Origin of the sequence: Streptomyces sp. cmx-4-9 (genome assembly GCF_046548835.1) — a bacterium.
Classification (GTDB): Bacteria; Actinomycetota; Actinomycetes; order Streptomycetales; family Streptomycetaceae; genus Streptomyces.
Genome location: NZ_JAEBEE010000013.1, coordinates 57672 through 115342, shown reverse-complemented (window position 1 = coordinate 115342; position 57671 = coordinate 57672). Strand labels below are relative to the sequence as shown.

The following is a 57671-nucleotide window of genomic DNA, read 5'->3' as shown; positions in this document are numbered from 1 at the left end:
CAGGATGGCCGGCGAGGTGCGCCGCCGCCCGTGACAGGCGGGCGGCGGCGCTCCTCACCGGTGAATCAGCTGCCTTCGGTGATCTGCGGGGCCGGCTCGTTCTTGTAGTCCGCCGGACCGAAGTTCTTCTTCACGGCCGCTTCCCAGGCGCCGTCCGCGACCATCTTCTTGAGCGCGGCGTTGATCTTGGTCTGAAGGTCCTTGTCGCCCTTCTTCAGACCGATGCCGTAGTTCTCGTTGCTCAGGCTCAGCCCGACCAGCTTGAACTTGCCCTTGTTGTTCTCCTGCGCGGCGTAACCGGCCAGAATCGAGTTGTCCGTGGTCAGGGCGTCGAGCTTCTTGTTCTCCAGGCCCGTCAGGCACTCGGAGTAGCCGCCCTGCTGCAGCAGGTCCGCCTCGGGGGCCAGCTTGGTCTTGACGTTCTGCGCCGAGGTGGAGCCGGTGACCGAGCAGAGCTTCTTCTTGTTCAGGTCCTCGGGCTTGGTGATCGACGTGTCGTCGGCACGCACCAGCAGGTCCTGGTGGGCGAGGAGGTAGGGGCCGGCGAAGTCGACCTTCTCCTTGCGCTTGTCGTTGATCGAGTAGCTCGCGACGACGAACTTCACGTCGCCGTTGGCGATGAGGTTCTCGCGCTCGGCGCTGACCGCCTGCTTCCACTCGATCTGGTCGGGCTGGTAGCCGAGCTCCTTGGCGACGTAGGTCGCGACGTCGACGTCGAAGCCCGTGAACTTGCCGTCGGGGGTCTTCAGGCCGACACCCGGCTGGTCGAACTTGATGCCGATGACGACCTTCTCCTTGCCGCCGCCGCCCTCGGAGCCCTTGTCGCTGCTGCCGCCGCAGGCGGTCGCGGTCAGGGCCAGGGTGACGGCGATGGCCGCGACCGCACCGGTCTTGAAAACCTTCATGGTGAACTTCCCTCGGATGAGACGGTGTTGAACGACGGGCGACGAGTGCGGCGGAGCTGCCGCGGGCCATGGCGGCCGCGACGGTGATCCGCCCCCCGGATGACTACCAGACCCCGGCCGTCAGTGGTGCAGGATCTTCGACAGGAAGTCCTTCGCCCGGTCACTGCGCGGGTTGCTGAAGAACGCCTCGGGCGTGGCCTCTTCGACGATCTTTCCGTCGGCCATGAAGACGACCCGGTTCGCCGCGGAGCGGGCGAAGCCCATCTCGTGGGTGACCACGACCATCGTCATGCCCTCCCGGGCGAGCTGCTGCATGACCTCCAGCACCTCGTTGATCATTTCCGGGTCGAGTGCCGAGGTCGGCTCGTCGAACAGCATCACCTTCGGCTCCATGGCGAGAGCGCGGGCAATCGCCACCCGCTGCTGCTGGCCGCCGGAGAGCTGCGCCGGGTACTTCTCGGCCTGCGAGGCGACACCGACCCGGTCCAGCAGGGACAGTGCCTTCTCGCGCGCCGCGGCCTGGTCCGTCTTGCGGACCTTCTGCTGCCCCAGCATCACGTTCTGCAGCACCGTCTTGTGCGCGAACAGGTTGAACGACTGGAACACCATGCCGACGTCGGCGCGCAGCCGGGCCAGTTCCCTGCCCTCGGAGGGCAGTTCCCTGCCGTCGAGCGTGATGGTGCCCGAGTCGATGGTCTCCAGCCGGTTGATCGTCCGGCACAGCGTGGACTTGCCCGATCCCGAAGGACCGATCACGACGACGACCTCACCGCGGGCAATGCTCAGATCGATGTCCTGAAGCACGTGCAGCGCGCCGAAGTGCTTGTTGACGTTGCTCAGTACGACCAGGTCGTCCGCGGCACCGGCCGCGTCCTGCACGTCCTTGGCCACTGATACTCCGCTCATCGGCTTCTTGCTCCGTCCTCCTCGGTTGGGAGGACAGTAGTGACGTCCTGCGCACAGCGTCATCACATCTGAGCGAGAATTGAGCATAACGATCCGGCCTCACCCGGATACGCTCCGTACGCCCCGGCGTGCGGAGCGCTCCCCACGCGTACCGGGTGCATAACGGAAGGCGCGCCGTACCGGAACCCCCTTGACGTGGGACTCCGCATCGGCGTGGATGCAGGGTGGTCCTGCGCCGCCGCGGCAGAGCGACTGCGCAGACCCCCGCGGCGCGGACCACCGCCGAGGGGATCGCCGGCCCGGTACGGACCACCGCAGTACAGACCGCCGAAGTGGCCGGAGGAGATCCTCCGGCCGACGTAGAGATGAGGAGAGGGGGACGCCGTGAGACTGCTGCTCGTCGAGGACGACGACCACGTCGCCGCCGCCCTGTCCGCGATCCTGGCCCGGCACGGCTTCCGGGTGACCCACGCCCGCAGCGGCGAGGAGGCACTCCAGGCGCTGCTGCCCGCCGGCGCCCCGCCCTTCGGCGTCGTCCTCCTCGACCTCGGCCTGCCCGACCAGGACGGCTACGAGGTGTGCGGCAAGATCCGCAAGCGCACCTCGACGCCCGTCATCATGGTCACCGCGCGGGCCGACGTCCGCTCGCGCATCCACGGGCTGAACATGGGCGCCGACGACTACGTCACCAAGCCCTACGACACCGGCGAGCTGCTCGCCCGCATCCACGCCGTCGCCCGGCGCACCGGAGCCTCCGAGGAGGCCGCCGCCACCGGGACCGGCGCCCCCGCCGTCGTCCGGCTGGGCCCCGTCAGCATCGAGCTGCCCACCCGCCGGGTCAGTGTGGACGGCGCCGACGTCCCGCTCACCCGCAAGGAGTTCGACCTCCTCGCACTGCTCGCCCAGCGGCCCGGGGTGGTCTTCCGCCGCGAACAGATCATCAGCGAGGTCTGGCGCACCAGCTGGGAGGGGACCGGAAGGACCCTGGAGGTCCACGTGGCCTCGCTGCGCTCCAAGCTCGCCATGCCCGCGCTCATCGAGACCGTCCGCGGGGTGGGCTACCGGCTCGTCGCCCCCACCGCCCCCTGAGGACGCTGCCGTGCGCGCCAGGCTCCTCCCGCTGCTCGTCGTCCTCATGGCGGGCGTGCTGCTCGCGCTCGGCTTCCCGCTCGCGGTGAGCCTGGCCGCCGGACAGCAGCAGCGGGTGGTGGTCGACCGGATCGACGACAGCGCCCGCTTCGCCGCCCTCGCCCAGTTCGTCATCGACGCCGAGGGCTCCGGATCGGCCGGCGCCGACGAGCGCCGCGAGACCCTGCGGCTGGAGCTCGCCCGCTACCAGGAGCTCTACGGCATCCGCGTCGGGATCTTCTACCGCGACGACAACGCCATGGTCCGCTCGCCGGGCTGGTGGCAGCTCCCGCAGGACAAGGAGGGCCGGCGGGCCTTCGACGAGGCCCTGGCCGGGCGGCGCAGCCACGATCCGCCGCAGGTGTGGCCGTGGCAGGCCGGGGGGAAGCTCCTGGTCGTCTCCCCGGTCGTCCTCGACGGGGACGTGGTCGCGGTCGTCGCCACCGAATCGCCCACCGGCCAGATGCGGGGCCGCATCCTGACCGGCTGGCTGCTCATCGCGGCCGGACTCGCCGCCGCCATGCTCGTCGCCTTCGGCGCCGCCCTCCGGCTCACCAGCTGGGTCCTCAAGCCCGTCCGGACCCTCGACGCGGCCGCCCACGGCATCGCCACCGGGCGGATGAACTCCCGCGTCGCGGCCGCCGGCGGGCCGCCCGAGCTCCAGCGCCTGGCCCGCTCGTTCAACGAGATGGCCGACAACGTGGAGGAAGTGCTGGAACAGCAGCGGGCGTTCGTCGCCGACGCCTCCCACCAGCTGCGCAATCCGCTCGCGGCGCTGCTCCTGCGGATCGAGCTGCTCGCCCTCGAACTCCCCGAGGGCAACGCGGAGATCGCCTCCGTCCGCACCGAGGGCAAGCGTCTGACGCAGGTCCTGGACGACCTGCTGGACCTGGCGCTGGCCGAGCACGCCTCCGCCGAGATCAGTCTCACCGACATCGGGGCCCTGACGGCCGAACGGGTCGCGTCCTGGCGCCCGTACGCCGAGGAGAAGGGCGTACGGATCAGCGAGACGGGCCGCAGCGCCGTCACCGGCTGGGCCGACCCCATCGCCCTGTCCAGCGCCCTGGACGCCGTCATCGACAACGCCCTCAAGTTCACCCCCGAGGGAGAACAGGTGGAGGTGTCCGTCACCGCCTCCGGACGCTCCGTGCACGTGGTCGTCGCCGACCGCGGCCCCGGCCTCACCGAGGAGGAACTGCTCCGGGTCGGCGACCGGTTCTGGCGCAGCGGCCGGCACCAGAACGTGAAGGGCTCCGGGCTCGGTCTGTCGATCTCCCGCGCGCTGCTCGCCGCGGGCGGCGGCTCCCTCGCGTACGAGACGAACCCGCCCCACGGGCTGCGGGTGACGGTGGCGGTACCCCGCACCGCACCCCACTGAGCGCGAGGGCGGCGGCCCCGGGCGCGAGGGCGGCGGGACCCTCGGCGCATACTGAATTCCGATCCCCCGACTGGAGCCGCCACCGTGATCACCCCCACCACCCCCTTCCTGGCACCGCGCGCCTCGGCCTCGGCCACGGGGCCCACGGTGGCGATCGACATCGGCGGCACGAAGATCGCCGGCGCCCTGGTGCAGCCCGACGGCGCCATGACGGCCACCACCCGCACCCCGACGCCCCGTGGGGCGGACGCGGACGGGGTCATGGCCGCCGTGGCCGAGGTCGTCGCGGAGCTGTCCCGGTCCCCGCTGTGGCCCTCGGTGGCCCGCTGCGGGATCGGCAGCGCCGGCCCGGTGGACACCTCCCGGGGGACCGTGAGCCCCGTCAACATCGGGGCGTGGCGCGGGTTCCCCCTCCAGGCCAGGGTCACCGAGCTGCTGGCGGCCCACGGGGCCGAGGTCCCCACCGTGCTGGCCGGGGACGGCGTGGCGATGACCGCCGCCGAGCACTGGCTGGGCGCGGCCCGGGGCCATGCGAACGCCCTCTGCATGGTGGTCTCCACGGGCGTCGGCGGCGGCCTCGTCCTGAACAACCAGCTCCACCCCGGCCCCACCGGCAACGCGGGCCACATCGGGCACATCAGCGTCGCCGTTGACGGCGCCCCCTGCGTCTGCGGCGGCCACGGCTGCGTCGAGTCCATCGCCTCGGGCACGGCGATCGCACAGTGGGCCCTGGACCAGGGCTGGACCCCGGCGGGCGACGCGACGGCAGCCGGCGTGGCCGCGGCGGCCGGGTCCGGCGACCCGGTGGCGCTGGCGGCCTTCGACCGGGCGGGCCGCGCCCTGGCCGCCGCCATCGCGGCCACCGCCACCCTCGTCGAGACGGACATCGCGGTCATCGGCGGCGGGGTGGCGGCCTCGGGCGACATCCTCTTCGCCCCGATCCGCGCCCACCTCGCCTCCTACGCCACCCTCTCCTTCGTGCAGGACCTCCAGGTGGTGCCCGCGGCCCTGGGCACCCACGCCGGCCTGATCGGGGCGGCCGCGGCGGCGCTCATGCTGCTGCCGTCCTGAGGCTCCCGGAGCCTCAGGGCTTGACGGAGCGGTAGTACCGGCCCGCGCCCTCGTGCAGCTCCAGCGGATCGGTGTAGATGGCCGTACGCAGGTCCACCAGCTGCGCCGCGTGCACCTGGTGCCCTATCCGGTCGCGGCTGAGGATCACCGTCCGGGTGAACTGCTCCGTCAGCTGCGGATCCGTGCCCTCCGTGGTCACCAGCAGGTTCGGCACGGCCACGGTGGCCACCGCGCTCGTGTTGCGCGCCCGCGCGTACGCGTCCTGCGGCATCACCGCGGCCCGGTAGTACCGTGCCGGGCTGCCGCTGTCCTGGAGCTTCTCCACCAGGTCGCCGAGCTGCACCAGCCGGATCTCGAAGCGTTCGGACAGCTCGCGCACCGAGCTCGTGGGGAGGCCGCCGGACCAGAAGAAGGCGTCGATCCGCCCGGCCTCCAGCTCGGCCGGCATCGTGTCGATCCCGATGGACACCGGCGTGATGTCCCGCGCCGGGTCCAGCTGCGCCGCCTTCAGCAGCCGCTCCGAGACGAGCCGCACCCCGGAGCCCGCCTGCCCGACGGCGACCCGCTTGCCCGACAGGTCGCGTGCGGACTGCACCGGGGACCCGGCGGGCACCACCAGCTGCACGTAGTCGTCGTAGAGCCGGGCCAGCCCGCGCAGCTGCTGGGCGCCCGGCTTCCCGTCGAGGCGGTACTTGGCGACCGCGTCCGCCGTCGCCACCGTGAAATCGGCCTCACCGGCGGCCACCCGCTCCAGGTTCTGCTGCGAGCCCTCGCTGGTCTCCAGCCGCACCACGACCCCCGGCATGTCCTGCTTGAGCTCCTGCTCCAGCAGGAGCCCGTACCGGTGGTACACCCCGGAGCGCACGCCCGTGCTGAAGGTGAGATCGCCCTTGAGGTCCGGGCCGCCGAAGGGGCGCAGCCACCACACCAGGGCGGCGAGCACGGCCAGCACCGCCACGAGCCCCTGCAGGGCGCGGCGCCTGCTGATCCGGGCTGGTACGAGAGGCATGGCGCGATCCTGCCACCCGCCCGCACTCCTGTCACGGCCGGTACGGTCCCGGCAGCCTCCCCGCGGCCCGGAGGCCGCCGCGGCCCGGGGGACGGAGGACTCCGCGGTCCGCCTACCCTTGTTGCATGACCAGCAGCAGCGACCGGAGCCCGGCAGTGGACCTCAAGGGAACATACGAGGTGCGCACCTACGGGTGCCAGATGAACGTGCACGACTCCGAGCGACTGTCCGGTCTGCTGGAGGACGCGGGCTACGTCCGCGCGCCCGAGGGCTCCGACGGGGACGCCGACGTGGTGGTCTTCAACACCTGCGCCGTCCGGGAGAACGCCGACAACAAGCTGTACGGCAACCTCGGCCGGCTCGCCCCGATGAAGACCCGGCGCCCCGGCATGCAGATCGCCGTCGGCGGCTGCCTCGCCCAGAAGGACCGCGACACCATCGTCAAGCGGGCCCCCTGGGTCGACGTGGTCTTCGGCACCCACAACATCGGCAAGCTCCCCGTGCTGCTGGAGCGGGCCCGCATCCAGGAAGAGGCGCAGGTCGAGATCGCCGAGTCGCTGGAGGCCTTCCCCTCCACGCTCCCGACCCGCCGCGAGTCCGCGTACGCCGCCTGGGTGTCGATCTCCGTCGGCTGCAACAACACCTGCACCTTCTGCATCGTCCCGGCGCTGCGCGGCAAGGAGGAGGACCGCCGTCCCGGCGACATCCTCGCCGAGGTGGAGGCCCTGGTCGCCGAGGGCGTCTCGGAGATCACCCTGCTCGGCCAGAACGTGAACGCGTACGGCTCCGACCTGGGCGACCGCGAGGCCTTCAGCAAGCTGCTGCGCGCCTGCGGGCAGATCGAGGGCCTGGAGCGGGTCCGCTTCACCTCCCCGCACCCGCGCGACTTCACCGACGACGTGATCGCGGCCATGGCCGAGACCCCGAACGTGATGCCGCAGCTGCACATGCCGATGCAGTCGGGATCGGACACCGTCCTGCGGGCGATGCGCCGCTCCTACCGGCAGGAGCGCTTCCTCGGCATCATCGAGAAGGTCCGCGCGGCCATCCCGCACGCGGCGATCTCCACCGACATCATCGTGGGCTTCCCCGGCGAGACCGAGGAGGACTTCCAGCAGACGATGCACGCGGTCCGCGAGGCCCGCTTCGCGAACGCCTTCACCTTCCAGTACTCCAAGCGGCCCGGCACCCCCGCCGCCGACATGGACGGGCAGATCCCCAAGGAGGTCGTGCAGGAGCGCTACCTGCGCCTGGTCGCCCTCCAGGAGGAGATCTCCTGGGAGGAGAACAAGAAGCAGGTCGGCCGCACCCTGGAGGTCATGGTCGCGGAGGGCGAGGGCCGCAAGGACGGCGCGACCCACCGGCTCTCCGGCCGGGCCCCCGACAACCGCCTCGTGCACTTCACCAAGCCGCAGGAGGAGGTCCGCCCGGGCGACGTGGTCACGGTGGACATCACCTACGCCGCCCCGCACCACCTGCTGGCCGAGGGGCCGACCCTCGTCGTGCGCCGCACCCGCGCCGGCGACGCCTGGGAGAAGCGCAACGCGGCCTCGGCCCAGCCCGCCGGCGTCATGCTCGGCATCCCCACCCTGGGGGTCCCGGCCCCGCTCCCGGCGGCCGCCTCCGGCTGCGCGGCCCCCTCGGCCTGACGCCCCGGCGCGGTGCCGGCCCCACCCCCGCGGAGCCCCGGGAAGCCCCGCGCCGTCGGGTCCCGCCGGCGCTGCGGCGCCGCCTGCCGACCCCTCGTCCGCGTACCGGCCAAGCGGGTCGGGCAGGTCGGGCGGGTGGGGCGGGTCGGGCGGCGAGCCTGCGGGGGTCCAAGGCCAGGGCCCGGCCCGGGGCGGGAGCGGCAAGAACCGGCCCGGCCGGGAAGGCCCGCCACCCCCCGCCCCGCCCCCGGCGGCGGCTAGGCTGCGGATCATGCTCGTAGCCGCTGCCGTCTGTCCCGCCCCGCCGCTGCTCGTGCCGGAGGTCGCCGCGGGGGCCGCCGCCGAACTCGGCGACGCCCGCACCGCCTGCTCCGACGCCCTCGCGGTGCTCGCCGCCTCCCGGCCCGACCTGCTCGTCGTGGTCGGCGCCGCCGACCGGGAGCACCACGGCCCCTACCCGCCGGGCTCCCGCGGCAGCTTCCGGGGCTTCGGGGTCGCAGCCGACGTACAGCTCGGCGAGGGGGAGGAGGGCCCCCGGCTGCTGCCCGCCCCGCTGGCGGTCGGCGCCTGGCTGCTGCGGCACGCCCGCTGGGGCGCCGCGCCGGCCGAGGGGTTCGGGGTGGCGCAGGAGCTGGACACCCCGCAGTGCCTGCAGGCCGGGCGGGAGCTGGCCGCCCGCGCCGCCCGCGTCGCGCTGCTGGTGATGGGGGAGGGCAGCGCCTGCCGGACCCTGAAGGCCCCCGGCTACCTCGACGAACGCGCCGCCGGCTTCGACGCCGGGGCCGCCCGCGCCCTGGGCGCGGCCGACACGGCGGCCCTCGCCGCCCTCGACCCTGCGCTCGCCGCGGAGCTGCAGGCCGCGGGCCGGGCGCCCTGGCAGGTCCTGGCCGGCGCCGCCGAGGGAGCCGGCCTCGACGGGCGACTGCTGTACGAGGACGCACCGTACGGCGTGGGCTACTTCGTCGCCGCCTGGTCGTGACGGGCCGGCGAGCCGCCCGGCCGGGCGCCGGGTACGCCGAAGGGGCGCGGGACCGTGAGGTCCCGCGCCCCTTCGGGAACCGCGCCGTCAGGCGGCCGGCGGCGGGGTCGGCCCACCGGGCGCTGCCGGCGGCGTCGGCCCGCCGGCAGCGTCCTGGTGCGCGATCTTGCCCAGGGCGTCCTTCGCCTTGCCCGTACCGCTCGTGATCTGGCCGCTGTACTTGCCCTTGGTCTTGGAGTCCACGACCTTGGCCACCTTGTCCAGACCCTCGCCGATCCTGCCCTCGTGCTGCTGGGCGAGGTCGCCGACCTTGTCCTTCGCCGGAGCGAGCTTGGCCTTCAGATTGTCCAGCAGGCCCATGGGTCACCTTTCCCTTGGCGGAGTGGCTACGTACGGGCGCCCTCGCCGGTCTCGCTGTCCGCGGCCACCTCGGCCGACTGCTGCTTCGGGATCTCGACGGCTTCCACCGCTTCCACCGCCGGACCTTCCGCGACAACCGGCCCGGCCTCGGCCGTCCCGGCCGCTGCGGACTCCGCCGTCACGTCCTCGGCGGCGACCTCCGTGGTCGCAACCGTGTCTTTACGGCGAAAAAACCGATCAAAAACGCCCATGTCTACTCCCGTAACGTTACTCGTGTGAGTGAAGTTCCGCCCTGGCCGGACCGGCCTCCGCCGGCCCTCCGCCGGGCGTACGCCCGGCAGAACCTCGCCAGGGCAACGACCTCGATCCGCGCCCGTCACGTAACCCGATCGGGTACATGCCCGCGGGTTTGCGAGACTGGGGCGGTGAGGAAAGCAGCCCCCGCCCCGCGGGTCATCGCCGTCGTCGGTCCCACCGCAGCCGGAAAGTCCGATCTGGGCGTCGCCCTGGCCCGCCGTTTCGACGGCGAAGTCGTCAACGCGGACTCCATGCAGCTGTACCGGGGGATGGACATCGGCACCGCCAAGCTGACGCCCGAGGAGCAGGGCGGCGTCCCGCACCACCTCCTGGACGTCTGGGACATCACCGACACCGCCAATGTCGCCGAGTACCAGCGGCTGGCCCGCGCCGAGATCGACAAGCTGCTCGCGCAGGGCCGCACCCCGGTCCTCGTCGGCGGCTCCGGGCTCTACGTCCGCGGCGCGCTGGACGCCATGGAGTTCCCCGGCACCGACCCCGAGGTCCGGGCCCGGTTGGAGGAGGAGGCCACCCTGCGCGGCCCCGGCGCCCTGCACGCCCGCCTCGCCGCCGCCGACCCCGCCGCGGCCCGGGCGATCCTGCCCAGCAACGGCCGGCGCATCGTCCGCGCCCTGGAGGTCATCGAGATCACCGGCCGCCCCTTCACCGCCAACCTGCCCGGCCACGAGTCCGTCTACGACACCGTGCAGATCGGCGTCGACGTGGCCCGGCCCGAGCTCGACGAGCGGATCGCCCGGCGCGTGGACCGGATGTGGGAGGACGGCCTGGTCGAGGAGGTCCGCGCGCTGGAGGCCCGCGGCCTGCGCGACGGAATCACCGCCTCCAGGGCGCTGGGATACCAGCAGGTGCTGGCCGCGCTGGCGGGGGAGTGCACCGAGGACGAGGCTCGGGCCGAGACGGTCCGCGCCACCAAGCGGTTCGCCCGCCGCCAGGACTCCTGGTTCCGCCGCGACCCGCGGGTCCACTGGCTCAGCGGCGCGGCCGCCGACCGGCAAGAACTCCCCGGACTCGCGCAGTCGTTGGTCGAACGACCGGTCACAGCCTGATCACGTCATGGCATCGGGACGCCCCGGGCGCCCGTCCGGGGTCCGCGACCGTGCCATCATCAAACTCCGGCCGGTGCGGTCACCGGCGGTGAACATGCGGCGTTCTGAGTCCGAGTGGGGAGGGCGCGTGGCGATGGAGGCCGGCCCTCGCGACACCGGGCGGGACGACACCCGGCGAGAAGCGGACCCGATGCTTCACAGCGGTCCGGGCGGCACCGGTGAGCCCGGCACGCCCCCGGCCCCCTACGCACCCGAGGTGCTCGGCGGACCGGACTCCCTCGGGCTGCCGGCCGATCCCGCACGGCTGACCCCCGACGGACCGGACGCACCGGACTCCGCCGAGGCGGAGGCCGCCGCCGGACCCGCCTTCGAGGTGGAGCTGCGCCCGCAGCGGCGCCTGCGCCTGTGGCAGATCGCCCCCATCGTGGTGCTCGCCGCAGCCGGCTCCCTGATGTTCGCCTTCCCGCTCGCCTTCGAATTCGGCGACGGCGGAGCCGTGGTCGCCATGCTCGGCTTCCTCATCAGCTGCTGCGCGGGCGGCTGGGGCATGATGGCCGCCCGCCGGGTCGGCCACACCTGGCCCGGGCTCCCCGCCCGGGGCAGCGGTCGGCGCCCCGACTGGCGGATGGCCGCGCTGTACGCCGTGGCCGCCCTGGCCGTCGTCGCCCTCGCCGTCTACCGGGTCGCCCGCCTGCGCTGACCGCGCCGACGCCGGCCTGCGCCGACCGCGCCGCCCCGCCGCCGTCCCGCCGTCCCGCGCGCCGGACCGGACCACGGCTGCGAGCTGCGCCTCGGTACCATGGCCGGGTGACGCAGAGCACCCTCTCCTTCCTCAAGGGCCACGGGACCGAGAACGACTTCGTGATCCTCCCGGACCCGGACAACGCCCTGGACCTGCCGCCGTCCGCCGTCGCCGCGCTGTGCGACCGGCGGGCCGGGATCGGCGCCGACGGCATCCTGCACGTGGTCCGGTCCGCCGCCCACCCCGACGCGGCGCACCTCGCCGACGAGGCGGAGTGGTTCATGGACTACCGCAACAGCGACGGCTCCGTCGCCGAGATGTGCGGCAACGGCGTCCGCGTCTTCGCCCGCTACCTCCAGTACGCGGGCCACGTCGAGGCCGGCGACCTCGCCGTCGCCACCCGCGGCGGGATCAAGCGGGTCCACCTCGACAAGAGCGGGGACGTCACCGTCACCATGGGCCGCGCCGAACTCCCCGAGGGTGAGGTCACCGTCACGGTCGGCGAGCACACCTGGCCCGCACGCAACGTGAACATGGGCAACCCGCACGCCGTGGCCTTCGTCGAGAGCCTCGACCACGCCGGGAACCTGCTGACCGCCCCGCCGTTCAGCCCCGCGTCCGCCTACCCCACCGGGGTCAACGTCGAGTTCGTCGTCGACCGCGGTCCCCGGCACGTGGCCATGCGCGTCCACGAGCGCGGCTCCGGCGAGACCCGCTCCTGCGGCACCGGCGCCTGCGCCGTCGCCGTCGCCGCCATCCGCCGCGACGGCGCCGACCCGGCCGCCACCGGCGAACCCGCCACGTACACGGTCGACCTCCCCGGCGGCACCCTCCGCATCACCGAGCGCCCCGACGGGCAGATCGAGATGACCGGGCCCGCCGTCATCGTGGCCCGGGGCGAGTTCGAGGCGGACTGGCTCACCGAAACGGCTTTCCGCTGAAGGTTCCCTCCAATGGGTGATCCGTTTCACGCTGAGCGAGAGGTGGACTGCGCCACGTGGTGGGGTCGGTAACATCAGGCACCGGCCCTGAGGGCTCACCCCATGCCCGCCACCGCCGGTCGAAGCCGTCGGAGGTGCCCATGAGTGCAGAGGCCACGAACCCCGAAGCACACCCCGAAGCGCGCCCTGAGAGCCGCAGACGGGCCCGGACCAGGCTCGATCTGCGCCGACTCGGCCGCGCGGCCCTGCTCGGGCCCGCTTCCCGGGACCGCCTCCCGGACGCGATCGGCCATGTGGCCGAGGCGCACCGCGCCCACCATCCCGACGCCGACCTCTCGCTGCTGCGCCGCGCCTACCTCCTCGCCGAGACCTCGCACCGCGGCCAGATGCGCAAGAGCGGTGAGCCGTACATCACACATCCGCTCGCCGTCACCCTCATCCTGGCCGAACTCGGCGCCGAGACCACCACGTTGACGGCCTCTCTGCTCCACGACACCGTCGAGGACACCGAGGTGACGCTCGACCAGGTCCGCGCCGAGTTCGGCGACGAGGTCTGCTTCATCGTCGACGGCGTCACCAAGGTGGAGAAGATCGACTACGGCGCCGCCGCCGAACCCGAGACCTTCCGCAAGATGCTCGTCGCCACCGGCAACGACGTCCGCGTGATGTCCATCAAACTCGCCGACCGGCTGCACAACATGCGCACCCTCGGCGTGATGCGCCCCGAGAAGCAGGCCCGCATCGCCAAGGTCACCCGGGACGTCCTGATCCCCCTCGCCGAACGCCTCGGCGTCCAGGCCCTGAAGACCGAACTGGAAGACCTCGTCTTCGCGATCCTGCACCCCGAGGAGTACGAGAGCACCCGCGCGCTCATCGCGGCCCACGCCGGCGAGCGCGACCCGCTGCCCGGCATCGCCGACGCGGTACGCGCCGTCCTGCGCGACGCGGGCATCGCCGCCGAGGTGCAGGTCCGCCCCCGGCACTTCGTCTCCGTGCACCGGATCGCCCGGAGCCGCGGGGAGCTGCGCGGCTCCGACTTCGGCCGCATCCTCGTCCTCGTCGCGGAGAACGCCGACTGCTACGGCGTCCTCGGCGAACTGCACACCTGCTTCACGCCCGTCGTCTCGGAGTTCAAGGACTTCATCGCCGTCCCCAAGTTCAACCTCTACCAGTCCCTGCACACCGCCGTCGCCACGCCCGAGGGGTACGTCGCCGAGGTCATCGTGCGGACCCGGCAGATGCACCGCGTCGCCGAGGCGGGCGTGGTCGCCCTCGGCAACCCGTACACCACCGCCCCCTCGGACGCCGCGGCCGACCCGGACGAGGAGCGGGTCGACCCGACGCGACCCGGCTGGCTGTCCCGGCTGCTCGACTGGCAGCAGTCCGCGCCCGACCCCGACACCTTCTGGACCGTGCTCCGCGCGGAACTAGCCCAGGACCGGGAGATCACGGTGTTCCGGGCCGACGGCGGCACCCTGGGCCTGCCCGCCGGCGCCAGCTGCGTCGACGCGGCCTACGCGCAGTACGGGGAAGCCGCCCACGGCTGTATCGGCGCCCGGGTCAACGGGCGCCTCACCTCCCTCGCCACCCCGCTGTCCGACGGCGACACCGTGCAGCTCCTGCTCGCCCAGGACGCCTCCTCCGGTCCGGCCGCGGAATGGCTGGACCACGCGCGGACCCCCGCCGCCCGGATCGCCATCGCCGGCTGGCTGGAGAACCACCCCGACCGGTCCCTGTCCACCACCTCGGCCGCCCGCGCACCGCTCTCCGTGGTCGGGGCCCGCGGCGGCGGGGCCAACGCCGTCGCCGACCTCCCCGGCGCCACCGTACGGCTGGCCGGCTGCTGCACCCCGGTGCCGCCCGACGCAGTCGCCGGGTTCCTCGTACGCGGCGGCGCCGTCACCGTGCACCGCGTCCAGTGCGCGGCCGTGGCCCAGATGCGGGCGCTGGGGCGGACCTGCGTCGCCGTGCACTGGCGGGCGACCGCGGACTGCCGGGTCACCCTGCGCGCCGAATCGTTCGGCCGCCCCCACCTGCTGGCCGATCTGACCGAGGCCATCGCCCGGGAAGGCGTCGAAGTCGTCTCCGCGACCGTGGAACCGCCGGTGGAGCAGCGGGTGCGCCACACGTACACCCTCCAGCTGCCCGATGCGGCGGGCCTGCCCGCCCTCATGCGGGCGATGCGGGAGGTACCCGGCGTGTACGACGTCGGCCGGGCCTGAGCCCGCGCACCCGGCGGGGGTGCAGCAGCGGAGCGACCCGTACGGGTGGCGCCGTCGCGCGTCGTGCGCGGCCGGCGGACCCGCGCTGGTAAGCGGTGGTGGATGCAGCTCACCTCCCGCCGCCTGCGCGCCGCCCTGCTCGCCGCGGCCTCCCTCACGCTCGTCGCCGCCGTGCTCCCCCCGCCGCAGGCGCTGGGCATCGGCGACCCCCTGTTCCCGCATCTCGGCAACCCCGGGTACGACGTGCTCTCGTACGACCTGTCCTTCGCCTACCGGGACAACCGCACCCCGCTCGACGCCGTCACCGTGATCAACGCCCGCACCGTGCAGGCGCTGGAGCGGATCAACCTGGACTTCAGCCACGGCAAGGTGTCCTCCGCCGAGGTCAACGGGGCTCCGGCGCGGTTCGTGAGCGCCGGCGAGGACCTGGTGCTGACCCCTGCCCGGCCACTGCGGGAGAACGCGCCGCTGCACATCACCGTCCGGCACACCAGCGACCCGCGCGGAGCGGCCGACGGCGGCTGGGTGCCCACCGAGGACGGCCTGGCCATGGCCAACCAGGCGGACGCCGCCCACCGCGTCTTCCCCTGCAACGACCACCCGGCCGACAAGGCCCTCTTCACCTTCCGCGTCACGGCCCCCGCCGGGCTCACGGTCGTCGCCAACGGGGTGCCCGGCCTGCTGCCCGCCCTCAGGACCGGTTCCACGACCTCCTGGACGTACCGGACCCTGCACCCGATGGCCACCGAGCTGGCCCAGGTCTCCATCGGCCGGTCCGCCGTCGTCCACGGCACGGGGCCGCACGGCCTTCCGCTGCGCGACGTGGTGCCCGCCGCCGACCGTAAGCGCCTGGAGCCGTGGCTACAGAAGACCGCGGGGCACATCGCGTGGATGGAGGAGCGGGTCGGCCGCTACCCCTTCGAGAACTACGGGGTGCTGATCGCCCGGGCCACCACCGGCTTCGAGCTGGAGACGCAGACCCTCTCGCTCTTCGAGCACGGCCTGTTCTCCGGCGAGGGCTACCCCGAGTGGTACGTGGAGTCCGTGATGGTCCACGAGCTGGCCCACCAGTGGTTCGGCGACAGCGTCTCCCCGCGCACCTGGTCCGACCTGTGGCTGAACGAGGGCCACGCCACCTGGTACGAGGCCCTGTACGCGGACGGCCTCGGCACGTACTCCCTGGAACGGCGCATGCGCGAGGCGTACCAGCGCTCCGACCAGTGGCGGGCCGCGGGCGGACCTCCGGCAGCCCCCAAGCCGGCCCCCGCGGGGGAGAAGATCGGGCTGTTCCGGCCGGCCGTCTACGACGGGGCCGCCCTGATCCTCTACGCGCTGCGGCAGGAGATCGGCGCCGCCGCCTTCGACCGGATCGAACGCCGCTGGGTTTCGGAGCACCAGGACTCCGTCGCCGGTACGAAGGACTTCGTACGCCTGGCCTCGCAGGAGGCGGGCCGGGACCTGACGGCCTTCCTGGACCCCTGGCTGTACGGGCCGACCACCCCGCCGATGCCCGGGCACCCGGAGTGGGGCGGCCTGAAGAAGGCCTGAGGGATGGGGCCCGGCGGATTCCCCGGGGCGGGGCCCTGGCGGATGCCCCGGGCGGAGGCCCCGGGCGGAGGCCCCGGCGGGTTCCCCGGGCGGGAAAAGGGTGTGACGGGCCGGGAACGGGCATGTCACCATCGACGGGCCCGTTCAGGGAATCCCCGGGCGGCGTGACACGTTGGACGTGACAGTGTTATGCCACGCGCGACACCTGTCGCGCACGCATTCGAATCGACGTAAGGATCCAATGACCTCCTCTTCTTCCCCTTCCCAGGACGCGCGCGACGCACAGGACGTGCCGGACGCGCAGAGCTTCACCGAGAGCCTTCGGGCCGATGCCCTGATGGAAGAGGACGTCGCCTGGAGCCACGAGGTCGACGGAGACCGCGACGGCGAGCAGTTCGAGCGCTCCGAGCGCGCGGCCCTGCGCCGCGTGGCCGGCCTCTCCACCGAACTCGAAGACGTCACCGAGGTCGAGTACCGGCAGCTGCGCCTTGAGCGCGTCGTGCTCGTCGGCGTCTGGACCTCGGGCACGGTGAACGACGCGGAGAACTCCCTCGCGGAGCTCGCCGCCCTCGCCGAGACGGCCGGCGCCCTCGTGCTCGACGGCGTGATCCAGCGCCGCGACAAGCCGGACCCGGCCACCTTCATCGGCTCGGGCAAGGCGCGCGAGCTGCGGGACATCGTCATGGAGAGCGGCGCCGACACCGTCGTCTGCGACGGCGAACTCAGCCCCGGCCAGCTCATCGCCCTCGAAGACGTCGTCAAGGTGAAGGTGGTCGACCGCACCGCACTCATCCTCGACATCTTCGCCCAGCACGCCAAGTCCCGGGAGGGCAAGGCACAGGTCGCCCTCGCGCAGATGCAGTACATGCTTCCGCGCCTGCGCGGCTGGGGTGCCTCGCTGTCCCGGCAGATGGGCGGCGGCGGCGGTGGCGGCATGGCCACCCGCGGCCCCGGTGAAACCAAGATCGAAACGGACCGGCGCCGGATCCGCGAGAAGATGGCGAAGATGCGCCGGGAGATCGCGGACATGAAGACCGGCCGCGACATCAAGCGGCAGGAACGCCGCCGCAACAAGGTGCCCTCCGTCGCCATCGCCGGCTACACCAACGCCGGCAAGTCCTCCCTTCTCAACCGCCTCACCGGGGCCGGCGTCCTGGTGGAGAACGCCCTGTTCGCCACCCTCGACCCGACCGTGCGCCGGGCCGAGACCCCGAGCGGCCGCGTCTACACCCTGGCCGACACGGTCGGCTTCGTCCGGCACCTGCCCCACCACCTCGTCGAGGCGTTCCGCTCCACGATGGAGGAGGTCGGCGATTCCGACCTCATCCTGCACATCGTGGACGGCTCGCACCCGGCGCCGGAAGAGCAGCTGGCGGCCGTCCGCGAGGTCATCCGCGAGGTCGGCGCGGTCAACGTGCCCGAAATCGTCGTGATCAACAAGGCGGACGCGGCGGACCCGCTGGTCCTGCAGCGCCTGCTGCGGATCGAACGGCACTCCATCGCCGTCTCGGCGCGCACGGGCATGGGCATCGAGGAACTCCTCGCGCTCATCGACTCCGAGCTGCCCCGGCCCGAGGTCGAGGTGGAGGCCATGGTGCCCTACACGCTCGGCTCACTGGTCGCCAAGGCCCACGCCGAGGGCGAGGTGATCTCCGAGGAGCACACCCCGGACGGCACCCTGCTCAAGGCCCGGGTCCACCAGGAACTCGCGGCCGACCTGGCACCGTACGCGCTCGCCAAGCGCTGACGGCCCGCACGGGCAACGGCGACGGCCTCGGCCCCCTGCACCGCAGGGGGCCGAGGCCGTCGCCGTTCACCGCCGGCCGGGAACCGGTACCTCCGGCACCCGGCCGGACCGGACCTACTTGAACTTGCCGCTCACCGCGTCGAAGACGCCCTTCGCCTCCGGACCCAGCCGCGGACCCGCCAGCCAGCCCGCCTTCACGGGACCGATCGAGGTGTTCGAGACCAGCGCCGGCTTGCCGTCGGCGCCCGCCGCGATCCAGCCGCCGCCCGAGGCACCGCCGGTCATCGTGCAGCCGATCCGGTACATCACCGGGTCGGCGGCCACCAGCGACAGCCGACCCGGCCGGTCGGTGCACTGGAAGGCCCGCTGGCCGTCAAAAGGAGCCGCCGCCGGGTAACCGGTGGCCGTGATGCTCGCGACCTTCGGCACGGCCGGGGCGTTGAACTCCACCGGCAGCGCCGAACCGACCGTCTCCTCCAGGGACTTGCCGCTGCCCTTCTCCGGTGCCACGTGCAGCACCGCGAAGTCGTACGGAGCGCCCGCACCGCCCGTCGGACCGCCGCTCGCGATCCACTGGTCGGAAGTCTGCGCCCAGTCGCTCCACCACACGCCGTACGGGGCCACCTGCTCGCGGGGCGCGCCCTTGAGCTGCGCCGCCTGCTTGCCCGCATTGTTGTAGGACGGGACGAAGGCGATGTTGCGGTACCAGCCGCCGGCCTTGCCCGCGTGCACGCAGTGGCCCGCCGTCCAGACCATGTTGGACTTCCCGGGGTGGGCGGGGTCCTTGACGACGGTCGCCGAGCAGACCATCGAACCCTCGGGCCCGTCGAAGAAGACCTTCCCCGACTCCGGGACGCTCTGGTGGTAGGGCGCACCCGCCGGCTTCGCCGGCACCGCCGCCGGGGTGGGGTCCGTGACGCCCTGGTCCTTGCCCGCATCCGGATCCACCGAGGGGCGCTGCGGCTGCTCCGCGTCACGCATCCGCTCCGGGTCCCACAGACCCTCGATGACCGGGTTGATGTAGTCGCCCGCCTCGCGGAGCCAGTCGTCCTTCTGCCAGTTCTTCCACTCGCCCCCCTTCCACTTCTCCAGGTCGAAGCCGTGCTCCTTGAGCTTCTCCTTCAACTGGTCCGGGATCTTGATCCCGCCGCCGTCGGACGGAAGGCTCGCCGCCACGGTCGGCTTGGCGTCGCCTCCGGCCTCCCCGTCGCCGGGTCCGCAGGCCGCGGCGGTCAGCGCGAGCGCGGCCGCGCACAGTATCGCGGTGACCGGTCGGTTCGGTCGCATGTCGTCAGTCCCCCTGGAGGTTCGGGTGGTGGGATGCGTGGAGTCCCGCTGAGTGCAGCCCCCCACTATGCCGCTGCTGCGCAGGACGACCGAGGCCGGGGCGCCGTTCCGGGCTCGGCGCCCGGCGGGCCAAGGATCTTGGGTCGACCCGTGATCCCCCGCCGTCACCGTCGTTGGTACGTACGGGGGACAGGGGCACAGCGTTCATGTTCGAGACGCAATCCGGAAGGGCAATCCGTGCGGGAGGACCGACACACGTGGCTTTGAGCGAGCAGGCCGCGGCCACAGCAGCCGCCGCAGTGCAGACCCCGCCGCCGGGACCACCCCCGCCAGAAGGAAGCCCGGGAGGACGGCCGGGACGTGCGCCGACCCCGACTCCGGTGCCCCCTCACGTGCCCATGCCTGTGCCCACTCCGGTGGCGGAGCCTGTGCCGTCTCCCGTGACGGCGCCTGCTTCAGCCCTTGCGCCCGCGCCTCCTTCAGCTTCTGCGCGGACGTCTGCGGGGACCGCGCCGGGCTCGTGCGAAGGCCATGCGCAGGGCCGTGCACGGACGGCGTCCCGGGTGCCGCCCCGGGCAACACCGCAGGCGCCGCCCCCGGTTCCGCCGCAGGGAGGCGGCCGGGCGGACGCGGACCGGGCCCCGGAACCGGGCCCTTCGTCCGCCACCACCTCGTCCGAGGGCATCCTGCGACGGCAGGCCCAACGGGAGTCCGCAGCCCGCACCTACGCCCGCTCCCTCCCCATCGTCCCGGTACGGGCGCGCGGCCTGACCATCGAAGGCGCCGACGGGAGGCGCTACCTCGACTGCCTCTCGGGCGCCGGCACCCTCGCCCTCGGGCACAACCACCCGGTGGTGCTCGAAGCGATCCGCGGCGTCCTCGACTCCGGCGCCCCGCTGCACGTCCTCGACCTCGCCACCCCGGTCAAGGACGCCTTCACTACCGAGCTGTTCGCCAACCTGCCGCCCGCACTGGCCGCCGACGCCCGCATCCAGTTCTGCGGGCCGGCCGACACGGACGCCGTGGAAGCCGCCCTCACACTCGTCCGCACCGCCACCGGCCGCTCCGGGCTGCTCGCCTTCACCGGGGCGTACCACGGCATGACTGCGGGCGCCCTGGACGCCTCGGGCGGTGCCCCCGACGTCCGGGTGACCCGGCTGCCCTACCCGCAGGACCGCCACTGCCCGTTCGGCGTCGGCGGGCCCGAGGGCGCCCGGATCGCCGCCCGGTGGACCGAGAACCTCCTGGACGATCCCAAGAGCGGCGTGGCCCTCCCTGCCGGCATGATCGTCGAACCGGTGCAGGGCGAGGGCGGGGTGATCCCCGCCCCGGACGACTGGCTGCGCCGGATGCGCGAGATCACCGCGGCCCGGGGGATCCCGCTGATCGCCGACGAGGTGCAGACGGGCGTCGGACGGACCGGCGCCTACTGGGGCGTCGACCACGCCGGGGTGGTGCCCGACGTCATGGTGCTGTCCAAGGCGATCGGCGGCAGCCTGCCCCTCGCCGTCATCGTGTACCGGTCGGACCTCGACGTCTGGGCTCCCGGAGCCCATGCCGGAACGTTCCGCGGCAACCAACTGGCCATGGCGGCCGGCACCGCCACCCTCGCCTTCGTACGGGAGAACCGCCTGGCCGAACGTGCGGGGGTCCTGGGCGAGCGCATGCTGAGGGCCCTGCACGGCCTGGCCGCGGATCAGCCGTGCATCGGCGAGGTCCGTGGACGCGGCCTCATGATCGGCATCGAACTCGTCGACCCCGACACGGGATCCGCCGCCCCCGCCCTTGCCGCGGCCGTACGCCGGGAGTGCCTGGACCGCGGGCTGATCGTCGAACTCGGCGGCCGGCACGCCGCCGTCGTCCGCCTGCTGCCCCCGCTGACCCTGACGGACGAGCAGGCCGTGGCGGTCCTCGACCGCCTGGCCGACGCCATCCCGGCCGCCGCGCGCCGGTTCCACTGACCCGTACCCCGAGGACCCGCGATGCCCGACCCCCGCCCGTTCACCCCCGGCCCCGCCCCCACCCCGCCCCCGCTCCGCCCCCCGGGCTCAGGCAGCGCGGCCCGCCTCGGCGCCCCGCCTGCCGCGCACACCGACCCGGCGGACACCGACCCGGCGCTGCCGCGGTCCTGGGCCCCGGCCGCCGCGACCGGCTACGGAGCACCAGCCGCCCCGGACCACACCCCGAACGCCAGCCCGCCGGACGCTGCCCCGCCCCGGCTGCGGCCCTGGGGCCCGGCCGCCGCGACCGGTGACGGAACTCCGCCCGCCCCGGACCACACCCCGAACGCCGGCCTGGCGGACGCTGTCCCGCCCCGGCTGCGGTCTTGGGGCTTGGCCGCCGAGACCGGTGACGGAACTCCGCCCGCCCCGGACCACACCCCGAACGCCGGCCTGGCGGATGCTGCCCCGCCCCGGCTGCGGTCTTGGGGCTTGGCCGGAGGGGCCGGAGCGGCCGGCTTCGAGGCTCCTCCCACCCCGGACGCCCGCCTGGCGGACGCCACCCCGCCGCCGCTGCGGGCTCCCGGCCCCGGCAGCGCGGCCCGCCACGAGGCCCCGGCTGTTCCACCGGGGCCCACCCCGGATGCCATCCGGGCCGCCCTCCCGCCCACGCCGCAGCCGAACCGGTTCCCCGAGCCGGCCGCGGACCGACAGCCTGCGCCGGCACCGCAGCAGGGAACCGCGGCCGCACCGCCCGGGCCGCCGACCGGCCCCCAGGCGGGAGAGGCCCCGCACCGGAACCCCCTTCCGCCCTCGGCCCCGGCCCCTGGCCGACCGACCCCGGCCCCCGCGGGGTCGGCTCCCCTCACACAGGCCGAGGAGGCCCCGCCGGTCCAGGAGGCACCCCTGGCCGAGGAGGCGCCCCTGGCCGAGGAGGCGCCCCTGGCCGAGGAGGCCCCTCTCACCCGGTGGCCCGCCGCCCCCGCCCCCGCCTCTCCCGTACCAGCGGGCACGTCACCGTCGCCCGTACGGCAACTCGCCGAGCCGGCGGCCGGGTGTGCAGACCGCCCCCGTCCGGCGAGCGCCGCAGCCGGGCCGCCCGCCGTACGGCCGACGAGCCCGGCGTGGCCGCCCCAGGGCGCCGGACCGGCCCCCGATGACCGCCCCACGGCCGGGCAGTCCGGCCCCGCCCCAGTACGCAGCCCGCAGGCAGCCGACCCCGCCCCCGTCGCCCAGGCCCCCCGCCAACTCGACCCCGCCCGCCCCGACTCGGCGACGCCACCCCACCCCGGCACGGCGGCCTACCCGGGCACCCCAACCGACCCCGGCACGACAGCCCGCCCGGGCACCCCAACCGACCCCGGCATGCCACCCCGCCCCGGCACGCCACCCCGCCCGGGCACGCCTGTGGCCAGCGGGCAGCCAGCCGCGGGCGAGCCCGCCCCCATCGCAGCCGGGGGACAGCCCCGGCCGGACGCACCCGGCCTCACCGCAGCCGGGCGGCAGATCCCGTCGGACGAGCCCACCCCCGCCGCAGCCGGGCGGCAGATCGCCTCGGACGAGCCCACCCCCACCGCAGCCCGCCCGCAACCCCGGCCGGGCGAGCCCGGGCACGACCGGCCCGCGGCGGCAGCACCCGGCACGGCCCTGGCGCCCAACCGGCCCACCGCAGCGGAGGCTGCCGGGGTGACCGTGCCCCGGCAGAAGGACGGTGTCCCGGGGCTCCGGCCCGGCCGGTCCGGGACCTTCGGCCCGGAACCCGCCGCACTGCCCGACCTCCTGGACCACCCCGACCCCGCCGTCGCCGCGGAGGCTGCGACCGTGGAGAACCTCCTCAGGTGCTGGGTCCGGGAAACCGGTACCGCCCGGCCCGACGGACCCCCCGGAACCCTGCTGCGCATCCCCCTCCCCGCATCCGGCGCCGCCCTGCTCGTCGCGGTCCGGTACTGGTCCCCGGCAGGCTGGCACCGCTTCTCACCCGCCCGCCTCGAAGGCGCACCCGACGACGCCCCCGCCCTCGACGCTGCCACGCTCGCCGCCCTCATCTCCCGCGAGGGCACCGCCGCAGGACGCGGCGGAGCCGATCTCGTCGGCCGGGTCTGCGACTCGGTGCGCCGTACCACCGAGTTCATCGCCGACCGGCGGCAACGCCCCACCGCCCCGGTCCCCGTCGACGGGGACCGCTTCCTCACCGCCGAGCAGTCCCTCCTCCTCGGCCACCCCCTCCAGCCGGACCCCAAGAGCCGTGAAGGCCTCACCGAAGCCGAAGCGCGCAGCTACTCACCCGAACTCCACGGCTCCTTCCCCCTGCACTGGTTCGCCGTCGCCCCGGCGGCCCTCGCCACCGACTCGGCCTGGACCGAACGCGGCCGCCCCGTGCCCGCCGCCCGGCTCCTCGGCCGGCTCGCGCCCGGACTCCGGCTGCCCCACGGCACCACCCCCCTCCCCCTGCACCCCTGGCAGGCCCGCGACCTGCTCCGGCGTCCCGCCGTCGCCGCCCTGCGCAACGCCGGGCTCCTGCACGACCTGGGCCCCCACGGCGAGCCCTGGTACCCCACCTCCTCCGTCCGCACCGTCCACCGCCCCGGCGCCCCGGCGATGCTCAAACTCTCCCTGGGCCTGCGCATCACCAACTCCCGCCGGGAGAACCTCCGCAAGGAACTCCACCGCGGCGTCGAGGTGCACCGTCTGCTCCGCACCGGCCTCGCCGAGCAGTGGCAGGCGGCCCACCCCTCCTTCGACATCGTCCGCGACCCCGCCTGGGTCGCCGTCGACGCCCTGGACGGCACCCCCGTCCCCGGCCTCGACGCCCTGCTGCGCCACAACCCCTTCCGCTCGGACGACGACGCCGTCTGCATCGCCGCACTCACCGCGCCCCGCCCCTGGCCCGGCCGGAACACCATGCGCTCCCGGCTCGCCGAGATCATCTTCACTCTCGTCACCGCAACGGGGCACACCACCTCCGCCGTCGCCACCGAGTGGTTCCTGCGCTACCTCGACCACGTCGTCCTCCCGGTCCTGGCCTTCGACGCACTCGCCGGCATCGCCCTCGAAGCGCACCAGCAGAACACCCTGGTCCTCCTCGACCGGGCCGGCTGGCCCACCGGCGGCCGCTACCGCGACAACCAGGGCTACTACTTCCGCGCCTCCCGCCGCACGGAACTGGAACACCGGCTTCCCGGCATCGGCAGCGTCAGCGACACCTTCGTCTCCGACGCCGTCACCGACGAACGCTTCGCCTACTACCTCGGCATCAACAACGTGCTCGGGCTCATCGGAGCCTTCGGATCACAGCGGCTCGCCGACGAACGCGTCCTCCTCGCCGCCTTCCGCCGCTTCCTCAGCAAGGCCGCCGACCTCGGCCCCCTCCCCGCGCGGCTGCTGGACTCGCCCACCTTGCGCTGCAAGGCGAACCTGCTCACCCGCCTGGGAGGCCTCGACGAACTCGTCGGACCCGTCGACACCCAGTCCGTCTACGTCACCATCACCAACCCCCTCCACGATTGACGTCACGTCAGCGCCGAGCCGGAGAAGAGCTTTCCGATGCCGACCACCGACACCGCCCGCAACCCCGCCGGCCCCACCACCACGCACCCCACCACCACGCACCCCACCACCACGTCCCCCACCCGCCACGGGCGGTTGACGCCGCATCTGCTGCCCCTGCTCGCCGAGGCGGACCTCCTCGATTCCCCCGCGGCATGGGGCAGCGCCGCCACCCCCCTCGGACGCTTCCGGCTCGAACCCGTACGGCCGGGCCGAGACCTGGAACTCCTCACCGGGTGGATGAACGATCCCGAGGTGGCCGCGTACTGGGAACTGGCCGGACCCGCCGCCGTCACCGCCGCCCACCTGCGGTCCCAACTCGACGGCGCGAGCAGCAGCGTTCCCTGCCTCGGCCTGCTCGACGGCACGCCGGTCAGCTACTGGGAGATCTACCGGGCCGACCTCGACCCGCTGTCCCGGTACTACCCTGCGCGCCCCCACGACACGGGTATCCACCTGCTCGTCGGGGACGGCACCCACCGCGGCCGCGGTCTGGGCACCGCACTGCTGCGCGCCGTGACCGACCTGGTCTTCGCCCACCGCCCCCGCTGCACCCGCGTCATCGCAGAACCGGACATCCGCAACACCCCCTCCGTATCGGCCTTCCTGAACTCCGGTTTCCGCTGTGCCGCGGAAATCGATCTTCCTGAGAAGCGGGCCGCCCTGATGGTCCGGGAGCGGGCGCTGCGCCACCTTCTGTGACCGACGTTCCCGCGGATCCCTCACCCTGCCCTCGACGACCGCACCTCTCCCTTCGAAAACTCTGCGTCGCGCAGCAAAGTTCCCGATTCACGAGGAGTCCCGTGCAGAATTTCTCCGCAGCTCCCCCACCCGCACGCTCCCGCTCGACGGAGGGGGCCGAACCGCCGACACCCCAGGACCCGCGCACACCGCCCGAGCTCAACCAGCCGACCTGGGAGGGGGCCGCCCGCCGCCTGCTCGTCAAGCTGCTCGCCGAGTTCGCGTACGAGGAGGTCATCCACCCCCTGCCCGCCCCGTCGGCCGCCGGGGATGCCTGGGCCCTGACCCTCGACGACGGCAGCAGCCTCGGGTTCCGGGCCCGCCGCCGTGCCTACGGCAGCTGGCACATCGCCCCGGACACGCTCACCCTCACCCCGCCGCCGCCCTCCACCGAGCCCTCCACCGCCTTCGGTGACCCGTACGCCTTCCTGGTCCGCGCCCGCACCCTGCTCCGCCTCGACGGGGCCACCCTCGGCCACCTCGTCCGGGAGCTGAGCGCCACCCTCGCCGCCGACGCGCGCATCGACCACACCGCCCTCACCGCCGACGTCCTCGCCGACCTGGACTACGCCGAGCTCGAAGGCCACCAGACCGGCCACCCCTGGCTCGTCCTCAACAAAGGCCGCATCGGACTCTCCGCTTCCGACACCGCCGCCTGGGCCCCCGAGGCCCGTATCCGGCAGCGGCTGCCCTGGCTCGCCGCGCACACCTCGCTCGCCTCCTACCGGGGCACCGCAGGCCTCGCGGACCCTGCCCGCCTCTACGCCGCCGAACTCGACGCCGGCACCCGCGCCGCCTTCGACCAGGCCCTGCGCGACCGCGGGCTCGACCCCCTCGGCTACCTCTACCTCCCGGTCCACCCCTGGCAGTGGGACGAGGTCGTGCTGCCCCTCTTCGCGCCGGCCCTCGCCTCCGGAGCCCTGGTCCCGCTCCCCGCCGACCCCGACGTGCGCCTCCCGCAGCAGTCCATCAGGACCTTCCTGAACCTCAGCCGCCCCGAGCGCCACAGCGTCAAACTGCCGCTGTCCGTGTTCAACACCATGGTCTGGCGCGGCCTGCCCAGCGACCTCACCGACGCCGCACCCGCCGTCACGGCCTGGATCCACTCCCTCCGTGACGCCGACCCCTTCCTCCGCGACGAGTGCCGGGTCGTCCTGCTCGGCGAGGTCGCCTCCGTCACCGTCCGCCACCCCGTCTACGACCAGCTGCCCGAGGTGCCCTACCAGTACAAGGAGCTCCTCGGCGCGATCTGGCGCGAGCCCCTGGCGGGCCGTCTCGCACCCGGCGAGCGGGCCCGCACGCTCGCCTCGCTCCTCCACACCGATCCGCGAGGCCGGTCCTTCACCGCCGAACTCGTCGGCCGTTCCGGCCTGAGCCCCACCGCATGGCTGCAGCACCTCTTCGCCGCCCTGCTCCCGCCGCTCCTCCACTTCCTCTACCGGTACGGCACCGTCTTCTCCCCGCACGGGGAGAACACCGTCGTGATCTTCGACGAGCAGGACGTGCCGGTCCGGCTCGCGGTCAAGGACTTCGTGGACGATGTCAACATCAGCGCCGAGCCGCTGCCCGAGCTCGACTCCCTGCCCGACGAGGTCCGCGCGGTCCTGCTCGCCGAGCCCGCCGACTTCCTGCCCCAGTTCATCCACTCCGGACTCTTCATCGGCGTCTTCCGCTACCTCGCCGCCCTCTGTGAGGACCGCCTCGCCGTGCCGGAGGAGGAGTTCTGGTCCCTCGTACGGGCGGAAATCCTGCGCCACCAGGCCCGCTTCCCCGAGCTCAAGGACCGGTTCGAACTCTTCGACCTGCTCGGGGAGCACATCGGCCGGCTCTGCCTGAACCGGAACCGGCTCTACGAGGACGGTTACCGCGATCGCCCCGACCGCCCGCACGCCGTCCGGTACGGCACCGTCCGCAACCCCCTGTACCGACCGTGAACCCTCATCGGTGCCGCCACTGTCGCAGGCGCCCCGTAGGGTTGGCAGTGCTATGACGAAGCCCTCCCTTCCCGACCTGCTGCACGCTGCCGTCTCCGCCGTCGGCGGCACGGAGCGCCCCGGCCAGGTGGCCATGGCGGAAGCCGTCGCCGAAGCGATCGACGACAACTCCCACCGCCTCATCCAGGCCGGCACCGGCACCGGCAAGTCCCTGGGCTACCTGGTGCCGGCCCTCGCCCACGGCGAGCGCGTGGTCGTGGCCACCGCGACCCTCGCCCTCCAGCGCCAGCTCGTCGAGCGCGATCTGCCCCGGACGGTGGACGCCCTGCACCCGCAGCTGCGCCGCCGCCCGCAGTTCGCCATGCTCAAGGGCCGCTCCAACTACCTGTGCCTCCACCGGCTGCACGAGGGCGCCCCGCAGGACGAGGAGGACGGCCTCTTCGACCAGTTCGAGGCGGCCGCGCCGACCAGCAAGCTGGGCCAGGACCTGCTGCGGATGCGCGACTGGGCGGACGAGACCGAGACCGGCGACCGCGACGACCTGACCCCGGGCGTCTCGGACAAGGCCTGGTCGCAGCTGTCCGTCTCCTCCCGCGAGTGCCTCGGCGCGTCGAAGTGCGCCTACGGGGCCGAGTGCTTCGCCGAGGCCGCCCGCGAGCGGGCCAAGCTCGCGGACGTGGTGGTCACCAACCACGCGCTGCTCGCCATCGACGCCATCGAAGGCGCTCCGGTGCTGCCGCAGCACGAGGTGCTCATCGTGGACGAGGCCCACGAGCTGGTCTCCCGGGTCACCGGAGTCGCCACCGGCGAGCTCACCCCCGGCCAGGTCAACCGGGCGGTGAAGCGGGCCGCGAAACTGGTGGACGAGAAGACGGCGGACTCCCTGCAGACCGCCTCCGAGTCCTTCGAGCGGGTCATGGAACTGGCGCTCCCGGGTCGCCTGGAAGAGGTCCCCGAAGACCTCGGATACGCGCTGATGTCCCTGCGGGACGCCGCGCGCAACGTGATCTCGGCCCTGGGCTCGACCCGCGACAAGTCCGTCCAGGACGAGGACGCCGTCCGCAAGCAGGCCCTGGCCGCGGTGGAGAACGTCCACGCGGTCGCGGAGCGGATCACGCTCGGCTCCGAGTACGACGTCGTCTGGTACGAGCGCCACGACCGCTTCGGAGCCACCCTGCGGGTCGCCCCGCTGTCGGTGTCGGGCCTGCTGCGGGAGAAGCTCTTCGAGGACCGCTCCGTGGTCCTGACCTCCGCCACCCTCAAGCTCGGCGGCGACTTCAACGGGGTCGCCGCCTCCATGGGGCTGTCCCCGGAAGGGGTCGAGGACGACGACGCGCCGCTCTGGAAGGGGCTGGACGTCGGCTCCCCCTTCGACTACCCGAAGCAGGGCATCCTCTACGTCGCCAAGCACCTGGCCACACCCGGCCGCGAGGGCACCCGCGGCGACATGATGGACGAGCTCGCCGAACTGATCGAGGCGGCCGGCGGGCGGACCCTCGGACTCTTCTCCTCCATGCGCGGGGCCAAGGCCGCCGCCGAGGAACTGCGCGGCCGGCTGGACCACCCGATCCTGCTCCAGGGCGAGGAGACCCTGGGAGAGCTGATCAAGGGCTTCGCCGCCGACCCGAGGACCTGCCTGTTCGGAACGCTCTCCCTCTGGCAGGGCGTGGACGTGCCCGGACCGAGCTGCCAGCTCGTGATCATGGACCGCATTCCCTTCCCCCGTCCTGACGACCCGCTGATGAGCGCCCGGCAGAAGGCGGTGGAGGAGCGCGGCGGGAACGGCTTCATGGCCGTCGCGGCCACCCATGCCGCACTGCTGATGGCCCAGGGCGCGGGCCGCCTCGTACGGGCCACGGGGGACCGCGGCGTCGTCGCGGTCCTCGACCCCCGGCTGGCCACGGCGCGGTACGGCAGCTTCCTGCGGGCCACGCTCCCGGACTTCTGGTACACCACGGACCGCAACCAGGTCCGGCGCTCCCTGTCCGCGATCGACGCGTCCGCCCGGGCCGACGGCGCGTAGCCGACGCTGCGGGACTCCGCGGGCATCGCGCCCGTGCCCCCGCACCCGTGTCCGCCGGGGGTGCGGACACGAAGCAGCCCTGGGACCGGCGCAGTAGGTCCCAGGGCTGGCAGAGGGCGCCAGGGTCAGATCCGGCGCAGCACGGCGACGACCTTGCCGAGGATGGTGGCCTCGTCGCCGGGGATCGGCTGGTAGGCCGCATTGTGGGGGAGCAGCCAGACGTGGCCGTCCTCGCGCTTGAAGCGCTTGACCGTGGCCTCGCCGTCGAGCATGGCGGCGACGATGTCGCCGTTCTCCGCCACCGGCTGGCGGCGGACCGTGACCCAGTCGCCGTCGCAGATGGCCGCTTCGATCATCGAGTCGCCGACGACCTTCAGGACGAACAGCTCTCCGTCACCGACCAGCTGGCGGGGGAGCGGGAACACGTCCTCCACCGACTCCTCGGCGAGGATCGGCCCGCCGGCCGCGATCCGGCCGACCAGGGGAACGTAGGAGGCGGCGGGCTTCCCGGTGGTGTCCGTGGGCTGCGAGCTCGGCTGGTCCGAGCCGCGCACCTCATACGCCCGGGGGCGGTGCGGGTCGCGGCGCAGGAAGCCCTTGCGCTCCAGGGCCATCAGCTGATGGGCGACGGACGACGTGCTGGACAGGCCGACCGCCTGACCGATCTCGCGCATCGACGGCGGGTACCCCCGCCGCTGCACCGAGTCCCGGATGACCTCGATGACCCTCCGCTGCCGGTCCGTGAGTCCGGAGCTGTCGGCGCGGATGCCTGGAGGGCGACCTGGCAGCGAGCGTGCGGCGCGTGCGGGCTCCGCCTCCGGGTTCAGGTTTGCGTCGTTCATGGCATGCACCGGCTCAAGTCGGCTCTGGGAGCGGTTCTGGGCAGTGATGGTGGCACTGTCTGCGGTGGTGGTCACGTCGGCCCCTCTCGAAATGTTCTCCCTAGCTGGACAACGGTAGTAGCTTTCGAAAGGTTGCGCCAAACACACGTTCGAGTGAAAAAACGCAGATCCTCCGGCGTGGCCATATCGAGGGGTGTATAGACAGGCGCACGAATCACCGGGCGGCCATGGAACCGAACGCGGGTTCGGCTCGCCATCCGGTGCTTACGGTACCCTTCCCGATCGGGCGGCCGTGGTGCGGGCCGGTGCCAGTCTGGCACTGCCGGACCCCCGTGACGGCCTGTCGGACACCGCGACACGCGGAGCCACCGAAATCCGCTGCAACCCAAGATCTAGTGGTTGGATGAGCGCTGCCGCCCAGAAGTTGTGGTCCCCGGGTCTTCTGAGGCTCGTGACATCGCATATGCTGGGGGCTGCTCCACAAGCTCCAGGAAGAGGTCGTCCTCTGCCGTTCAGGGGCCCGTGGGGTGATTCGGTCGTGCCAAGAAGGAGGGTGAGGGAACCATGCACTGCCCCTTCTGCAGGCACCCCGACAGCCGCGTAGTCGACAGCCGCACCACGGACGACGGCACGTCGATCCGCCGGCGCCGCCAGTGCCCCGACTGCTCCCGTCGCTTCACGACGGTGGAGACGGCCTCACTGATGGTGATCAAGCGCAGCGGGGTGACCGAGCCCTTCAGCCGTACCAAGGTCATCTCCGGCGTGCGCAAGGCGTGCCAGGGGCGGCCGGTCACCGAGGACGCCCTCGCCAAACTCGGCCAGCGGGTCGAGGAGGCGGTGCGCGCCACCGGCAGCGCCGAGCTGACCACCCACGACGTGGGTCTGGCCATACTCGGCCCCTTGCAGGAACTCGACCTCGTCGCCTACCTGCGCTTCGCGTCCGTCTACAAAGCTTTCGACACCCTTGAAGACTTCGAGACCGCCATCATGGAACTCCGTGAGCGGCGGCCCCAGCCTGAAGAGTGCGGGTCCGGGGGGACCGGTTCGGTCCCCGTGCCCGCCTCCGCCGCCGACTGACCGGACGGCCCGCTCCGGGGTGCCTGTGCACCGCGGCGCGGCCGGTCCGTCGTGCGAAGAGACGTAGATACAAGACACAGCACCGTGCCGCGGAATAACGCTGGCACTTTAGGGCGTTTTTGCCCGCATATGGGAGGCGGCATGACAGAGACGGCGAGCAGCTCGGCACGTGGTTCCCGCGCCAAGGGGACCAAGGCTGCCAAGGGCGGCCTGCGTATCGAGCGCATCCACACCACCCCCGGCGTGCACCCGTACGACGAGGTGAGCTGGGAGCGCCGTGACGTCGTCATGACCAACTGGCGCGACGGCTCGGTCAACTTCGAGCAGCGTGGCGTCGAGTTCCCCGACTTCTGGTCGGTGAACGCGGTCAACATCGTCACCAGCAAGTACTTCCGCGGCGCGGTCGGCACCGTGCAGCGGGAGACCGGTCTGAAGCAGCTGATCGACCGGATCGTGAAGACGTACACGAAGGCCGGCGAGGACTTCGACTACTTCTCCTCGCCCGCCGACGCGGAGATCTTCGAGCACGAGCTCACCTACGCGCTCCTGCACCAGATCTTCAGCTTCAACTCCCCGGTGTGGTTCAACGTCGGCACGCCCCAGCCGCAGCAGGTCTCGGCCTGCTTCATCCTGGCCGTCGACGACTCCATGGAGTCGATCCTCGACTGGTACAAGGAAGAGGGAATGATCTTCAAGGGCGGCTCCGGCGCCGGCCTGAACCTCTCCCGCATCCGCTCCTCCAAGGAGCTCCTCTCCTCCGGCGGAAACGCCTCCGGTCCGGTCTCCTTCATGCGCGGCGCCGACGCGTCCGCCGGAACGATCAAGTCGGGCGGCGCCACCCGCCGCGCGGCCAAGATGGTCGTGCTGGACGTGGACCACCCGGACGTCGAGGACTTCATCGCCACCAAGGTGAAGGAGGAGGAGAAGATCCGCGCCCTGCGCGACGCGGGCTTCGACATGGACCTGGGCGGCGACGACATCACATCCGTCCAGTACCAGAACGCCAACAACTCCGTCCGCGTGAACGACGAGTTCATGACGGCCGTCGAGAACGGCACCCAGTTCGGCCTGCGCGCCCGCATGACCGGCGAGGTCATCGAGAAGATCGACGCCAAGGCGCTCTTCCGCAAGCTGGCCGAGGCCGCGTGGGCCTGCGCCGACCCGGGCATCCAGTACGACGGTGTGATCAACAACTGGCACACCTGCCCCGAGTCCGGCCGCATCACCGCGTCCAACCCGTGCAGCGAGTACATGCACCTGGACAACACGTCCTGCAACCTCGCCTCGCTCAACCTGATGAAGTTCCTCAATGACGACGGCAAGGGCAACCAGTCCTTCGACGCCGAGCGCTTCGCCAAGGTCGTCGAGCTGGTCATCACCGCGATGGACATCTCCATCTGCTTCGCGGACTTCCCGACGCAGAAGATCGGCGAGAACACCCGCGCCTTCCGCCAGCTGGGCATCGGCTACGCCAACCTGGGCGCCCTGCTGATGGCCACCGGCCACGCGTACGACTCGGACGGCGGCCGCACCCTCGCCGCCTCGATCACCTCGCTGATGACCGGTACCGCGTACAAGCGCTCCGCCGAGCTGGCCGCGATCGTCGGCCCGTACGACGGCTACGCCCGCAACGCCGAGTCCCACAAGCGCGTCATGAAGCAGCACGCCGACGCCAACGCCGTCGCGCCGCGCACCGAGGACCTGGACAACAGCATCTGGGCCGCAGCCACCGAGGCCTGGCAGGACGTCCTGCGCCTCGGCGAGAAGAACGGCTTCCGCAACTCCCAGGCCTCCGTCCTCGCACCGACCGGCACCATCGGTCTCGCGATGTCCTGCGACACCACCGGTGTCGAGCCGGACCTGGCCCTGGTCAAGTTCAAGAAGCTCGTCGGCGGCGGCTCGATGCAGATCGTCAACGGCACCGTCCCGCAGGCCCTGCGCCGCATGGGCTACCAGGAGGAGCAGATCGAGGCGATCGTCTCCCACATCGCCGAGCACGGTGTGGTCGTCGACGCTCCGGGCCTCAAGCCCGAGCACTATTCGGTGTTCGACTGCGCCATGGGCGAGCGCTCCATCTCCGCGATGGGCCACGTGCGGATGATGGCCGCGATCCAGCCCTGGATCTCCGGCGCGATCTCGAAGACGGTCAACATGCCGGAGACGGCGACCGTGGAGGAGATCGAGGAGATCTACTTCGAGGCGTGGAAGATGGGCGTCAAGGCGCTCGCGATCTACCGCGACAACTGCAAGGTCGGCCAGCCCCTCTCCGCCAAGAAGAAGGAAGAGGAGAAGGCCGAGGTCACCCGGAAGACCGAGGAGACCATCCGCACGGCGGTCGAGAAGGTCATCGAGTACCGCCCCGTCCGCAAGCGCCTTCCCAAGGGCCGCCCCGGCATCACCACCTCGTTCACGGTGGGCGGCGCCGAGGGCTACATGACGGCGAACTCCTACCCCGACGACGGTCTGGGCGAGGTCTTCCTGAAGATGTCCAAGCAGGGTTCGACCCTCGCGGGCATGATGGACGCCTTCTCGATCGCCGTCTCGGTCGGCCTGCAGTACGGCGTGCCGCTGGAGACCTACGTCTCCAAGTTCACCAACATGCGCTTCGAGCCGGCCGGTATGACGGACGACCCGGACGTGCGGATGGCGCAGTCGATCGTCGACTACATCTTCCGCCGCCTGGCGCTGGACTTCCTGCCCTTCGAGACCCGCTCGGCCCTCGGCATCCACACCGCCGACGAGCGTCAGCGCCACCTGGACACCGGCTCGTACGAGCCGCTCGAGGAGGAGCTGGACACCGAGTCGCTGGCCCAGTCGGCCCCGCTCGCAGTGGTGCCCTCGGAGCCCAAGCCGGCCGTGACCGCCTCGGTCCCGGCGCCCAAGACGGCGCACAGCAGCGCCGAACTGGTCGAGATGCAGCTCGGCGTCTCCGCGGACGCCCCGCTCTGCTTCTCCTGCGGCACCAAGATGCAGCGGGCCGGCTCCTGCTACATCTGCGAGGGCTGCGGCTCGACCAGCGGTTGCAGCTGACCGGACGCGAAAGCGTCGGGGCGCGCTCCGACGTGATCCGCACGGACGGCTGACCAGCAGCCCACGAAGGGACCGGCCGACGGCCGGTCCCTTCGCCGTGCGTCCGCGGATATTCTTCCCTGAGGGGAACGATCAAGGGTTACCCTCCCTCAGCGCGCACCGGTCGCGCGGGGGGAAGGGCGGGACATGGGCGGGAATGCAGCGGGGACGATCGGCAGCCTCAGCTCGGCGGGGCAGGCCGTCGCCGCGGTGGTGCTGATCGGCGGCGGGGGACTGGGCCTGTGGGCCGCGGACGAGTTCGGAGGCGGCCAGGGCACGGACCCCGGCCCGGCCGCCTGCGAGGTCACGGAGGACGAGCTGCCGCCGGAGTACGCCTCCGGTGCGCAGCTGTGTGCGGCGCTGAACCGTCCGGACCTGCCGGAACTCCTCGGCACACCGCAGGACACCGCCCTGTCGGCCGGGGGCCGGGGGACCTGGCTCACCCTCCTGGGGGACCGGACCGCCGCCCCCGAGGCGAAGGTCTCGCTGGAGACGTACGCCGTGCAGCTCACGGCCTCCTACGGCGGCCTTCCGGTCGCCCGGACGGCCGAGGCCCCGGCGGCGGCCGCGCAGCCGACGACGGTCCTCGGGCATCCGGCGGTGCTCGCCTCGGAGCGGACCATCGCGATCAGCCTGAACGGAGGCAAGACCGGCTCGGGGCCCGGGGGCATCGCCCGCAGGCTGGTCGTCGCCAAGGACGTCAAGGACGGCGGGGACTCATTCGAAGTCGTCATCTGGCGCCACGACGGCAGGCTGCCCGACGACGCGGCCCTCTACCGCGTCGCCGAGCAGGTCCTGCCTGCGGTTCCGGGCTGGACCGCAGGCTGACGGGGAGCGCAGGGGCCCCTCGCTCCTGCGCCTCGCCACCGCGCCGGTCAGCGCAGCCGCACCGGCAGGGACTCCAGCCCGCGCATCAGGGTGCTCGGCCGCCAGCGCAACTGCTCCGGGTCCCCTGCCAGTGCCAGCTTCGGGAACCGCTCCACAAGCCTGCCGATCGCGATCTCGCCCTCCATCCGGGCGAGCGGGGCGCCCACGCAGTAGTGGATGCCGTACCCGAACGCCAGGTGACCCCCCGCATCACGGGTGATGTCCAGCTTGTCCGCCTCGCTGAAGCGGGCACCGTCCCGGTTCGCCGACGCCAGCGAGAGCATCACGAACTCCCCGGCGGGCACCGTCACGTCACTGAGCCGCAGCGGCTGCGTGGTGTACCGGTACGTGGTGATGTTGAGCGGTCCCTCGTGGCGCAGGAACTCCTCGACCGCGCCCGGCATCAGCGAGGGGTCCGCGCGCAGCGCCGCCAGCTGCCCGGGGTCGCGCAGCAGCATCGCCGTCGCGTTGCTGATCAGGTTCACCGTGGTCTCGTGGCCGGCGACCAGCAGCAGGAAGGCCATCGACCGGAGTTCGTCCCGGGAGAGCCGGTCCTCGTCGTCGCTGGCGTGCACGAGCGCGGACAGCAGGTCGTCGGCCGGCTGCTCGCGCTTCGACTCGACCAGCGCCGTCAGGTAGTCCGCCATGGCCACGGCGGCGGCAGCCATCTGCGCGTGCTGGGCGGCGGAGGTCATGGTGGTGGAGACCTCCCGGAACTCCTCCTTGTCGCTCTCCGGCACGCCGAGCAGCTCGCAGATCACGGTCGTCGGCAGGGGGAAGGCGTAGGCGGACAGCAGGTCCACCTCGTCCTTCCCGGCCATCGCGTCGAGCAGTTCGTCGGCCGCCCTCTCGACGCGGCCGCGCAGCTGCTCCACGCGGCGCGTGGTGAAGGCCTTGTTGACCAGCGAGCGGAGCCGGGTGTGGTGCGGGGGGTCGGTGTTGAGCATGTGCCCGGCCAGCGCCAGCTCGGCTGCGAAGGACTGGGGCTCCTTCGACGTCGAGTGCCGCTCCAGCAACGGCACGGCGCTCAGCATGTCCTTGCTCACGGTCGGATCGGTGAGCACGGCGCGCACGTCGTCGTAGCGCGTCACCAGCCAGACCTTGACCCCGCGCGGCAGCACCACCTCCTGCACGGGCTGTTCCACGCGCAGCCGGCTGTAGGCCTCGTGCGGATTCTGCAGGAACTCGTCGTCCAGCAGCATCAAGGATGCCGCTCCCCCTGTGTCAGGCATGGATCACTCCCCCGTCGACACGCCTCACCGGCGCCCCTTTCTACCGCCCGGGCGCGGACGTTGTCGACCGGATACGGTCACCCGGCGCGCAGGAGGGCGCAGTACGGGGCAGTACGCATGCGGGGCGAGCGGACGCCGGAAGCGGACGGGAGCTCCGGGTTCCGGCCGTGCGGGGCGGTCCGCTCCGCGAGACGGGCCGGGGACGGCATTGCGCACCGGCCCGGCGGCGTGCTGATCATTGAGCGGGGGCCGGTGACCGCCGGCCCTGCCGGTGGACGACGGGGGAGTGGCAGCGATGTGGAGCGGTGACGAGCTGGACCTGGACGCCTATCTGGAGCGGATCGGCCATGCCGGCGACCGTCGGGAACTGCGCCCCGACCTGCGCACGTTGAAAGAGGTGCACCGGGCCCACACCGGTGCCATCACCTTCGAGAGCCTGGACGTGCTGTTCGGCCGCCCCGTCGCGCTGGACGTCAAGGCCGTCGAGGACAAGCTCGTGCGCAGGGGCCGCGGCGGCTACTGCTACGAGCAGAACACGCTGCTGGCCGCTGCCCTGGAGCGGATCGGCTTCGAGGTGACCGGGCGCGGAGCCCGCAACCGCACCCGGGGCGACTCCCTGACGCCGGTGACCCATGCCGTCCTCGTCGCCACCGTCGACGGTGAACCCTGGCTGTGCGACGCCGGCTTCGGCTACCAGGGCCCTTGCGAGCCCGTCCCCCTGGGGCAGCCCGGAGAGCCGGTGCTCCAGGGCGGGTGGACCTACCGCGTCCGGGAGGAGGAGCACGGCGTCCTCGCGCTCCGCCTGCTGCGCGGCGGCGCCTGGCGGGACCTGTACGCGTTCTCCCCGCAGCACTACCACCCCGTCGACTACGTCCTGTTGAACCACTACAGCTCCACGCACCCGCGGTCCGCCTTCCTCGGGCGCGCCATCGTCCAGCACCCCGGCCCCGGGGACGTCGTCCGCGGCCGACGGGCGCTCATCGGAAGGGAGCTCACCCGCCTCCACCCCGACGGGCGGGTCGAGCGGCAGGACGTGGGACCCGAAGAGGTGCTGACCGTCCTCGACCAGGAGTTCGGGATCCGGCTGCCCGATCGGGAGGCGGCGGAACTGGTGCGGATCCAGCGGGCCGAGGACTGACCCACGGCCGCGCGCGGCCCGTACGATGGCGCCGTGCTGGTCAAGTGGATTCGCTGCACGGTGACGGACCGACGCGGGTTCGAGCGCGGACAGCGTAAATGGGCGGGGCTGCCGGGCGAGCCGGGATTCCGGGGACAGGGCGGCGGCTGGAGCCGGGGCCGCCAGGGGGTCGCGCACGTCTTCACCTTCTGGGAGAGCCGTTCCTTCTACGACTCCTTCATGGCCCGCTCCCACGACCGGCTGGCTGCCGCACAGAACGGCACCCACACCGGTCTGCGCGCCACCCTCTTCGACCACCGCTTCGACGTGAAGACGGGCTTCGAGCCCCGCTTCACCGATGCCGACGTCGTCCGGGTCGCGCACACCCGGGTGCGCGAGGGCCGCGTCGACCACTTCGCGCTCATGCAGGAGAAGGTGTGGAATCCGGCCATGGCCGGCTCACCCGGCATGGTCCGCGGGCTCTTCGGCGAGGCTCCCGGCCGGGAGTTCCTGGTGCTGTCCATGTGGCATGCGGCCGCCGAGCACGGCAAGTACCGGCAGGAGCGGGTCGAGCGGCTCTCGCTGCGCGCCCAGATCCAGGCCGACGTGGAGGCCCTCACCGGCGACGTCGTCGACCTCGAACCCTCCTGGACGGTATGACCGTACGATGAGCGCCCGGGTGATCGGCGTGCCCGGTCGGCGGGGCTGCGGATGGCCGAATAAGGTCGGGGGATGGTTCGACCACGGCGCATCGTCCTCGTCCGGCACGGGGAATCGGAGGGCAATGCCGACGACACCGTCTACGAACGGGAGCCCGACCACGCCCTGCGGCTGACCCGCACCGGGCGCGAGCAGGCCGCGGAGGCGGGCGAACGGCTGCGGCGGCTCTTCGGAGAGGAGCACATCAGCGCGTACGTCTCGCCGTACCGGCGCACCCTGCAGACCTTCCGCGGACTGGGACTGGACCCCACACGGGTCCGGATGCGCGAGGAGCCCCGGCTGCGCGAACAGGACTGGGGCAACTGGCAGGACCGGGACGACGTACGCCTGCAGAAGGCCTACCGCGATGCCTACGGGCACTTCTTCTACCGCTTCGCCCAGGGCGAGTCGGGAGCGGACGTCTACGACCGGGTCGGCTCCTTCCTGGAGAGCCTCTACCGCAGCTTCGAAGCCGCCGACCACCCCGAGAACGTCCTGCTCGTGACGCACGGGCTGACGATGCGGCTGTTCTGCATGCGCTGGTTCCACTGGTCGGTGGCGGAGTTCGAGGCCCTGTCCAACCCGGGGAACGGCGAGTACCGGGTGCTCATGCTCGGCCCCGACGGCCGGTACCGGATGGACCGCCCGTTTGAGCGCTGGACCACACCCGAGCCTTATGACCTGGACGGCTAGAGTGACCCGCGATGACCCCTGATTCCTCTCCCGAACGGCGCTATGCACGCGCCATGGCCAGCCTCCGCGGCCTGGCCCTGGGTGACGCCCTGGGCTCCCAGTACTTCGTCCCCGCGAACTACCCGCTCCTCAAGCGCCGCGAGCTGCCCCCCGGCACCGAGCCGTGGCAGTGGACCGACGACACCGAGATGGCCTGTTCGGTGGTGGCCGTCCTCGCCGCCCACGGGCGCATCGACCAGGACGCGCTCGCCGCCTCCTTCGCCCACCACCACGACGTCGACCGCGGCTACGGTCCCGCCGTGAACCGGATGCTCCGACTGATCCGGGAAGGCGCCGACTGGCGCACGCTGGCCGCCGAACTCTTCAACGGGCAGGGCTCGTGGGGCAACGGCGCCGCGATGCGCATCGCCCCCCTCGGCGCCTGGTACGCCGACGATCCCGAGCAGGCCACGCACCAGGCGGAGATCTCCGCCTACACCACCCACCAGCACCGCGAGGCCGTGTGCGGGGCGATGGCCGTCGCCGCCGCTGCCGCGCTGGCAGCCGCTACGGCGGGCCCGCCGAAGGCCGCCGACCTGCTGGACGGTGTGATCGCCCTCGTTCCGCGCAGTGCCGTGGGCGCCGGGCTCCGCCGGGCCCGGGACATGCTGGACTACGGCGACGCCACCACGGTCGCGGCCGTCCTGGGCTGCGGGCGGCGCACCAGCGCCCACGACACCGTGCCGTTCGCCCTGTGGTCGGCGGCCCGCGCCCTGGACGACTACGAGCGGGGGTTCTGGACCACCGCGCAGGTGGGCGGGGACGTGGACACGACCTGCGCCATCATGGGCGGCGTCCTGGGCTCGCGCGGGGACGAGGCGCTCCCGGCCGCCTGGCTGGCCCGTACCGAGGCCCTGCCCGCGTGGCTTCCGGAGACCCCCGCGCACTGACCCCCTCGCCCGGGGCGCGGGCGAACGCCGCTGATTGTCACGGTCCTGACACAGGCGCCTCTGCCGTCGGCTGAAACCCCACGTCACAGGCCTACTCTGTCCGCTTCGCCGCCTCCACCGGAACGCCGGAGGCGGCCGACAGGGGAGGGGAACCCGATGTCAGGCAACACCGACGGGCCGGACGGCGCCCGGGCCGCGGAGGACTCCGCGGGCAGCGCGGCGGACCGCGTCGAAGTCGAAGCAGGCGCGGCGACGGGGTCCGCCGAAGCGGCTCCGAACCCGTCCGCAAGCGAACCGGCGGCCGCGGAACCCGCCCCGACCGCAGGCCCGGCGGGTACCGCGCCGGTCGGTACCGCGCCCGCCGATACCGCGCCGGTCGGCACTGCGGCGGCCGGTACCGACCCGGCGGGTACCGCGCCAGTCGGTACTGCGCCCGCCCCGACCGCAGGCCAGGCGGGTACCGCGCCAGTCGGTACTGCGCCCGCCGATACCGCGCCCGCCGATACCGCGCCAGTCGGCACTGCGGCGGCCGGCACCGCACCGGCCGGCGGCGCGGATCCTGCCGTCCCGGCGCGGCCGGGATCGGCGGCCGCCCCCGCCGCCCCGATTGCGGACGCCGCCGCTGCCTCGGTCGCGGGCCCTACCCCCCTGGCGGGCGCCGCTCCTGCTGCCGCAGCCGCGCCGGGCGCGGGCGCCGTTCCTGCTGCCGCAGCCGCGCCGGTCGCGGGCGCCACTCCTGCTGCCGCAGCCGGTCCCGTTGCGGGCGCCGTTCCTGCTGCTGCAACCGCCCCCGCGGGCGCTCGGGGTGCGCCGGGCGCGGGCGCCCCCGCCGCCCCGATCGCGGGCGCTGCCCCCCCCGCGGGCGATCCGGGTGCGCCGGGCGCCGCAGCCGCCGGGGCGAAGCCGGCCGGAGCCGGAGCTCCGCTGCATGCCCCGCCGGGACCCGCACCCGCCGGATTCCACCCCGCAGCCGGGATGCCCGCCGACGCCGCCGCCTGGCACGCCTGGCAGGCGCACCAGCACCAGCAGCGGCAGCGCGCCGCCGCCCAGGCCGCCGCCGCGCGGCCCTCGTGGACCCGCCGGTTGCGCCCCGCACCTCCGGCTCCCGTCCGGGCCGCCACCCTCGTGGCCGCGCTCGTCGCCGGACTCGCCTTCGCGCTGCTGCTCGGCGACGGCATGGGCCCGGGTCTCGCCCTGGCCGCGCTGCCCGCGATGGCGGCCGCCTTCACCGCCGCCCGCGCCGCGCACCGCAAGGCCAGGCCGTGGACCCTCGCCTGGGTGGCCGGCTGCGCCGCGCTCCTCGTCATACCCGCCCTGCGGGACTCCGCGTGGCCCTCCACCCTCGCGATCCTGTGCACCGCCCTGCTCGGTGCCCTGGCCCTGCACGGCAGCCGTACCTGGCCGGGGGTCCTGCTCAGCCCGCTCGGCTTCGCCGACGCCGCCGTGTCCGGCATCGGCTGGGCCTGGTCCGGGCTGCACGCCGTCGGCCGCGGGAGCAAGGAGCGCTGGCTGCCCGTCGCCAAGGCGGCGGCCGTGGCCGTCGGCCTGCTGCTGCTCTTCGGGACGCTGTTCTCCTCCGCCGACGCCGCCTTCGCCGATCTGCTCGGCGACCTGATGCCCGACATCTCCCTCGTGGACGGTCCGTTGCGGATCGTGCTCTTCCTCTTCGGCGCCCTCGTCGCCCTGACGGCTGCCCGCGCCGCTGCCGCCCCGCTGCGCTGGGACCGGATCGAGGTCGCGCCCGGCACGCCGCGGTCCCGGATCGAATGGGCCCTTCCGCTGATCCTGCTCAACCTGCTCTTCGCCGGATTCAACGCCGTCCAACTGGCCGTCCTGTTCGGCGGCTACGACAAGGTCCTCAAGAGCACCCACCTCACCTACGCCGAGTACGCCCGGCAGGGCTTCTGGCAACTGCTCTGGGCCACCCTGCTCACCCTCGCGGTGATCGCGCTGGCCCTGCGCTGGGCCCCGCGCGGCAAGCCCGGCGACCGGCGCTTCGTACGGGTGGTGCTCGGGGTGCTGTGCGCCCTGACGCTGGTGGTCGTCGCCTCGGCGCTGCGCCGCATGGACCTGTACGTGGACGCGTACGGACTGACCCAGCTGCGGGTGTCGGTGGCCGCCATGGAGCTGTGGCTCGGGCTGGTCATCGTCCTGATCGTGGCGGCCGGGGTGTTCGGCGCGCGCTGGCTGCCGCGCGCCGTCGTGGGCAGCGCTGCGGGCGCCGTCCTCGTCTTCGGCCTGCTCTCGCCGGACGGGATGGTCGCCGAACGCAACGTGGCGCGCTTCGAGGAGACCGGCAAGATCGACCTGGCCTACTTCCAGTCCCTGTCGGCGGATGCGGTGCCCGCGCTGGACCGGCTGCCGGAGCCGAAGCGTTCCTGCGCCCTGCGCGGGATCAACGACGAGCTGTCGGCGGCGGGTGACACCCCCTGGTACGCCACGAGCCTCGGCGAATACCGGGCCCGGGAGATCCTGCGCGAACGGCCGGTGACGGCCCCCTACGAGGTCTGCTCGCGCCTGGGCTCGTTCGGAAGCCGCATCGAGTACTGACCGGCGGCCCCGCGCGCGCCCGGGTCAGCTCTCTTCGCAGCTGCACGGGGACGGAGGCGGTCCGGCTCTCTGTCGGGCCGCTCATCTCTCTCTTTTCCCTGTCGCCAGGCGTTCTTGCTGCCGAAGTTTCGGCTTCGAGGGCGCCGGAGGAGTGTGTGCGGAAGTGAACGCGCTGCTCCGTTGCGACCGGGCTTCACCGCGCCGGGCGAGGCGGGCACCGCCCCGCGCCCCGGCCCGCGCGGTCCCGGAGCGGGGCCGGGGTGTGCAGGCGGCGCGGGGCGGCGTAACCTTGCTGGCGCCATGCCGTACGAAGCACCCACCCACACCGTCGAGCGCTCCCTCCGTGCAACCACCGGCGCCAAGGTCATCGCCGGGGTCGACGAGGTCGGACGAGGGGCCTGGGCCGGTCCCGTCACCGTGTGTGCGGCGGTCACCGGCCTGCGCCGGCCGCCCGAGGGACTCACCGACTCCAAACTGCTCACCCCCAAGCGCCGCGACGCCCTCGTCGGTGTCCTTGAGGACTGGGTCACCGCGCACGCCCTCGGGCACGCCTCCCCGGAGGAGATCGACGAGCTCGGGATGACCGCCGCCCTGCGGCTCGCCGCGCAGCGCGCCCTGGGCGCCCTGCCGGTGCGGCCCGACGCGGTGATCCTGGACGGCAAGCACGACTACCTCGGCGGGCCCTGGCGGGTCCGTACGGTGATCAAGGGCGACCAGTCCTGCGTCGCCGTCGCAGCCGCCTCGGTGATAGCCAAGGTGCGGCGGGACCGGATGATGGCCGAACTCGGCGGACACGTCGACGGAATCTCCGACTTCGCTTTCGCGGCCAACGCCGGATACCCGTCTCCCGTACACCGGGCGGCACTTGAGCACCGCGGGCCCACCCCGTACCACCGGCTCTCGTGGTCCTACCTCGACGCCCTGCCCCGGTGGCGCCACCTGAAGAAGGTGCGCCGCAGCGAGGAAGCGGCGGAGCTGGAAAACGGAGGCCAACTCGGCTTCGATTTCTGATCGCACCCATGTGCCACCAGCCGGTACGTTTCGTACCGGTGTTTGAAAGATGTCAACTCATGCCTCTCACCATCGCCATCGAGGAGCCTCAGATTCCCGAGAGTGCCCAGGGTCCCCGCGTCACGCCGGCCGCGAGCCGCACCGCGCAGACCCCCCGCCCCGTACCTGGTCCGCGTCCCGTCGCCGTACCGCGACCCGGGCGCCCCGGTCCCGTCCGGCCCGCACCCCCCGCGCAGCGTGGGCCGCAGGCCGCCACCGGAACCGTTCCCGCTGCTCCCGCAGCCCCCGCAGCGCCGTCCGTCTCGGCGGCGGTTCCCCAGATCCAGCTGATCCCGGCTTCCGCGGAGGGCGCGCTCGACGCGGCCGAGGAGGCCGTCGACCTGCTGCTCGACACCGGGCGCGCGCCCGGCGACATCCTGGTGCTGACCACCGGCGACCCGCACCCGTGGGCCGCCCATGAACTGTCCTTCGGCGAGGCCGCGTACTGGGCTCTGCACGATGCCGGGGACGACGTCTTCTACGCGGACGCGGCGCAGGTCCAGCGCGCTGCCGGCCGTCCCGTCGTGGTCCTCGCGGCCAACGGCGGACCGGACGGGTCGCCCGCGCAGGTGCTGCCGGCCGCGCTCGCGCGTGCCGGTGCCCTGCTGATCGTCTGCGGCGAACCGCAGCAGATCAACTCCGTGCTCGGCGCGGGCGTCTGACGCCCCGTACCCGGTCGGGGCGAGGGGCGGGGCCGGCCTCGGGCCGGTCCCGCTGCATCCCGCCGCCCGGGCCGGGCCCGTACGTGTACGTGTACGGGGATCAGCGGGCGGCGGTGCGGCGCAGCACCTCGGCCGCGCCACCGCCGGTGCGGAGGGCGAACGGGGCGTACTCCGCCGCCGTGTCGCCGAGGCGCTGCGGCCGCGACTCCGAGCTGGGCTGACGGCCGCCCCGGCCCTCACCCAGCACCTGCCAGCCGCCGCGGGTGAGCGTGATGTACGCGCCGCAGCGCAGGCCGTGCAGGGTGCACGCGTCCCGGAGCCCCCACATCCAGGCACCGTCCTCCTCGGTCCACTGCTCGTCACCGTCGCGGCAGTAGAGCAGGACCGCGGTGCGCACGGGGGTACGCCGCCGCAAGTCGTGCGGGAGGACCCGGCGCAGCCTGGACAGCAGGGCGTTGCGGTAGTCCCAGCCGTCCGCCGAGGCCGACCGCTGCACGAAGGAGGCGCTCGCCACGAGCCGTTCCTCCGGGCCGAGGACGGCGATCACCGCGGTGGACGGGACCGGGCCGTGCCGGGAGTGCAGCCCGCTGACGACCTCCCGCGGATTGCGCAGGAGCGGGATGCCCGCAGCCGTCCACTCGGACGGCTCCAGCCGTCTTCCGTGGCGGGCGGAGCCACCGGCGGCGGTGATCAGGGACGTGGTCGAGGCCGGGGCGAATCCGAAGGTCACGGTCCTCCCTTCGGGTTACGCGCCCGCGGACGGGCAGGGCTGGAGTGCGGGCGCGCCGCGGCCACGGCCCCGGAAGGTGCCGACGAGCCGAACGGGAGCACTCCGATTCTCGCGTGGCGCCCGAGGATGCGGCAACGAGCAATTGAGGCCGCCGACCGGAATTCGCCGGTATGCCGTTCATATCCTTGCCCCGTTGCCAGGGAACTGACGCATGAGGCTACGGCTGGAGTGCCAGCACCAGCGGGAACACACCCTTCGCGCCTTCCCGCCGCAGCAGCCGTGCGGCCACGGCGAGGGTCCATCCGCTTTCCGCGCGGTCGTCCACGAGCAGCACGGGCCCGGCTGCTTCGGCCAGCGTCGCGGCCAGGGCCGGGGGCACGGTCAAGGCCTGGTGGAGTCCCCGGACGCGCTGGGCGCTGTTCGAGGAGGGCAGGCCGAACTCCGGGACCTGGTCCGTGTACGCGAGGGTTCCGAGGAGGGGCATCCGACCGACCTCCGCGATCCGGGCGGCCAGGGAGGCGACCAACCGGGGGCGGCTGCGCGAGGGCAGGGCGACCACGCCCACCGGGCGGGCGGGAGCGTCGGCCGCGCCCGAGGCCCAACCGCCGGGACCGCGGGCCCAGTCGGCGAGGACGGCCACGACGGCCTGCGCGACGTCATCCGGAACCGACTGGTCCGGCGTGTTCGGGGCCAGCATCGGGCGCAGCCGGTTGCCCCAGCCGATGTCGGACAGCCGGCCCAGCGCCCGGCCCGTGGAGGCCTGTTCCCCGGCGGGGATGCGGCCCTTGAGGTCCACACCGACCGCGGCGAGCCCGGTCGGCCACATCTTGCGCGGCTCCAGTTCCACTCCGGGGCGGCCGAGTTCGCCGCGGGCGGTGTCCAGGGCAGTGGTGGACACGTCCCCCGTGAACCGGGCCCCGGCGCAGTTGTCGCAGCGGCCGCAGGGCTCGGCTTCCTCGTCGTCGAGCTGACGGCGCAGGAACTCCATGCGGCATCCGTCCGTGGCCGCGTAGTCCCGCATGGCCTGCTGTTCGGCGGCCCGCTGGCGGGCCACCCAGGCGTACCGCTCCGCGTCGTACACCCACGGCTCGCCCGTCGAGGTCCACCCGCCCTTCACCCGGTGTACAGCCCCGTCGACATCGAGCACCTTGAGCATGGTCTCCAGGCGGGTCCGGCGCAGGTCCACCAGCGGTTCCAGGGCGGGCAGGGACAGCGCGCGGCCCGCCTGCGCGAGGACGTCCAGGGTGCGGCGCACCTGCTCCTCCGGCGGGAAGGCCACCGAGGCGAAGTACTGCCAGATCGCCTCGTCCTCCCGGCCCGGGAGCAGCAGCACCTCGGCGTGCTCCACACCGCGCCCGGCGCGGCCGACCTGCTGGTAGTAGGCGATCGGAGAGGAGGGGGAGCCCAGGTGCACCACGAAGCCCAGGTCGGGCTTGTCGAAGCCCATCCCCAGGGCGGAAGTGGCCACCAGGGCCTTGACGCGGTTGGCCTGCAGGTCGTTCTCCGCCTGCTCACGGTCGGCGTTCTCGGTCTTGCCGGTGTACGAGGAGACCGTGTGGCCCCGGTGGCGCAGGTATGCGGTGACCTCCTCGGCCGCCGCCACGGTCAGCGTGTAGATGATCCCGGAGCCGGGCAGCTCCGCAAGGTGGTCGGCCAGCCACGCGAGCCGGTGCGCGGCGTCGGGCAGGGTCAGCACGGCCAGGCTCAGGCTCTCGCGGTCCAGCGGGCCGCGGAGCACCAGCGCGTCCGTGCCGGCTCCGGTGCCCAGCTGTTCGGCGACGTCGGCGGTGACGCGGGCATTGGCCGTGGCGGTCGTGGCCAGCACCGGGACGCCCGGCGGGAGGTCGGCGAGCATCGTGCGCAGCCGCCGGTAGTCGGGGCGGAAGTCGTGCCCCCAGTCGGAGATGCAGTGGGCCTCGTCCACCACGAGCAGGCCCGTCGCGGCGGACAGCTTCGGCAGCACCTGGTCGCGGAAGTCCGGGTTGTTGAGCCGCTCCGGGCTGACCAGCAGGACGTCGACCTCGCCCGCGGCGACCTCGGCCTGGATGCCTTCCCACTCCTCGGGATTGGCCGAATTGATGGTGCGGGCACGGATCCCGGCCCGGGCGGCCGCCTCGACCTGGTTGCGCATCAGGGCGAGGAGCGGGGAGACGATCACCGTGGGGCCGGCGCCGCTCGCCCGCAGCAGAGAGGTGGCGACGAAGTACACGGCGGACTTGCCCCAGCCGGTGCGCTGCACCACGAGTGCCCGCCGCTTGTGGGCGACGAGGGCCTCGATCGCCCGCCACTGGTCCTCGCGCAGCCGCGCGGTGCCCGTGGGATCGCCCACGAGACGGGCCAGGACGGAGTCGGCAGCGGACCTCAGGTCTGGGTTCATGCCCCCATGCAACCCGATGCCTGTGACATCGCGCCAATGCCGCTCGGGGGCTGTGGATGTTGAACCGTCAACACTTATCCACAGGGCTTTTCGGATCCGCTCGGGCACGGGACCTTCGGGACATGACGAACAACCACGAATCGCGCACCCCTGCCGGCCGTTCCGGCACCGCCGGCACCGGCGCCACAGGTCCCGCCACCGGCCCGCAGATCACCTTGCGCAGCCCGGCGGAGCTGGCCGACGCCCTGCCCTACATGCTCGGGTTCCACCCGACCGACTCCCTCGTCATGGTCGCCGTCCACGGCGAGGGCGGCCGGTTCGGAGGCCGCCTCCGCGTCGGCATTCCCACCGGGTCCGCCGAATGGGACGACACCGCCCGCCAGGTCGCCCACACCCTCGTCCGCGGCAGCGAACGGCGTGCGGGCCGACCTGACGGCATCGTCGTCTTCCTGTGCCAGGACCCCCGCGGGGACGAGAGCGGTCAGCGCGTGATGACCCGGCTGCGGCCGTTCGCCCAGCGGATCAGGCTGGCCTGCGGCGAGCTCGACGTGCCCGTCCTGGAGGCCCTGTGCCTTTCGGGGGGCCGCTACTGGTCCTACAGCTGCCCCGACGCCCGCTGCTGCCCTGCCGAGGGCCGTCCACTGGCCGCGGTCGGCACCTCGGTCATGGCGGCCACCGCCACCTTCGCCGGCCTGCAGGTCCGGGGCTCCCTCCGGGAGATCGAAGGGCGGCTCGCGCCGCTGTCAGGCGCCGCGGCAGGGGAGATGGAGACCGCTCTGGACCTGGCGGCCGCCGCCCTCGTCCCGAAGATCCTCGACGGCGGCGCCACCCGGGAGGAGGTCGGCGCACAGACCCTCGCCCTGGCCCGTGAACTGATGCAGCGCATCCTCCTCGCACCACCCGTCGAGGGCGGCCCCTGCGCCCTCGACGGCCGGGACGACAGGCTGCTCGGCCACGACGAGGCCGCCGCAGTGATCATGGGACTCCAGGACCGGGAGATCCGGGACGTCGCAGCCGAATGGATGGAGCACGACGAAGCCGCACCCGCCCTGCGGCTGTGGCGGGCGCTGGCCCGCCGCTGCGTCGGGGCCTACGGGGAGCACGCGGCCGCCCCCCTCACCCTCGCAGGATGGGTCTCCTGGTCCACCGGGGACGAGCCGACCGCGCGGATCGCCTTCGGCATGGCGCTACGGGCAGACGCCGACTACCGCTTCGCCCAACTCCTCCACCACGCCTGCAACGAGGGCATCGACCCCGAGGGGCTGCGCGAGTGCCTGCGCGAGGAGCGCCGGCGCCGGGAACCCCGGAAGGCACGCAGGGCCCCGACCACTCGCCCGCCGGGCCGTCCCGGTCGCCCGGGGAGCCGCCGCGCGGCCCGGCGCTCCGCGGGGAGCGGTCAGTGAGCCGCCGCGCACTCCCGGCTCCGTACACCCGCCGGGTGCGCCCCCGCGGGCTCCTGCGCCGCCTGCTCCGCCTCGGGCCCTCCTGGCCGCGGCCCGTGACCCGGGCGGGGGTGGGGGCGTTCAGCTGGGGGGTGGTGGGGGCCCGGCCGCGCCGCCGCCCGCCCGAACCGACCGGAGCGCAGACAAGGCGACCCATGTCCCACCCCGCACCCTTCCGCCCGCCCGGCGTGCCCGCCGCCCGGCGGCCCGAGCTGCCGCCCGTGCACGGCACCCTCATCTGCCTCGCCGCGCCCTGCCTGGTGATCTCGCCGGACCACGGCCAACTGACCGGGCGCGGGATGGACGGGGTATACCGCTCGGGCCGCCGGCTCCTCTCCCGGTGCATGCTGCGCATCGCCGGCCGTGACCCGGTCGCGGTCCAGGGCCGCAGCCTCGGATCCGACCGGGCCGCCTTCACCGCCACCGTCCGCACCGGAGCCGATCCCGGCCCCGACCCCGACGTCCGGGTGGAGCGCGTCCGGCACGCCGACGGCACCGAACGGATCACGTTGCGCAGCTTCGCCGCCCGCCCACTGCGGCTCCCGGTCGAGGTCGCGCTCGGCACCGACCTGGCCGAACTGGCCGAAGTGGCCGCCGGGCGGGCCGGACCCGAGCTGCCCGCCGCCGTGCATGCCGCCGGGCTGCGCTGGAGCACGGCGCAGGGTCAGGCCGTCACGGTGGCGGAACCGGCCCCGGACGACGCGCTCGCCTCCGCCGGGTTGCTGCGCTGGCAGTTCGAGCTGGCTCCGGGGGAGGCCCGCACCATCGAGCTGCGGACCACCCGGGACCGGACCGCGCGGGCCCCGGCCGGGCAGGTGGCCAACCCGCTGGCCGACGCCCGCGCCGAGGCCGACGACCCCAGGGTCGAGGCATGGTTGCGGACCAGCGTCGAGGACCTCGGTGCGCTGCTGCTGCGGGACTCCGGCGACCCGGCCGACGGCTACGCGGCGGCGGGGGCGCCGTGGCGGCTGGGCCTGGCGCCGGCGGAGTCGCTGTGGGCAGCCAGGATGGCCCTCGCGCTGGGAACCGGCCTGGCCGCGGCCACCCTGCGCGTGCTGGCCCGGACCCAGCGCGAGGGGCACGGACCCGACGCCGGGATGATCCCCGGCCCGCTGCGGGGAGCCGGTGCGCAGCTCCCGCCGGGGTGCACCGGTACCGAGGCCACGCTCGCCTTTCCCGCGGTCCTCGCCGAAGCTCGGCTCTGGGGGCTTCCCGAGGACGAGGTGGCCCGGCTGCTGCCGGCCGCCGAGCGGTGCCTGCGCTGGCTGCGCGGGGCCCTGGGGGCCGACGGCTTCCTCGCCGACCCGGATCCGGGGCCACGGCGGTGCGAGACCCAGGCCCACGCGCACCGGGCCGCCCTGCTGGGAGCCGACCTGCTGGCGGCGTGCGGCCTCGAAGGCGCAGCGGAGTGGCGGGAGCGCGCGGCCGAACTGCGCGAGCGGTTCCGGGCCGGGTTCTGGATCGACGGCCCCGACGGCGGGCGGCCGGCATCCGCCCTGCACCCCGACGGCCGCCCGCTGCCGCGGCTGACGGGGGCCGCCGTGCACCTCCTGGACACGGGACTGATCGGCGGCGGCCGGCTGGCTCCGGGGCTGCTGGACAAGGCCCGCACCGAGCAGCTCGCCCGCCTGCTCGGGGCCCCCGCCATGGACTCCGGATGGGGGCTGCGGAGCATGGCGGTCCGGGAACCGGGCCACAACCCGTTCGGCCACCGCTCCGGTGCGGTGCGCCCGTACGAGTGCGCCGTCGCGGTGGCCTCCCTGGCCCACGGCGGATTCGAGAAGGAGGCCGCGGGCCTGGTCCGCGGACTGCTCGACGCGGCCGAGAGCTTCGGCTTCCGGCTGCCGGAGATGTTCGCGGCCGAGCAGCGCACCGCGGGAAGCGCCCCGCTCCCGCACCCGGCGGCCTGCCGGCCGGCAGCGGTGGCTGCGGCGGCCGGGATCCATGCCCTGACCGCACTCGCCGGCATCCGGCCCGACGCCCCCGCCGCAACCGTCGCCCTCGTACCCCTGCCCGGGGCGCCGCTCGGGGCACTGCGCCTGTCCGGCCTGCGGGTTGCCGGGCAGCCGTTCGCCGTCCGGATCAGCAGGCTCGGCCTCGCCATGGTGGAGGAGGCAGCCGATGCGCTCCAGCTGGGGGGCTAGCCTGCGCCTCCGGGCCTCCAAGGTCACGAAAGCGCTGTTTATCGTCAGGCAGACGACTATGATCGCCGCATGTCGCCCTACGACCCGTCGGCTTATCCGCCCTTCGCCGTCACCGTCGACCTGGTCGTGCTCACCGTCAGGCGCCATGCGCTCTGTGCGCTGGTCGTCCGGCGGGGCGAGCAGCCGTTCCAGGGACGCTGGGCGCTGCCCGGCGGCTTCGTCCGCGAGGACGAGGACCTGGCGGGCGCCGCCGCCCGCGAACTCTCCGAGGAGACGGGGCTGTGCGCGCACGACCCCGCCGTCCCCGGCGGGGGCACCGGTGCACACCTCGAACAGCTGGCCACCTACGGCGATCCGAAGCGGGATCCGCGGATGCGTGTCGTCAGCGTGGCGCACCTGGTGCTCGCTCCGGACCTGCCCGCGCCCCGGGCGGGCGGGGACGCCAACAGCGCGCGCTGGGCGCCCGTCGACGAGCTCCTCGCCGCCGACGGGGCCGCAAACGCAGCGGGACTCGCCTTCGACCACGAACGGATCCTCGCCGACGGCGTGGAGCGGGCCCGGTCGAAGATCGAGTACTCCTCCCTGGCCACCGCGTTCTGCCCGTCCGAGTTCACCGTCGGCGAGCTGCGCCGGGTGTACGAGGCCGTCTGGGGCGTGGCGCTCGACCCCCGTAACTTCCACCGCAAGGTCACCGGAACCCCCGGGTTCCTCGTGCCGGCCGGGGGGACGACGACCCGTCAGGGCGGTCGGCCGGCCCAGCTGTTCCGTGCGGGCGGGGCCACCCTTCTCAACCCGCCGATGCTGCGGCCGGAGGTCTGACCCGGCTGACGAGTCCCCGCCGGCGTGGCGGTGGCCGCCTCGCACGAGGGCATTGCGTCCGCAGCACTCGCCGAGAGCGGGAATTCGGTCCATTCGGGCAATGCGGGCATTTCAGCGGGTCGGTTGCGCCGAAAATCGGACATATCGCGTTACCTTGCTGGGGTTACTCACCCTGCCGCAGAGCGGTCTCACCCCCCGCGAGAGAAGCGATGCTCCAGGCCATCGGACTCACCAGCACAGATCGCCGCGGCGCCCAGCGCCGCGTCGACGACCTCACCTTCGAAGCCCGTCCGGGCAGTGTGACCGCGCTGCTCGGCGAGCCGGGATCTGGCAAGACCACCGCCCTGCGGCTCATGCTCGAACTCGAACCGGGCCGTGGTGTCACCTACTTCCGCGGCCGCCCCCTGCACCGGATCCCGCACCCCGGCCGGGAGGTCGGCGTACTGCTCGGCGATGTGCCCGGCAACCCGTCGCGGACCGTCCGCAACCAGCTGCGGATGCTCTGCGCCGCCGCCGGGGTGCCGGCCTCGCGGGCCGACGCCATGCTGGAGGTCGTCGGCATCGCCGGCCTGCGGGACCAGCGGCTCGGTTCGCTCTCGCTGGGCATGGAGCGCCGGGTGGGACTGGCCGCTGCCCTCCTCGCCGACCCCTGCACCCTGCTCCTGGACGAGCCCGCCGCCGGACTCTCCCCCCGGGAGAGCGGCTGGCTGCACACCTTGCTGCGCGGCCACGCCGCGCTCGGCGGGGCGGTGCTCTTCACCACCGCCGACGCCAAGGAGGCCGCCCGCACCGCCGACCGCGTCGTCAGCATCGAGTCGGGCCGGCTCCTCGCCGACCAGGACGCGGCCGAGTTCGCCCGGACCCGGTTGCGGCCGCGGGTCGCCGTGCGCACCCCGCACGCTGCCCGGCTGGCCGACGTACTGGGACGGGAGGCGCGCGCAGCCCGGCGCACCGTCGAGATCGTCGCGGAGAGCGGCAGCCGGCTCTCCGTCTACGGGAGCAACTGCGCCGAGGTCGGCGAAGCGGCGTTCCGGCACGGGGTGCTGGTCCACCGGCTCGCCGACGAGACCGGGGACGCCGGTGCGCCCGCCGTCCCGCAGGCCCGCGCCGGCACCGCCCCCGCCTCCGTCCCGGCCCCCGCCCCCGCCGCCGTCCCGGGCTCCGCCTCCGCTTCCGTCCCGGGCTCCGGCGGAACCTCCGGCGAGGCTCGCAGGGCGGCCTTCGGCGACAGCCCGGGCGGGCGGCCGGACCCGCTCGACGGCTCCCGGCGGCCCGCATCGGCGGTGCGCCGGGTCGGCGGTCCGCTGCGTCCGCTGCGCTACGAACTGCTGCGGGTCTTCGGCACCGCCACCCCGGTGCTGACCGCGGCCCTGGTCCTCGCCGTCTCCGCCGTCACCGCCCTGGTGCTGGCCCGGGCCGGCCAGACCCCGCAGAACCGCCTGCTCGCCGCCTGGCCCGAACTGCTGCCGCTGCCGCCGGCCGCACTCGGGGCCGGACTGCTCGGCGCCCTGGCCTTCGGCGAGGAGTACCGCTACCCGGCGCTCGCCGCCGACCGCGGTACCGTGCCGCGCCGGATGGGGCTGCTCGCCGCCAAGCTCGGGGTCTGCGCCCTGCTCGCCCTGGCGCTCGGCGCGGCGACCGTGACCGCGGACGCAGCCGCCCTGGCGCTGGTCTTCGACAGTGGGCCTCCGCACACCCCCGCGGAGTGGCTGGCCCCGGCCGTGAGCTGGGCGGGACTGCTGGTGGGCTGTGCCTGGGCGGGCGTCCTCGCCTCCGGCGTGTTCCGGTCCGCCACCGCAGGGCTGGCCGCGGTGCTCGCCGTACCGGTGATGGTGGTGCCGCTGGTGCGCAAGGCACTGGACGGGCCGGCGGCGTACCCCTCCACCGGGCTCGCGTCCCGGCTGCGCGGTCTGGCCTGGGCGCAGTGGCCCCCGGAGGCGGACCGCATCGTCCTCGGCGCCCTGCGCGTGATGGCCCAACCCGTGGGCACCGCGCTGGTGTTGTCGTTGATGGTCCTGTTGTGCGCCTATGGGTTCACCGGACTGCGCAGCCGGGTCCGATGGTGATCGTTGTGATGCAGGACCGGGCCCTGCCGGGACCGTTGGAGTCCACCTCGCGAGAAGCAGACCGCAAGTTCCCGTAAAAGGCCCGGTTCTTTACCATAAGTCGTCAATTGCGTAGGTGGCACCGATCACCCTTTCGTGTGCTTTTCACCAAAGACCTCAAGGGTCATGGAGGCACGGCCGACAAAGGATTCGTGAGTACCCTTGCGCACACCATGATGACCGCCGCCCGCCACGCCGACTCCGGCCTCGCCGGCCCGGGCGAACTCGACCGCTACCCCTACGCGGAGACCCCCGGGGCCGACCGGGGCGCAGCGCCCCACTGGGACGGCGCCGACGTGGAGTTGAGCCGGGTCGGCCGCCGCGCCGCCGGCAGCCGCGGGCGCGGGCTGCACGGCCAACTCGTCCAGCAGCTCGGCCAGATGATCGTTTCCGGCGACCTCGGTGCGGACCGCCCGCTGGTGCCCGAGGAGATCGGCCAGCGCTTCGAGGTCTCCCGCACGGTGGTCCGCGAATCTCTGCGGGTCCTGGAGGCCAAGGGCCTCGTCAGCGCCCGCCCGAACGTCGGTACCCGGGTCCGGCCCGTGGCCGATTGGAACCTGCTCGACCCCGACATCATCGAATGGCGCGCCTTCGGCCCGCAGCGCGACGACCAGCGCCGCGAACTGGGCGAGCTGCGCTGGACGATCGAACCCCTCGCCGCCCGGCTCGCCGCCGGCCACGGCCGCCCGGACGTCCAGCAGCGCCTCGCCGACATGGTCGAGATCATGGGCCACGCCCTGGGCCAGGGCGACGCGATCACCTTCGCCCGCGCCGACCACGAATTCCACGCGCTGCTGATCCAGCTCGCCGGCAACCGCATGCTGGAGCACCTCTCCGGCATCGTCTCCGCCGCCCTGCAGGTCTCAGGCAGCCCGATCACCGCGTGCGACCGCCCGAGCGAGGCCTCCGTCGCGCACCACGCGCGGATGGTCGAAGCCCTGGCCGCCGGCGACGCGCTCAGCGCGGAGAACGCCATGCGCCAGCTGCTGACGGTGCATCCGGAGGTCGAGCGCGTGGTGCCCGCCCCGCGCGAGCACTGACGGGCGGACGCGCGGGGGTGCACGACATGTCGCCGGGCCCGGTCGGGTCCGGCGACACCGCTGTGCGCAGCCGGACGGGCCCCGTACGGCCCATCCGCTCCGCCCCCGAACCCGCGGCCCCTGCCCTGCCCGCCCCTGCCCCCGCGCCGCAGCGCCGTCCCGGAGTCCTGGAGTCCCGCGGGACAGGGCCGCGGACCGTGGGGCCCTTGGCGTGCCCGGCCGCAGCCGGGCCGTGCCGGGCAGCGCCCGAACCGCCCGTATGGCCCTATGCCAGGCGTTGGGGGATACGGGGTGTGACTCGGGCCACGAAGATTGGGCGTAACGCTCCGCGAGGTCACGCGATGACCTAAGAGGTGATGGCCGACGGAGGGAAGACAGCAGCCCTTGCGGGTGCTGTACAGCTCCCCGGCCCCTGCCCGCGCCCCCGGCCCATCCCCAGTCGGTGGTCGTCGGCTCCGGTCCAGCACCACCAGGCCCGGGGTCGGAAGCCGTTTCCATCGTTCCGAGAGGTTGTTCGTGTCGGCCAGCACATCCCGTACGCTCCCGCCGGAGATCGCCGATTCCGAGTCTGTGATGGCGCTCATCGAGCGGGGCAAGGCCGAGGGGCAGATCGCCGGCGATGACGTGCGTCGGGCCTTCGAGGCTGACCAGATTCCTGCGACCCAGTGGAAGAATGTTCTGCGCAGCCTCAACCAGATCCTCGAGGAAGAGGGTGTGACGCTGATGGTCAGTGCCGCTGAGTCGCCCAAGCGCACCACCCGCAAGAGCGTCGCAGCCAAGAGCCCCGCCAAGCGGACGGCCACGAAGACCGTCACGGCGAAGACGACGGCAGCGCAGGCCGCCTCCACCCCGCCCCCCGTCGCGGTCCCGGCGGACGCGGAGATCGCGGAAGCCCTCGCGGACGAGACCGGAACCGAGCCCGCGGCCAAGAAGACGGCAGCCAGGAAGACGGCGGCGAAGAAAGCCGCCCCCGCCCGCAAGACCGCGGCCAAGAAGACGGCGGCCAAGAAGACCGCCGCCAAGAAGGACTCCGACGAGGGCGACGAAGAGGCCCGCGACGAAGGACCCGAGGCGGCGAAGGGCGAGGCCGACGAGGAGGAGGAAGGCGGGGAGAACAAGGGTTTCGTCATCTCCGACGACGAGGACGACGCCCCCGCCCAGCAGGTCGTGGTGGCCGGCGCCACCGCCGACCCCGTCAAGGACTACCTGAAGCAGATCGGCAAGGTCCCCCTCCTCAACGCCGAGCAGGAAGTCGAGCTCGCCAAGCGCATCGAGGCCGGCCTGTTCGCCGAGGACAAGCTGGCGAACTCCGACAAGCTCGCGCCCAAGCTCAAGCGCGAACTGGAGATCATCGCCGAGGACGGCCGCCGCGCCAAGAACCACCTCCTGGAGGCCAACCTCCGCCTCGTGGTGTCCCTGGCCAAGCGCTACACGGGCCGCGGCATGCTCTTCCTGGACCTGATCCAGGAGGGCAACCTGGGCCTGATCCGCGCGGTCGAGAAGTTCGACTACACCAAGGGCTACAAGTTCTCCACCTACGCCACGTGGTGGATCCGCCAGGCGATCACCCGCGCCATGGCCGACCAGGCCCGCACCATCCGCATCCCGGTGCACATGGTCGAGGTCATCAACAAGCTGGCGCGCGTCCAGCGCCAGATGCTCCAGGACCTGGGCCGCGAGCCCACCCCGGAGGAGCTGGCCAAGGAACTCGACATGACCCCCGAGAAGGTCATCGAGGTCCAGAAGTACGGTCGCGAGCCGATCTCCCTGCACACCCCGCTCGGCGAGGACGGCGACAGCGAGTTCGGCGACCTCATCGAGGACTCCGAGGCCGTCGTCCCGGCCGACGCCGTGAGCTTCACGCTCCTCCAGGAGCAGCTGCACTCGGTGCTGGACACGCTCAGTGAGCGCGAGGCGGGCGTCGTGTCGATGCGCTTCGGCCTCACGGACGGCCAGCCGAAGACCCTCGACGAGATCGGCAAGGTCTACGGCGTGACGCGTGAGCGGATCCGCCAGATCGAGTCCAAGACGATGTCGAAGCTCCGGCACCCGTCGCGGTCCCAGGTCCTGCGCGACTACCTGGACTGACCGGCGCGGAGCGGTGCGCCGGCGGCCGCGCGGGTGCGCTCGGCCGCCGGGCGTCCCACTCTGAGTGGAGTCATGCACACTCGGAGTCAGGAGGCCTCATGCGTCGTCCCTTTGCCCGTGTCCTGGCAGGCGCGCTGACCCTGGTGGCAGGAGCGGCCGTGGCGCCGCTGGCCCAGGTACCGCGGGCGGCCGCGGACAGCGTCGTGATCGGCGGGAAGCCGGTGAAGGTGGCGGACAGCCCGTGGGTGGTGGCCCTGGCCAGCCGTGACCGGTTCGGGGGTACGCGGGGCGGTCAGTTCTGCGGGGGCGTGGTCGTGGCTCCCACCACCGTGCTCACCGCGGCGCACTGCCTGGCGCCCCAGGTGCTCGGCGGCCCGGTCGAGTCCGTCGCCGACTTCCGCGTCATCGCGGGGCGCACGGAGCTGGGCGGAGCCGACGGCCGGGAGATCGCCGTCCGCTCGGCCCGGGTGAACCCGGCCTACGACGTACGCAGCAACGCCGGGGACCTTGCCGTACTGGAACTGGACGAAGCCGTGCCTGCGCACCACGTCCTGCCCATGGCCCCCGCGGGCCATCCTGCCTACGCGGCGGGCACGGAGGCCGCCGTCTACGGCTGGGGGGACACGAGCGGCTTCGGTGACTACGCGTATGCCCTGCGTGCCGCCCGCGTGACGGTCCTCGACGACGGGGTGTGCGCCCGCGCCTACCCCGGTGACGCG

General features: G+C 73.4%; 43 protein-coding genes (1 of these 43 only partly in view). 33 read left to right on the top strand and 10 right to left on the bottom strand.

The annotated features are described in order from the left end of the window. Positions 1–65: 65 nt before the first annotated feature. Both ACLJTM_RS32995 and ACLJTM_RS32990 read right to left on the bottom strand, forming a co-directional pair. Positions 66–905 carry a glutamate ABC transporter substrate-binding protein gene (locus ACLJTM_RS32995; protein ID WP_411107486.1) on the bottom strand — a complete coding sequence of 280 codons (840 nt, stop codon included), beginning with the start codon at positions 903–905 and terminating at the stop codon, positions 66–68. Positions 906–1025: 120 nt separating this feature from the next. Beyond that, positions 1026–1811 carry an amino acid ABC transporter ATP-binding protein gene (locus ACLJTM_RS32990; RefSeq protein ID WP_411107485.1) on the bottom strand — a complete coding sequence of 262 codons (786 nt, stop codon included), beginning with the start codon at positions 1809–1811 and terminating at the stop codon, positions 1026–1028. Between the two features lie 384 nt (positions 1812–2195). Between ACLJTM_RS32990 and ACLJTM_RS32985 the strand changes: the two genes are divergently transcribed. The 3 genes from ACLJTM_RS32985 (at position 2196) to ACLJTM_RS32975 (ending at position 5388) form a co-directional block, all read left to right on the top strand. Continuing rightward, the gene (locus ACLJTM_RS32985) at positions 2196–2900 is read left to right on the top strand and encodes a response regulator transcription factor (protein WP_411107484.1); all 705 of its coding nucleotides are present in this window, start codon (positions 2196–2198) and stop codon (positions 2898–2900) included. A 10-nt stretch (positions 2901–2910) separates the two neighbouring features. Further along, positions 2911–4317: an ATP-binding protein gene (locus ACLJTM_RS32980; protein WP_411107483.1), complete on the top strand. Its 1407-nt coding sequence runs from the start codon at positions 2911–2913 to the stop codon at positions 4315–4317. An 84-nt stretch (positions 4318–4401) separates the two neighbouring features. Beyond that, positions 4402–5388 (top strand): ROK family protein, encoded by a 987-nt coding sequence (locus ACLJTM_RS32975; protein ID WP_411107482.1) that lies wholly within the window; start codon positions 4402–4404, stop codon positions 5386–5388. A 13-nt stretch (positions 5389–5401) separates the two neighbouring features. Here the strand turns inward: ACLJTM_RS32975 and ACLJTM_RS32970 are convergent, their stop codons facing one another. Beyond that, entirely contained in the window at positions 5402–6397 is a 996-nt protein-coding gene (locus ACLJTM_RS32970) for a TAXI family TRAP transporter solute-binding subunit (protein ID WP_411107481.1), read from the bottom strand. Between the two features lie 125 nt (positions 6398–6522). Here ACLJTM_RS32970 and miaB point away from each other — a divergent pair, with 125 nt between their 5' ends. Continuing rightward, positions 6523–8046, top strand: a complete 1524-nt coding sequence (miaB, locus tag ACLJTM_RS32965; protein ID WP_411107480.1) for a tRNA (N6-isopentenyl adenosine(37)-C2)-methylthiotransferase MiaB — start codon at positions 6523–6525, stop codon at positions 8044–8046. Between the two features lie 271 nt (positions 8047–8317). Beyond that, positions 8318–9025: a hypothetical protein gene (locus tag ACLJTM_RS32960; RefSeq protein WP_411107479.1), complete on the top strand. Its 708-nt coding sequence runs from the start codon at positions 8318–8320 to the stop codon at positions 9023–9025. A gap of 87 nt (positions 9026–9112) precedes the next feature. Here the strand turns inward: ACLJTM_RS32960 and ACLJTM_RS32955 are convergent, their stop codons facing one another. Beyond that, on the bottom strand, positions 9113–9385 hold the full coding sequence (locus ACLJTM_RS32955) for an antitoxin (RefSeq protein ID WP_411107478.1): 273 nt from the start codon (positions 9383–9385) through the stop codon (positions 9113–9115). Between the two features lie 26 nt (positions 9386–9411). Next, positions 9412–9636: a gliding motility protein gene (locus tag ACLJTM_RS32950; RefSeq protein WP_411107477.1), complete on the bottom strand. Its 225-nt coding sequence runs from the start codon at positions 9634–9636 to the stop codon at positions 9412–9414. 174 nt (positions 9637–9810) lie between these two features. Between ACLJTM_RS32950 and miaA the strand changes: the two genes are divergently transcribed. The 6 genes from miaA to hflX all read left to right on the top strand — a co-directional run bounded on the left by miaA (position 9811) and on the right by hflX (position 17949). Further along, entirely contained in the window at positions 9811–10749 is a 939-nt protein-coding gene (gene miaA, locus ACLJTM_RS32945; RefSeq protein WP_411107476.1) for a tRNA (adenosine(37)-N6)-dimethylallyltransferase MiaA, read from the top strand. 127 nt (positions 10750–10876) lie between these two features. Then, positions 10877–11449: a hypothetical protein gene (locus ACLJTM_RS32940; RefSeq protein WP_411107475.1), complete on the top strand. Its 573-nt coding sequence runs from the start codon at positions 10877–10879 to the stop codon at positions 11447–11449. 107 nt (positions 11450–11556) lie between these two features. Next, positions 11557–12432: a diaminopimelate epimerase gene (gene dapF, locus ACLJTM_RS32935; RefSeq protein ID WP_411107474.1), complete on the top strand. Its 876-nt coding sequence runs from the start codon at positions 11557–11559 to the stop codon at positions 12430–12432. 140 nt (positions 12433–12572) lie between these two features. Further along, on the top strand, positions 12573–14654 hold the full coding sequence (locus ACLJTM_RS32930) for a RelA/SpoT family protein (protein WP_411107473.1): 2082 nt from the start codon (positions 12573–12575) through the stop codon (positions 14652–14654). Positions 14655–14756: 102 nt separating this feature from the next. Beyond that, positions 14757–16202: a M1 family metallopeptidase gene (locus ACLJTM_RS32925; protein ID WP_411107472.1), complete on the top strand. Its 1446-nt coding sequence runs from the start codon at positions 14757–14759 to the stop codon at positions 16200–16202. A 241-nt stretch (positions 16203–16443) separates the two neighbouring features. Continuing rightward, positions 16444–17949, top strand: coding sequence for a GTPase HflX (gene hflX, locus ACLJTM_RS32920; protein ID WP_411107471.1), 1506 nt, complete (start codon positions 16444–16446; stop codon positions 17947–17949). Positions 17950–18063: 114 nt separating this feature from the next. On the opposite strand, the gene ACLJTM_RS32915 is transcribed toward hflX, so the two are convergent. After that, positions 18064–19236, bottom strand: a complete 1173-nt coding sequence (locus tag ACLJTM_RS32915) for a trypsin-like serine peptidase (protein WP_411107470.1) — start codon at positions 19234–19236, stop codon at positions 18064–18066. Between the two features lie 683 nt (positions 19237–19919). Between ACLJTM_RS32915 and ACLJTM_RS32910 the strand changes: the two genes are divergently transcribed. The 5 genes from ACLJTM_RS32910 (at position 19920) to ACLJTM_RS32890 (ending at position 29420) form a co-directional block, all read left to right on the top strand. Next, entirely contained in the window at positions 19920–21197 is a 1278-nt protein-coding gene (locus ACLJTM_RS32910; protein WP_411107514.1) for a diaminobutyrate--2-oxoglutarate transaminase family protein, read from the top strand. Between the two features lie 1344 nt (positions 21198–22541). Beyond that, positions 22542–24683 carry an IucA/IucC family protein gene (locus ACLJTM_RS32905; protein ID WP_411107469.1) on the top strand — a complete coding sequence of 714 codons (2142 nt, stop codon included), beginning with the start codon at positions 22542–22544 and terminating at the stop codon, positions 24681–24683. A gap of 36 nt (positions 24684–24719) precedes the next feature. Further along, positions 24720–25424: a GNAT family N-acetyltransferase gene (locus tag ACLJTM_RS32900; RefSeq protein WP_411107468.1), complete on the top strand. Its 705-nt coding sequence runs from the start codon at positions 24720–24722 to the stop codon at positions 25422–25424. Between the two features lie 101 nt (positions 25425–25525). Next, positions 25526–27397 (top strand): IucA/IucC family protein, encoded by a 1872-nt coding sequence (locus tag ACLJTM_RS32895; protein ID WP_411107467.1) that lies wholly within the window; start codon positions 25526–25528, stop codon positions 27395–27397. A 52-nt stretch (positions 27398–27449) separates the two neighbouring features. Further along, positions 27450–29420: an ATP-dependent DNA helicase gene (locus ACLJTM_RS32890; protein ID WP_411107466.1), complete on the top strand. Its 1971-nt coding sequence runs from the start codon at positions 27450–27452 to the stop codon at positions 29418–29420. A gap of 125 nt (positions 29421–29545) precedes the next feature. Here ACLJTM_RS32890 and lexA read toward each other — a convergent pair whose 3' ends face one another. After that, positions 29546–30337 carry a transcriptional repressor LexA gene (gene lexA / locus ACLJTM_RS32885; RefSeq protein WP_411107465.1) on the bottom strand — a complete coding sequence of 264 codons (792 nt, stop codon included), beginning with the start codon at positions 30335–30337 and terminating at the stop codon, positions 29546–29548. A gap of 489 nt (positions 30338–30826) precedes the next feature. Here lexA and nrdR point away from each other — a divergent pair, with 489 nt between their 5' ends. From nrdR to ACLJTM_RS32870, 3 genes are all read left to right on the top strand, one after another. Next, entirely contained in the window at positions 30827–31339 is a 513-nt protein-coding gene (gene nrdR / locus ACLJTM_RS32880; protein ID WP_411107464.1) for a transcriptional regulator NrdR, read from the top strand. A 141-nt stretch (positions 31340–31480) separates the two neighbouring features. After that, positions 31481–34369: a vitamin B12-dependent ribonucleotide reductase gene (locus ACLJTM_RS32875; protein ID WP_411107463.1), complete on the top strand. Its 2889-nt coding sequence runs from the start codon at positions 31481–31483 to the stop codon at positions 34367–34369. A 186-nt stretch (positions 34370–34555) separates the two neighbouring features. Continuing rightward, positions 34556–35236: a DUF6215 domain-containing protein gene (locus ACLJTM_RS32870; RefSeq protein WP_411107462.1), complete on the top strand. Its 681-nt coding sequence runs from the start codon at positions 34556–34558 to the stop codon at positions 35234–35236. Between the two features lie 47 nt (positions 35237–35283). Here the strand turns inward: ACLJTM_RS32870 and ACLJTM_RS32865 are convergent, their stop codons facing one another. After that, complete coding sequence (locus ACLJTM_RS32865; RefSeq protein WP_411107461.1) at positions 35284–36507, bottom strand: cytochrome P450 family protein; 1224 nt, start codon at positions 36505–36507, stop codon at positions 35284–35286. A gap of 295 nt (positions 36508–36802) precedes the next feature. Here ACLJTM_RS32865 and ACLJTM_RS32860 point away from each other — a divergent pair, with 295 nt between their 5' ends. The 7 genes from ACLJTM_RS32860 (at position 36803) to ACLJTM_RS32830 (ending at position 44207) form a co-directional block, all read left to right on the top strand. After that, a complete protein-coding gene (locus ACLJTM_RS32860) occupies positions 36803–37645 on the top strand; it encodes an arylamine N-acetyltransferase family protein (protein ID WP_411107513.1) in 843 nt (280 codons plus the stop codon). A gap of 33 nt (positions 37646–37678) precedes the next feature. Beyond that, complete coding sequence (locus tag ACLJTM_RS32855; protein WP_411107460.1) at positions 37679–38284, top strand: YdbC family protein; 606 nt, start codon at positions 37679–37681, stop codon at positions 38282–38284. Positions 38285–38356: 72 nt separating this feature from the next. Then, on the top strand, positions 38357–39016 hold the full coding sequence (locus tag ACLJTM_RS32850) for a histidine phosphatase family protein (RefSeq protein WP_411107459.1): 660 nt from the start codon (positions 38357–38359) through the stop codon (positions 39014–39016). 11 nt (positions 39017–39027) lie between these two features. Beyond that, entirely contained in the window at positions 39028–39945 is a 918-nt protein-coding gene (locus tag ACLJTM_RS32845; protein WP_411107458.1) for an ADP-ribosylglycohydrolase family protein, read from the top strand. Positions 39946–40920: 975 nt separating this feature from the next. Then, on the top strand, positions 40921–42495 hold the full coding sequence (locus ACLJTM_RS32840; RefSeq protein WP_411107457.1) for a DUF4153 domain-containing protein: 1575 nt from the start codon (positions 40921–40923) through the stop codon (positions 42493–42495). 300 nt (positions 42496–42795) lie between these two features. Next, complete coding sequence (locus ACLJTM_RS32835; protein WP_411107456.1) at positions 42796–43506, top strand: ribonuclease HII; 711 nt, start codon at positions 42796–42798, stop codon at positions 43504–43506. Between the two features lie 59 nt (positions 43507–43565). Continuing rightward, positions 43566–44207 carry a hypothetical protein gene (locus ACLJTM_RS32830; protein WP_411107455.1) on the top strand — a complete coding sequence of 214 codons (642 nt, stop codon included), beginning with the start codon at positions 43566–43568 and terminating at the stop codon, positions 44205–44207. A 100-nt stretch (positions 44208–44307) separates the two neighbouring features. Here ACLJTM_RS32830 and ACLJTM_RS32825 read toward each other — a convergent pair whose 3' ends face one another. Together ACLJTM_RS32825 and ACLJTM_RS32820 are read right to left on the bottom strand one after the other, a co-directional pair. Beyond that, the gene (locus tag ACLJTM_RS32825; RefSeq protein WP_411107454.1) at positions 44308–44937 is read right to left on the bottom strand and encodes a hypothetical protein; all 630 of its coding nucleotides are present in this window, start codon (positions 44935–44937) and stop codon (positions 44308–44310) included. A 217-nt stretch (positions 44938–45154) separates the two neighbouring features. Further along, positions 45155–47314 (bottom strand): RecQ family ATP-dependent DNA helicase, encoded by a 2160-nt coding sequence (locus ACLJTM_RS32820; protein ID WP_411107453.1) that lies wholly within the window; start codon positions 47312–47314, stop codon positions 45155–45157. 122 nt (positions 47315–47436) lie between these two features. On the opposite strand from ACLJTM_RS32820, the gene ACLJTM_RS32815 reads away from it, so the two are divergent. The 7 genes from ACLJTM_RS32815 to ACLJTM_RS32785 form a co-directional block, all read left to right on the top strand. Next, entirely contained in the window at positions 47437–48717 is a 1281-nt protein-coding gene (locus ACLJTM_RS32815) for a DUF4192 domain-containing protein (protein WP_411107452.1), read from the top strand. Between the two features lie 194 nt (positions 48718–48911). Beyond that, complete coding sequence (locus ACLJTM_RS32810; RefSeq protein WP_411107451.1) at positions 48912–50900, top strand: glycogen debranching N-terminal domain-containing protein; 1989 nt, start codon at positions 48912–48914, stop codon at positions 50898–50900. Between the two features lie 69 nt (positions 50901–50969). Beyond that, positions 50970–51719 (top strand): NUDIX hydrolase, encoded by a 750-nt coding sequence (locus tag ACLJTM_RS32805; protein WP_411107450.1) that lies wholly within the window; start codon positions 50970–50972, stop codon positions 51717–51719. 209 nt (positions 51720–51928) lie between these two features. Then, a complete protein-coding gene (locus ACLJTM_RS32800) occupies positions 51929–53785 on the top strand; it encodes an ATP-binding cassette domain-containing protein (protein ID WP_411107449.1) in 1857 nt (618 codons plus the stop codon). A 191-nt stretch (positions 53786–53976) separates the two neighbouring features. After that, positions 53977–54864 (top strand): FadR/GntR family transcriptional regulator, encoded by an 888-nt coding sequence (locus tag ACLJTM_RS32795; protein ID WP_411107448.1) that lies wholly within the window; start codon positions 53977–53979, stop codon positions 54862–54864. Positions 54865–55380: 516 nt separating this feature from the next. Further along, positions 55381–56952, top strand: coding sequence for an RNA polymerase sigma factor (locus ACLJTM_RS32790; RefSeq protein ID WP_411107447.1), 1572 nt, complete (start codon positions 55381–55383; stop codon positions 56950–56952). Between the two features lie 98 nt (positions 56953–57050). Further along, on the top strand, positions 57051–57671 hold the 5' portion of the coding sequence (locus ACLJTM_RS32785; RefSeq protein ID WP_411107446.1) for a S1 family peptidase. 306 nt of this gene lie beyond the right edge of the window; only the first 621 of its 927 coding nucleotides appear in the window; the start codon lies at positions 57051–57053; its stop codon lies beyond the right edge, outside the window.

Bases quoted from the DNA above. Each gene is read 5' to 3' on its own strand.
- ACLJTM_RS32995 (WP_411107486.1), bottom strand. From the start codon at position 905: ATGAAGGTTTTCAAGACCGGTGCGGTCGCGGCCATCGCCGTCACCCTG.
- ACLJTM_RS32990 (WP_411107485.1), bottom strand. From the start codon at position 1,811: ATGAGCGGAGTATCAGTGGCCAAGGACGTGCAGGACGCGGCCGGTGCC.
- ACLJTM_RS32970 (WP_411107481.1), bottom strand. From the start codon at position 6,397: ATGCCTCTCGTACCAGCCCGGATCAGCAGGCGCCGCGCCCTGCAGGGG.
- miaB (WP_411107480.1), top strand. From the start codon at position 6,523: ATGACCAGCAGCAGCGACCGGAGCCCGGCAGTGGACCTCAAGGGAACA.
- ACLJTM_RS32960 (WP_411107479.1), top strand. From the start codon at position 8,318: ATGCTCGTAGCCGCTGCCGTCTGTCCCGCCCCGCCGCTGCTCGTGCCG.
- ACLJTM_RS32955 (WP_411107478.1), bottom strand. From the start codon at position 9,385: ATGGGCCTGCTGGACAATCTGAAGGCCAAGCTCGCTCCGGCGAAGGAC.
- ACLJTM_RS32950 (WP_411107477.1), bottom strand. From the start codon at position 9,636: ATGGGCGTTTTTGATCGGTTTTTTCGCCGTAAAGACACGGTTGCGACC.
- ACLJTM_RS32930 (WP_411107473.1), top strand. From the start codon at position 12,573: ATGAGTGCAGAGGCCACGAACCCCGAAGCACACCCCGAAGCGCGCCCT.
- ACLJTM_RS32925 (WP_411107472.1), top strand. From the start codon at position 14,757: ATGCAGCTCACCTCCCGCCGCCTGCGCGCCGCCCTGCTCGCCGCGGCC.
- hflX (WP_411107471.1), top strand. From the start codon at position 16,444: ATGACCTCCTCTTCTTCCCCTTCCCAGGACGCGCGCGACGCACAGGAC.
- ACLJTM_RS32915 (WP_411107470.1), bottom strand. From the start codon at position 19,236: ATGCGACCGAACCGACCGGTCACCGCGATACTGTGCGCGGCCGCGCTC.
- ACLJTM_RS32905 (WP_411107469.1), top strand. From the start codon at position 22,542: ATGCCACCCCGCCCCGGCACGCCACCCCGCCCGGGCACGCCTGTGGCC.
- ACLJTM_RS32900 (WP_411107468.1), top strand. From the start codon at position 24,720: ATGCCGACCACCGACACCGCCCGCAACCCCGCCGGCCCCACCACCACG.
- ACLJTM_RS32890 (WP_411107466.1), top strand. From the start codon at position 27,450: ATGACGAAGCCCTCCCTTCCCGACCTGCTGCACGCTGCCGTCTCCGCC.
- nrdR (WP_411107464.1), top strand. From the start codon at position 30,827: ATGCACTGCCCCTTCTGCAGGCACCCCGACAGCCGCGTAGTCGACAGC.
- ACLJTM_RS32875 (WP_411107463.1), top strand. From the start codon at position 31,481: ATGACAGAGACGGCGAGCAGCTCGGCACGTGGTTCCCGCGCCAAGGGG.
- ACLJTM_RS32870 (WP_411107462.1), top strand. From the start codon at position 34,556: ATGGGCGGGAATGCAGCGGGGACGATCGGCAGCCTCAGCTCGGCGGGG.
- ACLJTM_RS32865 (WP_411107461.1), bottom strand. From the start codon at position 36,507: ATGCCTGACACAGGGGGAGCGGCATCCTTGATGCTGCTGGACGACGAG.
- ACLJTM_RS32860 (WP_411107513.1), top strand. From the start codon at position 36,803: ATGTGGAGCGGTGACGAGCTGGACCTGGACGCCTATCTGGAGCGGATC.
- ACLJTM_RS32850 (WP_411107459.1), top strand. From the start codon at position 38,357: ATGGTTCGACCACGGCGCATCGTCCTCGTCCGGCACGGGGAATCGGAG.
- ACLJTM_RS32845 (WP_411107458.1), top strand. From the start codon at position 39,028: ATGACCCCTGATTCCTCTCCCGAACGGCGCTATGCACGCGCCATGGCC.
- ACLJTM_RS32840 (WP_411107457.1), top strand. From the start codon at position 40,921: ATGCCCGCCGACGCCGCCGCCTGGCACGCCTGGCAGGCGCACCAGCAC.
- ACLJTM_RS32835 (WP_411107456.1), top strand. From the start codon at position 42,796: ATGCCGTACGAAGCACCCACCCACACCGTCGAGCGCTCCCTCCGTGCA.
- ACLJTM_RS32830 (WP_411107455.1), top strand. From the start codon at position 43,566: ATGCCTCTCACCATCGCCATCGAGGAGCCTCAGATTCCCGAGAGTGCC.
- ACLJTM_RS32820 (WP_411107453.1), bottom strand. From the start codon at position 47,314: ATGAACCCAGACCTGAGGTCCGCTGCCGACTCCGTCCTGGCCCGTCTC.
- ACLJTM_RS32815 (WP_411107452.1), top strand. From the start codon at position 47,437: ATGACGAACAACCACGAATCGCGCACCCCTGCCGGCCGTTCCGGCACC.
- ACLJTM_RS32810 (WP_411107451.1), top strand. From the start codon at position 48,912: ATGTCCCACCCCGCACCCTTCCGCCCGCCCGGCGTGCCCGCCGCCCGG.
- ACLJTM_RS32805 (WP_411107450.1), top strand. From the start codon at position 50,970: ATGTCGCCCTACGACCCGTCGGCTTATCCGCCCTTCGCCGTCACCGTC.
- ACLJTM_RS32800 (WP_411107449.1), top strand. From the start codon at position 51,929: ATGCTCCAGGCCATCGGACTCACCAGCACAGATCGCCGCGGCGCCCAG.